This window comes from Rhodoplanes sp. SY1 (assembly GCF_046000175.1).
In the GTDB taxonomy this organism is placed as follows: domain Bacteria; phylum Pseudomonadota; class Alphaproteobacteria; order Rhizobiales; family Xanthobacteraceae; genus Rhodoplanes.
In genome coordinates this window covers 1-56,497 of sequence record NZ_JBEOMB010000049.1, presented here as the reverse complement: position 1 = coordinate 56,497, position 56,497 = coordinate 1, and the positions used below count along the sequence as shown (strand labels likewise).

Annotated in this window: 51 protein-coding genes (1 of these 51 cut by a window edge); 33 read left to right on the top strand and 18 right to left on the bottom strand. The window is 70.5% G+C overall.

The window, feature by feature from the left end; genetic code table 11:
- The 3 genes in view from hpnE to hpnC are tightly spaced (each overlapping or abutting the next) and all read right to left on the bottom strand, a layout consistent with a single transcriptional unit that may run on beyond the window.
- Positions 1-569, bottom strand: partial view of a hydroxysqualene dehydroxylase HpnE gene (hpnE, locus tag ABTU92_RS14405; protein WP_408091744.1) — the 5' end (the start) only. Its footprint begins 667 nt before the window's first position; 569 of the gene's 1,236 nt are visible here — the first part of the coding sequence; its start codon is at positions 567-569; the stop codon falls past the left edge of the window.
- Positions 569-1,417: a presqualene diphosphate synthase HpnD gene (gene hpnD / locus ABTU92_RS14400; protein WP_408091742.1), complete on the bottom strand. Its 849-nt coding sequence runs from the start codon at positions 1,415-1,417 to the stop codon at positions 569-571. Before hpnD ends, hpnE begins: the two co-directional genes overlap by 1 nt.
- Positions 1,414-2,328 (bottom strand): squalene synthase HpnC, encoded by a 915-nt coding sequence (gene hpnC, locus ABTU92_RS14395; RefSeq protein WP_408091740.1) that lies wholly within the window; start codon positions 2,326-2,328, stop codon positions 1,414-1,416. The genes hpnD and hpnC overlap by 4 nt, the downstream gene beginning before the upstream one ends.
- Before the next feature lie 562 nt (positions 2,329-2,890).
- Here hpnC and ABTU92_RS14390 point away from each other — a divergent pair.
- The 12 genes from ABTU92_RS14390 to ABTU92_RS14335 all read left to right on the top strand — a co-directional run bounded on the left by ABTU92_RS14390 (position 2,891) and on the right by ABTU92_RS14335 (position 18,426).
- Entirely contained in the window at positions 2,891-3,853 is a 963-nt protein-coding gene (locus ABTU92_RS14390; protein WP_408091738.1) for a polyprenyl synthetase family protein, read from the top strand.
- A 573-nt stretch (positions 3,854-4,426) separates the two neighbouring features.
- Entirely contained in the window at positions 4,427-5,293 is an 867-nt protein-coding gene (locus ABTU92_RS14385) for a sulfide/dihydroorotate dehydrogenase-like FAD/NAD-binding protein (RefSeq protein ID WP_408091736.1), read from the top strand.
- A gap of 107 nt (positions 5,294-5,400) precedes the next feature.
- Entirely contained in the window at positions 5,401-6,900 is a 1,500-nt protein-coding gene (gltA, locus tag ABTU92_RS14380; protein WP_408091734.1) for an NADPH-dependent glutamate synthase, read from the top strand.
- 92 nt (positions 6,901-6,992) lie between these two features.
- A complete protein-coding gene (locus ABTU92_RS14375; RefSeq protein WP_408091732.1) occupies positions 6,993-8,909 on the top strand; it encodes a 2-oxoacid:acceptor oxidoreductase subunit alpha in 1,917 nt (638 codons plus the stop codon).
- 13 nt (positions 8,910-8,922) lie between these two features.
- Positions 8,923-9,909: a thiamine pyrophosphate-dependent enzyme gene (locus ABTU92_RS14370; protein ID WP_111355429.1), complete on the top strand. Its 987-nt coding sequence runs from the start codon at positions 8,923-8,925 to the stop codon at positions 9,907-9,909.
- A 37-nt stretch (positions 9,910-9,946) separates the two neighbouring features.
- The gene (locus tag ABTU92_RS14365; RefSeq protein WP_408091730.1) at positions 9,947-12,181 is read left to right on the top strand and encodes a ferredoxin; all 2,235 of its coding nucleotides are present in this window, start codon (positions 9,947-9,949) and stop codon (positions 12,179-12,181) included.
- Between the two features lie 301 nt (positions 12,182-12,482).
- A complete protein-coding gene (locus ABTU92_RS14360; protein WP_408091728.1) occupies positions 12,483-13,493 on the top strand; it encodes an ABC transporter substrate-binding protein in 1,011 nt (336 codons plus the stop codon).
- A gap of 76 nt (positions 13,494-13,569) precedes the next feature.
- The gene (locus ABTU92_RS14355; RefSeq protein ID WP_408091726.1) at positions 13,570-14,325 is read left to right on the top strand and encodes an ABC transporter permease; all 756 of its coding nucleotides are present in this window, start codon (positions 13,570-13,572) and stop codon (positions 14,323-14,325) included.
- The gene (locus tag ABTU92_RS14350; protein ID WP_408091724.1) at positions 14,322-15,134 is read left to right on the top strand and encodes an ABC transporter ATP-binding protein; all 813 of its coding nucleotides are present in this window, start codon (positions 14,322-14,324) and stop codon (positions 15,132-15,134) included. Before ABTU92_RS14355 ends, ABTU92_RS14350 begins: the two co-directional genes overlap by 4 nt.
- Positions 15,135-15,371: 237 nt before the next feature.
- Positions 15,372-16,715, top strand: coding sequence for a dihydroorotase (locus ABTU92_RS14345; protein ID WP_408091722.1), 1,344 nt, complete (start codon positions 15,372-15,374; stop codon positions 16,713-16,715).
- A gap of 1 nt (position 16,716) precedes the next feature.
- Entirely contained in the window at positions 16,717-17,403 is a 687-nt protein-coding gene (locus ABTU92_RS14340; protein ID WP_408091720.1) for a resolvase, read from the top strand.
- A gap of 36 nt (positions 17,404-17,439) precedes the next feature.
- The gene (locus ABTU92_RS14335) at positions 17,440-18,426 is read left to right on the top strand and encodes an isochorismatase family protein (RefSeq protein ID WP_408091718.1); all 987 of its coding nucleotides are present in this window, start codon (positions 17,440-17,442) and stop codon (positions 18,424-18,426) included.
- A gap of 169 nt (positions 18,427-18,595) precedes the next feature.
- On the opposite strand, the gene ABTU92_RS14330 is transcribed toward ABTU92_RS14335, so the two are convergent.
- From ABTU92_RS14330 to ABTU92_RS14310, 5 genes are all read right to left on the bottom strand, one after another.
- Entirely contained in the window at positions 18,596-20,104 is a 1,509-nt protein-coding gene (locus ABTU92_RS14330; RefSeq protein ID WP_408091716.1) for a tripartite tricarboxylate transporter permease, read from the bottom strand.
- A gap of 7 nt (positions 20,105-20,111) precedes the next feature.
- Positions 20,112-20,558, bottom strand: coding sequence for a tripartite tricarboxylate transporter TctB family protein (locus ABTU92_RS14325; RefSeq protein WP_408091714.1), 447 nt, complete (start codon positions 20,556-20,558; stop codon positions 20,112-20,114).
- Positions 20,559-20,814: 256 nt separating this feature from the next.
- On the bottom strand, positions 20,815-21,819 hold the full coding sequence (locus tag ABTU92_RS14320; RefSeq protein ID WP_408091712.1) for a Bug family tripartite tricarboxylate transporter substrate binding protein: 1,005 nt from the start codon (positions 21,817-21,819) through the stop codon (positions 20,815-20,817).
- A 104-nt stretch (positions 21,820-21,923) separates the two neighbouring features.
- Positions 21,924-23,036 (bottom strand): Gfo/Idh/MocA family protein, encoded by a 1,113-nt coding sequence (locus ABTU92_RS14315; RefSeq protein WP_408091710.1) that lies wholly within the window; start codon positions 23,034-23,036, stop codon positions 21,924-21,926.
- A 428-nt stretch (positions 23,037-23,464) separates the two neighbouring features.
- On the bottom strand, positions 23,465-24,223 hold the full coding sequence (locus tag ABTU92_RS14310; protein WP_408091708.1) for a sulfite exporter TauE/SafE family protein: 759 nt from the start codon (positions 24,221-24,223) through the stop codon (positions 23,465-23,467).
- Positions 24,224-24,499: 276 nt separating this feature from the next.
- On the opposite strand from ABTU92_RS14310, the gene ptsN reads away from it, so the two are divergent.
- Positions 24,500-24,958 (top strand): PTS IIA-like nitrogen regulatory protein PtsN, encoded by a 459-nt coding sequence (gene ptsN / locus ABTU92_RS14305; protein WP_111360341.1) that lies wholly within the window; start codon positions 24,500-24,502, stop codon positions 24,956-24,958.
- A gap of 119 nt (positions 24,959-25,077) precedes the next feature.
- On the opposite strand, the gene ABTU92_RS14300 is transcribed toward ptsN, so the two are convergent.
- Complete coding sequence (locus ABTU92_RS14300; protein ID WP_408091706.1) at positions 25,078-25,368, bottom strand: DUF1150 family protein; 291 nt, start codon at positions 25,366-25,368, stop codon at positions 25,078-25,080.
- 78 nt (positions 25,369-25,446) lie between these two features.
- On the bottom strand, positions 25,447-25,872 hold the full coding sequence (locus ABTU92_RS14295) for an Hsp20 family protein (protein WP_111360345.1): 426 nt from the start codon (positions 25,870-25,872) through the stop codon (positions 25,447-25,449).
- A gap of 414 nt (positions 25,873-26,286) precedes the next feature.
- On the opposite strand from ABTU92_RS14295, the gene ABTU92_RS14290 reads away from it, so the two are divergent.
- The 7 genes from ABTU92_RS14290 (at position 26,287) to ABTU92_RS14260 (ending at position 34,634) form a co-directional block, all read left to right on the top strand.
- A complete protein-coding gene (locus ABTU92_RS14290) occupies positions 26,287-27,210 on the top strand; it encodes a ketopantoate reductase family protein (protein ID WP_408091704.1) in 924 nt (307 codons plus the stop codon).
- A gap of 163 nt (positions 27,211-27,373) precedes the next feature.
- A complete protein-coding gene (locus ABTU92_RS14285) occupies positions 27,374-27,979 on the top strand; it encodes a L,D-transpeptidase (protein ID WP_408091702.1) in 606 nt (201 codons plus the stop codon).
- A 3-nt stretch (positions 27,980-27,982) separates the two neighbouring features.
- Positions 27,983-29,020 carry an amino acid ABC transporter substrate-binding protein gene (locus ABTU92_RS14280; protein WP_408091700.1) on the top strand — a complete coding sequence of 346 codons (1,038 nt, stop codon included), beginning with the start codon at positions 27,983-27,985 and terminating at the stop codon, positions 29,018-29,020.
- Between the two features lie 154 nt (positions 29,021-29,174).
- Positions 29,175-30,308 carry an alpha/beta hydrolase gene (locus ABTU92_RS14275; protein ID WP_408091698.1) on the top strand — a complete coding sequence of 378 codons (1,134 nt, stop codon included), beginning with the start codon at positions 29,175-29,177 and terminating at the stop codon, positions 30,306-30,308.
- A gap of 301 nt (positions 30,309-30,609) precedes the next feature.
- The gene (locus ABTU92_RS14270) at positions 30,610-31,488 is read left to right on the top strand and encodes a manganese catalase family protein (RefSeq protein WP_111359538.1); all 879 of its coding nucleotides are present in this window, start codon (positions 30,610-30,612) and stop codon (positions 31,486-31,488) included.
- A gap of 197 nt (positions 31,489-31,685) precedes the next feature.
- The gene (locus ABTU92_RS14265; RefSeq protein WP_408091695.1) at positions 31,686-33,140 is read left to right on the top strand and encodes a caspase domain-containing protein; all 1,455 of its coding nucleotides are present in this window, start codon (positions 31,686-31,688) and stop codon (positions 33,138-33,140) included.
- A 318-nt stretch (positions 33,141-33,458) separates the two neighbouring features.
- Positions 33,459-34,634, top strand: a complete 1,176-nt coding sequence (locus ABTU92_RS14260; protein ID WP_408091693.1) for an MFS transporter — start codon at positions 33,459-33,461, stop codon at positions 34,632-34,634.
- Between the two features lie 19 nt (positions 34,635-34,653).
- Here ABTU92_RS14260 and ABTU92_RS14255 read toward each other — a convergent pair whose 3' ends face one another.
- The gene (locus ABTU92_RS14255; protein WP_408091691.1) at positions 34,654-34,929 is read right to left on the bottom strand and encodes a hypothetical protein; all 276 of its coding nucleotides are present in this window, start codon (positions 34,927-34,929) and stop codon (positions 34,654-34,656) included.
- A 204-nt stretch (positions 34,930-35,133) separates the two neighbouring features.
- Here ABTU92_RS14255 and ABTU92_RS14250 point away from each other — a divergent pair, with 204 nt between their 5' ends.
- Both ABTU92_RS14250 and ABTU92_RS14245 read left to right on the top strand, forming a co-directional pair.
- Positions 35,134-35,787, top strand: a complete 654-nt coding sequence (locus tag ABTU92_RS14250; protein WP_408091689.1) for an exonuclease domain-containing protein — start codon at positions 35,134-35,136, stop codon at positions 35,785-35,787.
- Positions 35,788-35,946: 159 nt separating this feature from the next.
- On the top strand, positions 35,947-36,765 hold the full coding sequence (locus ABTU92_RS14245) for an LssY C-terminal domain-containing protein (protein ID WP_408091687.1): 819 nt from the start codon (positions 35,947-35,949) through the stop codon (positions 36,763-36,765).
- Positions 36,766-37,030: 265 nt separating this feature from the next.
- Here the strand turns inward: ABTU92_RS14245 and ugpB are convergent, their stop codons facing one another.
- A complete protein-coding gene (ugpB, locus tag ABTU92_RS14240; protein ID WP_408091685.1) occupies positions 37,031-38,365 on the bottom strand; it encodes a sn-glycerol-3-phosphate ABC transporter substrate-binding protein UgpB in 1,335 nt (444 codons plus the stop codon).
- A 398-nt stretch (positions 38,366-38,763) separates the two neighbouring features.
- On the opposite strand from ugpB, the gene ABTU92_RS14235 reads away from it, so the two are divergent.
- The gene (locus ABTU92_RS14235) at positions 38,764-39,966 is read left to right on the top strand and encodes an ABC transporter substrate-binding protein (RefSeq protein WP_408091683.1); all 1,203 of its coding nucleotides are present in this window, start codon (positions 38,764-38,766) and stop codon (positions 39,964-39,966) included.
- Positions 39,967-40,183: 217 nt separating this feature from the next.
- On the opposite strand, the gene ABTU92_RS14230 is transcribed toward ABTU92_RS14235, so the two are convergent.
- Together ABTU92_RS14230 and ABTU92_RS14225 are read right to left on the bottom strand one after the other, a co-directional pair.
- Entirely contained in the window at positions 40,184-40,612 is a 429-nt protein-coding gene (locus ABTU92_RS14230; protein ID WP_408091681.1) for a SufE family protein, read from the bottom strand.
- A gap of 290 nt (positions 40,613-40,902) precedes the next feature.
- Positions 40,903-41,331, bottom strand: coding sequence for a DUF5330 domain-containing protein (locus ABTU92_RS14225; protein WP_408091679.1), 429 nt, complete (start codon positions 41,329-41,331; stop codon positions 40,903-40,905).
- Between the two features lie 458 nt (positions 41,332-41,789).
- Between ABTU92_RS14225 and ABTU92_RS14220 the strand changes: the two genes are divergently transcribed.
- The 3 genes from ABTU92_RS14220 (at position 41,790) to ABTU92_RS14210 (ending at position 45,171) form a co-directional block, all read left to right on the top strand.
- Positions 41,790-43,688 carry an ATP-binding protein gene (locus ABTU92_RS14220; protein ID WP_408091677.1) on the top strand — a complete coding sequence of 633 codons (1,899 nt, stop codon included), beginning with the start codon at positions 41,790-41,792 and terminating at the stop codon, positions 43,686-43,688.
- The gene (locus ABTU92_RS14215) at positions 43,681-44,694 is read left to right on the top strand and encodes a peptidoglycan-binding domain-containing protein (RefSeq protein WP_408091675.1); all 1,014 of its coding nucleotides are present in this window, start codon (positions 43,681-43,683) and stop codon (positions 44,692-44,694) included. The genes ABTU92_RS14220 and ABTU92_RS14215 overlap by 8 nt, the downstream gene beginning before the upstream one ends.
- Before the next feature lie 129 nt (positions 44,695-44,823).
- Positions 44,824-45,171 carry a DUF1491 family protein gene (locus ABTU92_RS14210; RefSeq protein ID WP_408091673.1) on the top strand — a complete coding sequence of 116 codons (348 nt, stop codon included), beginning with the start codon at positions 44,824-44,826 and terminating at the stop codon, positions 45,169-45,171.
- Here ABTU92_RS14210 and ABTU92_RS14205 read toward each other — a convergent pair whose 3' ends face one another.
- Positions 45,172-46,080: a DUF2336 domain-containing protein gene (locus ABTU92_RS14205; RefSeq protein ID WP_408091671.1), complete on the bottom strand. Its 909-nt coding sequence runs from the start codon at positions 46,078-46,080 to the stop codon at positions 45,172-45,174.
- Between the two features lie 401 nt (positions 46,081-46,481).
- On the opposite strand from ABTU92_RS14205, the gene ABTU92_RS14200 reads away from it, so the two are divergent.
- From ABTU92_RS14200 to ABTU92_RS14185, 4 genes are all read left to right on the top strand, one after another.
- Positions 46,482-46,679, top strand: coding sequence for a hypothetical protein (locus ABTU92_RS14200; protein ID WP_408091669.1), 198 nt, complete (start codon positions 46,482-46,484; stop codon positions 46,677-46,679).
- 22 nt (positions 46,680-46,701) lie between these two features.
- The gene (locus ABTU92_RS14195; protein WP_408091667.1) at positions 46,702-47,634 is read left to right on the top strand and encodes a hypothetical protein; all 933 of its coding nucleotides are present in this window, start codon (positions 46,702-46,704) and stop codon (positions 47,632-47,634) included.
- Positions 47,635-47,769: 135 nt separating this feature from the next.
- Entirely contained in the window at positions 47,770-49,011 is a 1,242-nt protein-coding gene (locus ABTU92_RS14190) for a Coenzyme F420 hydrogenase/dehydrogenase, beta subunit C-terminal domain (protein ID WP_408091665.1), read from the top strand.
- Between the two features lie 76 nt (positions 49,012-49,087).
- Positions 49,088-49,966 carry a 2-keto-4-pentenoate hydratase gene (locus tag ABTU92_RS14185; RefSeq protein ID WP_408091663.1) on the top strand — a complete coding sequence of 293 codons (879 nt, stop codon included), beginning with the start codon at positions 49,088-49,090 and terminating at the stop codon, positions 49,964-49,966.
- Positions 49,967-50,193: 227 nt separating this feature from the next.
- On the opposite strand, the gene ABTU92_RS14180 is transcribed toward ABTU92_RS14185, so the two are convergent.
- Positions 50,194-50,985, bottom strand: coding sequence for a TetR/AcrR family transcriptional regulator (locus ABTU92_RS14180; protein ID WP_408091661.1), 792 nt, complete (start codon positions 50,983-50,985; stop codon positions 50,194-50,196).
- Positions 50,986-51,585: 600 nt separating this feature from the next.
- Between ABTU92_RS14180 and ABTU92_RS14175 the strand changes: the two genes are divergently transcribed.
- The 3 genes from ABTU92_RS14175 to ABTU92_RS14165 all read left to right on the top strand — a co-directional run bounded on the left by ABTU92_RS14175 (position 51,586) and on the right by ABTU92_RS14165 (position 54,716).
- On the top strand, positions 51,586-52,824 hold the full coding sequence (locus ABTU92_RS14175) for an MFS transporter (RefSeq protein WP_111359334.1): 1,239 nt from the start codon (positions 51,586-51,588) through the stop codon (positions 52,822-52,824).
- Between the two features lie 67 nt (positions 52,825-52,891).
- Positions 52,892-53,665 (top strand): cyclase family protein, encoded by a 774-nt coding sequence (locus ABTU92_RS14170; protein ID WP_408091659.1) that lies wholly within the window; start codon positions 52,892-52,894, stop codon positions 53,663-53,665.
- A 103-nt stretch (positions 53,666-53,768) separates the two neighbouring features.
- Positions 53,769-54,716 carry a 3-keto-5-aminohexanoate cleavage protein gene (locus ABTU92_RS14165; RefSeq protein ID WP_408091657.1) on the top strand — a complete coding sequence of 316 codons (948 nt, stop codon included), beginning with the start codon at positions 53,769-53,771 and terminating at the stop codon, positions 54,714-54,716.
- A gap of 294 nt (positions 54,717-55,010) precedes the next feature.
- On the opposite strand, the gene ABTU92_RS14160 is transcribed toward ABTU92_RS14165, so the two are convergent.
- Positions 55,011-55,685, bottom strand: coding sequence for a 3-oxoacid CoA-transferase subunit B (locus ABTU92_RS14160; RefSeq protein WP_408091655.1), 675 nt, complete (start codon positions 55,683-55,685; stop codon positions 55,011-55,013).
- The gene (locus ABTU92_RS14155; RefSeq protein WP_111360027.1) at positions 55,685-56,338 is read right to left on the bottom strand and encodes a CoA transferase subunit A; all 654 of its coding nucleotides are present in this window, start codon (positions 56,336-56,338) and stop codon (positions 55,685-55,687) included. The genes ABTU92_RS14160 and ABTU92_RS14155 overlap by 1 nt, the downstream gene beginning before the upstream one ends.
- Between the last annotated feature and the right edge of the window lie 159 nt (positions 56,339-56,497).

Genomic DNA, 56,497 nt, shown 5'->3' with positions numbered 1-56,497 from the left:
CAGGCGCCGCCCTTCGCCAGCGTCTCGCGCACGATGTTGCGGGCGAGCGCCGCCGAGGCGACCGGCGGCGCGGTGTTCAGCGCCGCGACCATCAGGGGCTCGATCAGCCGCTCGTGGAGCGCGCCCTTGCACGGGATCACCTCGCCGAGCGGCCGCTCACCGGTGAACATCAGTTTCGCCAGCGCGACGTAATCGCGCCAACTTGTCCCGGGGACACGCTTCTGCGGGTCGAAGATCCACCACGGGATGCGACCGTCGTCGATCCGCAGCCGCCAGCCGGTCCGGGTGCGCAGATCGAAGAAGTCGAACGCTGCTTCGGCCGGCCCGTGCAGGCGGTCGGCGGTGCCGAGCGTCGCGGCGTAGTCGAGCGCGGCCTGGTTGGCGGACAGCAGCAGATGATTGCCGTTGTCGATGTAGAGGCCGGTCGCCGCGTCGTGATAGGAGCGGCAGCGCCCGCCCGCCTGCTTCGAGCCCTCGTGCACCGTGATGCGGCGGCCGCTGCCGGCCAGGCGCACCGCCGCGGCGAGGCCGGCGAGGCCGGCCCCGATGATGTGGACGGCGCCCACCATCAGACGAACCCGTACTGCAGCACGATCAGCAGGAGCGACAGCTTGTTGACCTTCACGGGCTCGCGCGGCTGATCGAAGCCGCGGGCCGAGAGGTCGTCGAGAATCGCCCGATAGACCTTGCCCATGATGCGCGGGGCGCGGACCATCCAGCGCGGCGAGCGGTCCATGATCTCGTCGGCCGCCTCGAAGTGTCTTCGCGCCCGCTCGATCAGCGCCTGGCCGATCTGGCCGACGCCCGGATGCGCCGCGACGGCGCGCGGCTCGGTCGTCGTGATGCCGGCCTCGTCCAGAAGCTCGCGCGGAAGATAGAGGCGGCCGTTCTCGGCGTCCTCGTCGATGTCGCGCAGGATGTTGACGATCTGCAGGGCGCGGCCGAGATGGTGGGCGAGCTGCTCGCCGTCCGGCTCGCCCATGCCGAAGGCCTTGACCGACAGCCGCCCGACGGCGCTCGCCACACGGTCGCAGTAGAGATCGAAGGTGGCGAGGTCGGGCGCCCTTATATCGGCCGCCGCGTCCATCTCCATGCCTTCGATGATGGCGATGAAGTCCTCCTTGCGCAGCCCGAACTCGGCGATCGCGGCGGCGAGGCCGCGGTGCTCGGGCGCGACCCGGCCGGCATAGACCTCGTCGAGCTCGCGCCGCCAGCGCTCCAGCGCGGCGATGCGGTCGGCCCGCGGCGCCTCGGAGTCGGCGATGTCGTCGACGTAGCGGCAGAACGAGTAGATCTCGAACATGGCGTCGCGGCGGGCCCGCGGCAGCATGCGCATGGCGAAGTAGAACGAGCTGCCGGCGGCGCGGCGCGACGCGACGGGCTCGGTCTCCTCGGGATGGACGGCGAGCTGGGTCATGGCTGGCGTCGCGGGTTCGCGGGGTCGGCCGCGGGGGTGGCCGGAGCGGCCGGCGCGGCGGGCGGGCGCCGGAAGCGCCCCAAGATGCCGTTGACGAGGCCGAGGAGGCCGAGCGCGGCGACCTGCGGCTTGGCGAGGTGGACGCGCTCGCACAGCGGGTCGCGCACCTTCAGCAGCGCGGTCAGCCGCTCGGCGAGCGTCTGGATCACGGCGACCTCGAGCGCGAGGCGGCGGTCACGGATCAGCGACGAGAACACCCGGCTTTCGGCGAGGAGGCCGTCGGTCTTCGCCGCGAGATCGGCGATGCAGGCCTTGAGGGCAGGGCTCGCCTGCGCGGCGCCCAGATCCTCCACGGCCGCGCCATGGGCCGCGAAGGTGTCGAGCGGGATGTAGACACGGTCGAGCGCCCGGAAATCCTTGGCGCAGTCCTGCAGGTGGTTGATGATCTGGAGCGCGGCGCACAGCCGGTCGTTGGCGTCCCAGGTGGTGCCGCGCTCGCCATGCACGTCGAGCACGAAGCGGCCGACCGGCATGGCCGAGTAGCTGCAATAGTCGATCAGGTCGTCGAAATCGGCATAGCGCCGCTTGGTGACGTCGAGCCGGAACGCGGTGAGGAGGTCGCGCGCGTGGCGCGGCGACAGCGCCCGGTCGGCGAGCGCGATCTTGAGCGCGACGCCCTCCGGCTCGCTCGCGCCGCGGCCGAGCAGGCTGCCCTCCAGCCGGTCCAGATAGGCGAGCTTGTCGGCCTCGAGCAGGGTGGGGTGGTCGGCGATGTCGTCGGCGACGCGGACGAACTCGTAGAAGGCGAGGATCGCCGGCCGGTGGCGCGGATGCACGATCCACGACGCGACCGGGAAATTCTCGTCGTGCGATCCCTTGCCGGATCGCAGATCGGCGGCCGTCGTGGTCACGATCGGATCTCGCACGATGCGATCTCGCGGTTCGGCAGGGCGCCCGAGCGGCGGCGCGCAAAGACGGAGTCGGGGGCGAAGATCGGGGTCATGACGCGACCGGCAGGCCCTTGTTGATGAATCGATGCCCGCGCGTGGACCAGCGACTGGCCGAAGAGCGGGCCGCATCACCCGGGCCGGACCAACTGGAGCAGCGCGCGCGAGCGACAGCGCAAATGTTCGAGTGCTGCAAGGCGTCTGAAGTTCAAAGCATGCAGGGCCTTGGGAGTCAACGCGGGAGCGGCCCGGAACGATTGTTCCGGCTACGTTTTCGGCGCCGCAGCGGCGTCCGGGACACGCCCGGGGGCGACTTTTTCCGGTCCCCGTGCGAACCGGAACGGCCCAGGGGACACCCTCGCCGATGCGGCCGATCGGGGGCCGAGCCGGTGATCGAGCCGGTTGCCCTTGCCGGCCGCGATGATTAAGCCAGGGGCCAAGGTCCCGTCGTCGGACGGCAGGAGCCGGCGCCATGCGGGCGCGGGCGGCCGGGGGCCCGACCGACGGGCATCCGGGGAGAGCCGAGTTGTTGGGCAACACCAAGCACGCCGACGTCGCCAGCGCCGACGCCGGATTTCCCGCACGGCTGGACGCCGTCGCGGCCGAGACCGAGACCCTGCTGGAGCGCCTGCTCGGCGCCACGCCGGAGGCCGGCGAGAAAGCCCGCCCGGACCGGCTGCTCGCCGCCATGCGTTATGCGAGCCTCGCCGGCGGCAAGCGATTCCGCCCGTTCCTCGCGGTCGAAACGGCCCTCTTGTTCGGCGGCGACCGCGCCCGCGCCCTGATGGTCGGCGCCGCCGTCGAGCTCGTCCATTGCTACTCGCTGGTGCACGACGACCTGCCCGCCATGGACAACGACGACCTGCGGCGCGGCCGGCCGACCACCCACAAGGCGTTCGACGACGCCACTGCCATCCTGGCGGGTGATGCGCTGCAGACGCTCGCCTTCGACGTGCTGGGACGGCCCGAAACCCATCCGGACGCAGCGGTGCGCATCGATCTCGTCCTGGCGCTCGCCCGCGCGTCGGGCATCGGCGGCATGGTCGGCGGCCAGATGCTCGACCTCGCCGCCGAGGGGCGCTTCAACGGCAACGTGCCCCAGCCGCTGGACCGCGCCGCCACCGAGACGATGGAGTCGATGAAGACCGGGGCGCTCCTGCGCTTCTCCTGTGTCGGCGGGGCGATCGTCGCCGGCGCCGACAAGGCCGCCCAGGCGGCGCTCGACCGCTACGGGGTCGCCATCGGCAAGGCCTTCCAGGTCGCCGACGACCTCCTCGACGCGACCGGCGACGCCGCCACGGTCGGCAAGGCGACCGGCAAGGACGCCGGCCTCCACAAGGCGACCCTGGTGCGGATCATGGGCATCGACGGCGCCCGCAAGGCGCTGGCCGACCTCGTCGCCGAGGCCGAGGCCGCCGTCGCCCCGTTCGGGCCGCAGGCCGACATCCTCCGCGCCGCGGCCCGCTTCGTCGCCGAACGGAGCCACTGAGGCGGTTTTTCCGGCTCCGGCCTCGTGTCCCGGACGCGGCGCAACGCGCCGCGAGCCGGGATCCAGGAGCCATGCGGAAGGGCCTTGACCGTGCCGCCCCTGGGCCCCGGCTCTGCGGCGCATCGGGCCTTCGGCCCGATGCGCCTTGTCCGGGGCACGAGGCTCCCAGTTCCCGATGTCGAGCGTGCATCGACCTGTTCGGTCGCAGTCGCAAGGACGCGACTGCGGCCCCGTGCGACCGCTATTCTTCCCCGCCATTCGGTCAGCGTATGGCGGACCTGCCGGTGTCGGCGCGGGGATGACGCGGGCTGCGGCCGGCGGTGTTTCGAACAGCCGAACCTGCGTTCCCATAAGCGAAAATAGCTCTTCCGCGACCTCCGGGCCGGCGTCTCGGCGGCGGGCGTGCCGCGGCCTTCGGTCTCCGCGCGCGCCCCTCGGTTTGAGCGAGGTCAATGTGCGCCGGACACGAAACGTTCATGTGAGGGTCGACAAGAAACTCGTGAGGAAGCGCTCGGTCGTCCTGGTGCCTCGCCGGGTGGGGTGCTTTCCATCAATCCTCGCAGGCGACGTGCCATGTCGAGCCTCCTGGACTCCCGCGGCTTCGAGATCGTCGCCCGGCAAGATTTCTCCGACGTCACCTATCTTCTCGAGGTGCGCCATCCCTTGATGGCGAAAGCCGCGCGCGCCGGGCAGTTCGTGATCGTCATGCTCAACGATCACGGCGAGCGCATCCCGCTCACCATCGCCGACTTCGACCGCGACCGCGGCACCATCACGCTGGTGATCCAGGCGGTCGGCAAGACCACGCGCGAGATGCAGCAGGTCTGCCGGGTCGGCACCTTCCTGCACGCGCTCGCCGGCCCGATGGGCGAGCCGAGCCACATCGGCGGCCAGCACCGCGTCGTCTGCGTCGGCGGCGGGCTGGGCGTCGCGCCGATCTTCCCGCAGGCGCGCGCCTACAAGGAGGCCGGCGCCCACGTGACGGCCGTGGTCGGCTTCCGCACCAAGGAGCTGGTCTTCTGGGAGGACAAGTTCCGCGCCTGCTGTGACGAGGTGATCGTCTGCACGGACGACGGCTCGGTCGGCATCAAGGGCAACGTCACCGAGGGCCTGCGCCAGGCGATCGCCGCGCACCCGGACGTCGACGAGGTCGTCGCCATCGGGCCGCCCATCATGATGAAGGCCTGCGCCGAGACCACGCGGCCGCACAAGATCAAGACGGTCGTCAGCCTCAACCCGATCATGGTCGACGGCACCGGCATGTGCGGCGGCTGCCGGGTGAAGATCGGCGACGGCATCAAGTTCGCCTGCGTCGACGGGCCGGACTTCGACGCACATCAGGTCGATTTCGACGATCTCATGGTTCGCCTCAAACGCTTCGCCGCCACCGAGAAGGCGGCGCTGGCGAAGTACGAGGAGAGCTGCCGCATGGGCCGCTAGAGCATGAATCCGAGACGTGGATACCGGTTCTCGGAGGAAGTCGTGCTCGAGCCGACGGCTGCGTGACGGACGGGATGTGACGAACGCCTGCAAAGGTGCGGGAGACGATGGCGAAGCGAAAGACGATCCGGACGATTCCGCGCGAGCGCGCGGAGGTCGGCGAGCAGGACCCGCAGGTGCGGGTGCAGAACTTCTACGAGGTGACGCTGCGCTTCACGCCCGAGCAGGCCGAGCTCGAGGCGAGCCGCTGCATCGAGTGCCCGCGGCCGGCCTGCACGCCGGGCTGCCCGGTCGGCGTCGACATCAAGGGCTTCATCTCCAAGATCGCCGCCAACGACCTGCGCGGCGCCTACGACGTGATCACGCAGACCAACCTCCTGCCCGCGGTGTGCGGCCGCGTCTGCCCGCAGGAGAACCAGTGCGAAGGCGCCTGCGTGGTCGGCAACCAGCTCGCCCCGGTCGCCATCGGCCGGCTGGAGCGCTTCGTCGGCGACACCGCGATCGCGCAGGGCTGGAGCAACGTCCCCTATATCGAGCCGAACGGCTTCAAGGTCGGCATCGTCGGCTCCGGACCGGCCGGCATGGCCTGCGCGGCCGACATGGCGAAGGCCGGCTGCGACGTGACGGTGTTCGAGGCGTTCCACGTGCCGGGCGGCGTGCTGCGCTACGGCATCCCGGACTTCCGCCTGCCCAACAGCGTGGTCGACGCCGAGATCCGCAATCTCGAGAAGCTCGGCGTGAAGTTCATTTGCAACACGCTGGTCGGTCGCCTGTTCACGATCGAGCAGATGATCGAGGAGATGGGCTTCCACGCCGTCTTCATCGGCACCGGCGCCGGCTATCCGAGCTTCATGGGCATCCCGGGCGACTCGCTCAACGGCGTGCTTTCGGCCAACGAGCTGCTCACCCGCTGCAACATGATGCAGGCGAAGGACGAGGGCTTCGACACGCCGCTGCCGATCGGCGCCAAGGTCGCCGTGATCGGCGCCGGCAACACCGCCATGGACGCCATGCGGGTGTGCAAGCGGCTCGGCGCCGAGGAGGTGCACTGCATCTATCGCCGCAGCCGCAACGAGGCGCCGGCCCGCATCGAGGAGGTGCATCACGCCGAGCAGGAGGGCATCGCCTTCCACTGGCTCACCGCGCCGGTCGCGATCCTCGACGACGGCAAGGGCGGCGTGCGCGGCATGCGCTGCATCAAGATGGAGCTCGGCGAGCCCGACGCCTCCGGCCGCCGCAAGCCCGTCACCGTGAAGGGCAGCGAGTACGAGTTCGCCTGCGACCTCGTGGTGGTGGCGATCGGCACCAACGCCAATCCGATCATCGGCCAGACCTCGAAGATCGCGCTCGACAAGCGCGGCTACATCGCCACCGACGCCGATCTCGCGACCTCGCTGGCCGGCGTCTACGCGGGCGGCGACATCGTCACCGGCGCCGCGACCGTCATCAAGGCGATGGGGGCCGGCCGCACCGCCGCGCGCAGCATGAAGAAGTATCTCGGCCTGCGCGACACCGAGGCCGTCTACGCCGATCCGACGCCCCCCGATGCCGCGCTGTTCGGCTTCGATCCGGCCGAGCACAACTTCGTTCGCGTGAAGGCCGTATGACGCGCCGACCGCCCGGTCGGCGCCCGCGATCCCAGAAGACCGACAGACCGGCACACCGACAGACTGCCATCAAGAACGAAAAAGAGACCGTCATGAGCGAGACGCTGACCTCCGTGCGCGAGGACATGCCGGCCGACGAGCCGTCGCCGCCACGCGCCGTCGCCGCCGAACCGACGGTCACCACGCTCGACGAATGCGTCGTCGAGATCATCAGCGACTCGGGCGAGGGGGCGCAGCGCTGCGGCCAGTCGCTCGGCGCCATCGCGGCCCGCATGGGCAACGGGGTGTGGACGGTCGAGATCATCCCGGCCGAGATCCAGCCGCCGGCCCGAAGCATCGCGGGCGCCAGCGGCAACCGCATCCGGCTCGGGGCCGGCCGCATCGCCAATGGCGGCGACGGCGTCGACGTCGTCGTCGCCTTCAACGAGCAGGTGCTGCTCGGCCGCGTGCGGGCCGGCGAGCTGAAGCCCGGCTGCACGATCTTTCTCGAGAGCATGTGGCGGACGCACTCCGATCCGCGCATCGCCGCCGCCTATCGCGAGACCTACGAGGAGCTGGTCGACCGCGGCTACCTGATCGTCGAGATCCCGTTCGAGGCGCTGTGCAAGCCGGTGGTGCCCGATGCGCGCCGCGGCAAGAACATGTTCGTGCTCGGGCTGCTGTGCAGCCTGTTCAGCTTCGACCTCAAGCTCGCCCGCGAGCAGGTGCGGCTCACCTTCCGCAAGAAGTCCGACACGGTGATCCGCGCCAACCTGACGCTGCTGGAGGCCGGCGCCGCCTGGGCCGAGGACAATCTCGACGTCAAGTACCGCATCCCGGCGCAGCGCGCGACGGTGCCGCAGATCGTCGTCAACGGCAACACGGCGCTGGCGCTCGGCGTGCTCGCCTCGGGCATGGAAATCTGCGCCATGTACCCGATCACGCCGGCGACCTCGGCCTCGCACTATCTGAGCGAGGTGTTCGAGCGGGTCGGCGGCATCGTCCACCAGGCCGAGGACGAGATCGCCGCCTGCACGTTCGCGATCGGCGCCTCCTACGCCGGCAAGTGCGCCGTCACCATCACGTCCGGTCCCGGCTACTCGCTCAAGCAGGAGGCGATCGGCCTCGCCGTGATGGCCGAGATCCCGCTCGTCGTCATCAACGTCCAGCGCGGCGGCCCCTCGACGGGCCAGCCGACCAAGGGCGAGCAGGGCGATCTCCTCACGGCGATCTACGGCAGCCACGGCGACGCCCCGAAGGTCGTGATGGCGGCGTCGACCATCGAGGACTGCTTCTACTCGGTGATCACGGCCCGCAAGATCGCCGAGGCCTTCAACATGGTCGTGGTGGTGCTCTCCGACTCCAACCTCGCGACCTCGCAGCAGCCGTTCCCGCGGCCGAAGTTCGACGAGGCGTGGCTCGCCGCGCCGATCGACCAGAGCCCGGTGCCGTTCGGCACCAAGCCCTACGACTGGAATCCCGACACCGGCCTGTTCCGGCGCGTCATCCCGGGCCAGCCGAACGGCATGTACACGGTCACGGGCCTCGCCCACGACCGCGACAGCCGGGTCGCCTACGATCCGGTGATCAACCAGGAATCGATCCGCGCCCGCAGCCTCAAGCTCGCCGCCCTGCAGAAGACCTTGAAGCCGCCGCCGGTGTTCGGCGACCGCACCGGCGACCTCCTGATCGTCGGCTGGGGCTCCACCCGCGGCGCCATCGAGGAGGCCGTCACGCGCGCCCGGGCCGAGGGCCTGAAGGTGTCCTCGACCCACCTGCATTTCCTGCAGCCGCTGCAGCCCGGCGTGAAGGAGATCATGCAGGGCTTCGAGAACGTCCTGTGCGTCGAGGCCAACTGGTGCGACCGCCCCGAGGACAAGCTGATCGACGAGAACAACCGCCGCTTCTCGGCGCTCGCCATGATGCTGCGCAGCCGGTTCCTGGTCGATGTCGATTGCTGGGGCGAGGTGATGGGCCAGCCGATCAAGCCCGGCACCATCCACGCACTCATCCGCGCGCGGCTCGCCTGACGGGAGAACGATCATGTCGATGCCGAAGCACGATTGCCTGGTCCGCCTCGTCGAGGACGATCATCCGCTCGAGGACTATCAGAGCGGCGTTCCGCGCTGGTGCTCGGGCTGCGGCGACAACGCCGTGCTGGCCGCCGTCCAGCGCCTCTGCCGTGACGAGAACCTGCGTCCCGAGAAGCTCGCCTTCGTGTCGGGCATCGGCTGCGCCAGCCGTTTTCCACACTACATGCGGACCTACGGGTTCCACGGCATCCACGGCCGCGCGCTGCCGATCGCCGAGGGCGTCAAAATGGCGCGGCCCGATCTGCACGTCTTCGTCAACACGGGTGACGGCGACTGCTGCTCGATCGGCGCGGCGCACTGGCTGCACGCGATCCGCTACAACATGAACATGACCGTGGTGCTGCACGACAACCACGTCTACGGCCTCACCAAGAAGCAGGTCTCGCCGACCTCGCCCAAGGGCCTCAAGAGCAACACCACGCCGCACGGCGCCTATCTCGACGCCATGAACCCGCTGACCGTGACGCTCGGCGTCACCAACGTATCGTTCGTCGCCCAGGCCGTCGACTGGATCCCGGAGGCCGTCTACGCCGTGATCCGCGCGGCCTTCCACCACAAAGGCTTCTCGTTCGTCCGCATCGTCCAGCGCTGCCCCGAGTTCCTGCCCAACATGTGGGACGCCTGGCTGCGCGATCCGGAGAAGACGCTGCTGCTCGAGCACGACGACGGGATCTCCTTCTCGCCGGGCCTGCAGCGCATCTACAAGAACCGCCAGGCGCACGATCCGTCCGACATCCACAGGGCGCGCGAGATCGCTTCCTGCATCGATCCGGTGCCGGTCGGGATCCTGTTCCGCGACGAGAACGTGCCCTGCTACGAGGACGTGCGCGAGGCCGGCACGCCGCGCTCGCTCGACATGGTCAAGACCGGCCTCGAGGCCGAGCTCGACAAGTTCACGGTGTGGCCCGACGACGAGCCCGCGGTTCGCATCGCCTGATCACTTCGGAGGCCCGCGACGCGCGGGGACGAGACCCATGGACGCCGACGTCAGGACCCAGCTCGCCTTTCACGTGCTCGGACGCAGCACCGTCGGCGCCAAGCCCGCCGACAGCGTCGGGCGGCTGCGGCCGGCGCTGCTCGCCGCCTATGCGGATCTCGCGAGCCTGCGCCACGACTACCCGCTGGTGCTGGCGCGCGACGCCGCGCCCGCCGATGTGGTGCGCACGCTCACCGGTCTCGTCGATGCCGCCCTCAAGGAGGTCGCGCCGCGCGGCCCACAGGGCGAGAAGATGCGCCGCCAGGCGCTGCGCATCGAGCGCGAGATTCGCGCCCGCTCCGCCGCCGGCGGGCTGTTGTCCGTCGTATGGGACGAGGTGGTGGCCGGCCTCGCCGCGACCGACCCGAGCTTCGCCGAGACCGGCGCGGCGGTGCGCGCCGCGATTCCGGTCGACGGCGAGCTGCTCGCCTGCACGGCGCAGACGCCGCTCGCCATCGTGCGCCATCTGTGGCGGCTGGAGCAGGAGCAAAAGCTCGCGGGCCTCGCCGAGCGGGTCGAGGGCATCATCCTCAAGCTGACCGACATCCTGGCCGCCGACCTGGCCCGCTCCGAGGCGGGGCGGGCGCCGGACGCGCTCGCCGCCGCGGTCGGTCCCGGCTTCTCGGAGCTGTTCGACTTCTCCACCATGTCGGAGCTGCTCGGCTCCGTCTCGGCCTCGGGCCCGGTGTCGAAGCGCCGCCGCCGACGCATCGAGGAGGCGCTCGCCGTCCTGGAGGCGCAGCCGCTCCTCAAGGCGCTGCGCACCCGCGACCGCGTCGCCGAGGAGGCGGCGCTCGCCGCCCTCGTCGTGACCGACTGCACCACGGCGCTCGCCGCCTGGGAGGCGCGGCGTCCCGATCTCGTCGCCCTGATCCGGGCGATCGCCATCGCCGAGCTGGAGATCGACGGGCGCTATCGCGAGGAGGAGCACGATCCGTTCTTTGCGGCCTATTCGGAAGCCGCGCTCGGCACCAGCGATCTGGCGCTCGGGCCCGACCTCCTGGTCTGTGTCGAGGACGCCGGCGCGCTCCGCCGCGCCGAGGTGCTGGAGCTGCTCGCCGCCGGCGTGCCGGCCAAGGTCGTGGTGCTGACCGGCGACGTGATCGGCGACCCGGGTGTCCAGCACGGCGCGCCGACGCTCGCCGGCACGCGGCTCGCCACCATGGCGACCGGGCTCGACGACGTGTTCGTGCTGCAGACCACCGTGGCCGCGCTCGGCCGCTGCGGCTCGCGCATCGCCCGCGGTCTCGCCTATGCGGGGCCGACGCTGATCTCGATCTACACGGGCACGGGACGCGATGCCGCGGATCCCGTGGCGCCCTATCTGCGGGCCGCCGCGGCGACGCAGGCGCGCGTCTTCCCGAGCTTCACCTACGACCCGTCCGCCGGCCCCGGGCTCGCCGAGCGCTGGGACGTCGCCGACAATCCGCGACCCGACGCCGACTGGAGCGTCCACCCGTTCCGCTGCGAGGATGCCAAGCAGCAGCGCATCGTCGGCGAGATCGCCTTCACGGCGGCCGACCTGATCGCCGGCGATCCGCGCCACGCGCATCTGTTCGGCCTGGTCGAGAGCGCGCACTGGAACGACGCCATGGTGCCGGTCGACGTGTGGATCGCCGGGCCGCCGCAGCCGGTCGGCGCCGTGCCCTACGTGCCGGTGGTCGACGACCAGAACCGCCTGTGGCGTGCCGTGGCGAGCGAGCCCGTCATCGCCGCGACGCGCCGCGCCCGCGAGGCGTGGCACCGCCTGCAGGAGCTCGGCGACATCCACAACTCCTGGGCCGAGCGGCGCTCGACGGCCGAGCGCCTCGCGCGCGAGCAAGCCGAGCGCGAGGCCGCCGAGGCGGCCGGCGAGGAGGTGCCTGCTGCTGCTCCGGCACCGGCGCCGGTCGAGACCGCGGCCGCGGCGCCGGCTGCCAAGGCACCGGTCAAGGAGGTCGCCAAGGAGGCGGCAAAGCCGGCGCCGGAGAGCGCCGCCGCGCCGAGCGGCGAGCCCTATATCGAGACGCCGCGCTGCACGAGCTGCAACGCCTGCCTGCAGGTGAACACGCGCATGTTCGTGTACGACGGCAACAAGCAGGCGATGATCGGCGACCTGACGGCCGGCACCTACCGCCAGCTCGTCGAGGCGGCGGAGAGCTGCCCGGTCGGCATCATCCATCCCGGCGAGCCGAAGAACCCGGGCGAGCCCGATCTCGACGACCTGCGCAAGCGCGCCGCCGCCTTCGGCTGACCGCCGAACGTTCGATCGAGCACAGATCATAGAGGGCATGGCGCGTTGGCGCCGTGCCCCTGCGGTCGAACCCGTCGGCGCACGCCGCCGAGCGCCATGACGCGCGGCCTCGCTACGGCGTCATGTCGCCGCCCGTTTCCTTGACAGCCCCGCGCTCGGCACCCCACACTCGTCCCGGCTTTGTATGACGAGTATGCGGCGCGCTTCTTGCATTCTCCGAGGCGCCCGCCGTTCCGGCCGGACGACCCCGCGATCGCCCCGATCCGGATCGGGTCCGGCACGCCCAACCGGAGACCTCGACATGCTCGGATCTCGCCCGTCACGCCGAACGCTCGCCGTCCTCGCCCTCGGTGCCGCCACGACGGCCGCGGCAGCGCTCGGTATCGCGGCGCCGGCCGCCGCCCAGGATACGGTCAATGTCCGCTTCTCGTGGAAGATGAAGGGCGAGTACGGCACGTACTTCCTGGCGCAGGAGAAGGGGCTGTTCAAGGCGGCCGGGCTCGACGTGAAGCTCGGCGAGGGGGCCGGTGCCCAGGCCGCGCTCGGCGCGCTGATCCAGGGCCAGGAGGACATCGTCATCCTGCCGGGCGTGTTCGCGCTGAGCGCGATCCAGAAGGGCCTGCCCGTCAAGATCGTCGCGCTCTACCACCCCAAGACCCCGGTGACGCTGATCACCTATCCGGACAAGCCGGCCAAGACGCCGAAGGATCTCGCCGGCATGACGGTCGCCCACTCGGTCGGCGAGACCGGCACCAGCTATCTCGACGCCTTCCTGCGCCTCAACAAGGTCGATCCTGCCTCGGTGAAGCGCACGCTGATGAACGCGCAGGCGCGCGTGCCCGCCTTCATCCAGAAGCAGGTGGACGTGGTGAGCGTCTACCAGACCAACGACCTGCCGATCATCCGCGAGCAGCACAAGGGCGTCGACTTCGTCGTGATGGACATGGTCGAGTACGGCCTGGCCGTGCCCGGCATGGCGCTGGTGACGAGCGACCAGAATCTCGCCAAGAAGCCCGACGTGCTGAAGCGTTTCCTCGAGGCGTCGGCGAAGGCCGTGACGGCCGCCAAGGCCGACCCGATGGCCGCCACTCAGGCGATCCGCACGAACTGGGCCTCGCCGCCCAGCGAGACGGCGGTGCTGGAGCAGGTCAAGGCGACGGTCGGCGCGATTCCGGTGCCGGCCGGCAAGCCGATCGGGTGGATCGAGGAAAAGACGATCACGGACGCGCTCGAACTGCTGAAGTCCGCCGGCGAGATCGACGCGCCGAAGCCGGCCGCGACCTTCTATACCAACGCGCTGCTGCAGCCCTGAGCGACGCCGCGGGACGAGGCGGCACAGCGGGGGCATCGGCGTGACAGTCCAGCAGCAGCGGCGTAAGCGGCACCTCGTGCGTGCCATCACCGAGACGGCGGCGGCGCCCGTGCTGGCGCTGCTCATCCTGGCCGTGTGGGAGATCGGAGCCCCGCTCGCGGGGCTCTCCAGCTTCATCCTGCCGACGCCGACGCAGATCCTCGGGCGGATCGTGACCGATCATCGGCTGATCGCCACTCACGCGGGCGTGACGCTGTTCGAGACGGTCGCGGGCTTCGCCATCGCGGCCGTCACGGGCGTCGGCACGGCGCTGATGATCTTCTACTCGCGCCTGTTCGAGCGAGCCATCTATCCGCTCCTCGTCGCGCTGCAGACCATCCCGAAGGTGGCGCTCGCGCCGCTGCTCGTTCTCTATCTCGGTTACGGCTACGCGCCGAAGCTGTTTCTCTCCTTTTTGCTCGCCTTCTTTCCGATCGTGATCGCGACCGTGGTCGGGCTCAACAGCCTCGACAAGACGATGGTGAGCCTGGTGCGCTCGATGGGCGCCAACGAGTGGCAGACCTTCGTCAAGGTGCGATTGCCGGCGGCGCTGCCGAGCCTGTTCGGCGGCCTCAAGGTCGGCATCAGCCTGTCGGTGATCGGCGCCGTGATCGGCGAGTACGTGGCGGCCGAGAAGGGGCTCGGCTACCTGCAGCTCCAGGCGAGCTCGCAGTTCGACACGACGCTGAGCTTCGCCGCCATGATCGTCATCGCGGCGCTCGGCGTGATCACGTTCTGGAGCCTGGAGGCGCTCGAGAAGCGGGCCGTGTTCCAGCGCGAGGCGGCCCGATGAAGGACCCGACGCCCGCCACCACCCGCCTGCACGGCGTGTCGGTCGCGATCGAGAACGTCACCAAGACCTACGAGCTGCGCGACGGCAGCGATCTGCTGGCGCTCGACCGGGTGGATCTGTCGATCGCGCCCGGCGAGTTCGTCGCCATCGTCGGCCCGTCCGGCTGCGGCAAGAGCACGCTGCTGTCGCTGGTCGCTGGCCTCGCCCGCTGCTCGACGGGCCGCATCCTCGTCGACGGCGAGGAAGTGAAAAGACCGCACGCAAAAGTCGGCGTGGTGTTCCAGACCGATCTCCTGCTCTACTGGCGCACCGTGATGGACAACATCCTGCTGCCCATCGAGATCAAGGGCTGGCGCAAGCAGGACTATCTGCCGAAGGCCGAGCGCCTGCTCGAGCAGGTCGGGCTCGGCGGCTTCGCCGAAAAATATCCGAGCGAGCTGTCGGGCGGGATGCGCCAGCGTACCGCGATCTGCCGCGCCCTCGTGCAAGAGCCCGGCCTCCTCCTGATGGACGAGCCGTTCGGCGCGCCCGATGCGCTCACCCGCGAGCAGATGATCACGGATCTGCAGGCGATGTGGCTGTCGGTCGGCAACACGGTGCTGTTCATCACCCACTCGATCGAGGAGGCTGTCTTTCTCGCCGACCGCGTGCTGGTGATGTCGCCGCGCCCCGGCCGCGTCGACCTCGATCTCGGCGTCGCGATCGAGCGGCCGCGCAGCTGGCGCAGCCGCACCGATCCGGCCTTCATCGACCACATGTCGCAGATCCGCGGCATCTTCGAGGCCCGCGGCGTGCTGACGAAGGGGTAGCCGCCGTGACCGTTCCGAGGCGTCTACAATCCGCTCGTCCCCGCGAAGGCGGGGACCCAGGGCGACACGGCATGGGGCACCTGGATGCCCGCCTTCGCGGGCATGAGCGGAGCCCGGGGCACGGCATTCCGTCTCACGACGGGCCGAACGCAGTGCAGTCCCGCTCCTGACCAAATCACGTCCGAACTCACGTCCGCATCACGCCATCACCACCCGACCCCCATCGAGAGACCTCCCATGAAGGCCGAACTGGTCATCAAGAACGCCCGCGTCGTCGATCACGACGGCGAGTTCTTCGGCGGCGTCGCGGTGACGAACGGACGCATCGTCCTCACCGGCACGAACGACGCGCTGCCCGACGCCACCCGCACGATCGACGCCGAGGGCCGGGTGCTGATGCCGGGCGTGATCGACCCGCACTGCCATCTCGGCGTCAACTACCCCTACGACGAGGACATGCGCTCGGAGACGGCGGCGGCGGCGAGCGGCGGCGTCACCACGGTGCTCCTCTACATCCGCAACAAGAGCGGCCCCTACGTGCCGTTCTACAAGGAGCGGCGCGCCGTCGGCGAAGCGAACAGCCTGATCGACTTCGGCTTCCATTTCGGCATCCAGCGCGAGGAGCACATCCACGAGATCCCGGACATCGTTCGCGAGACCGGGGTGCGCTCGTTCAAGTGCTATTTCGGCTACGAGCCCGACAACCCGATCGGCATCGTCCCGGCGACCGACGGCTGGGTCTACGCCACCATGCGGCATCTGAAGCAGATCCCCGGCGGCGTGATCAGCGTGCATTGCGAGAACACCGGAATCGCAACGTGGCTGAAGGACGAGATGAAGGCGACCGGCCGCCAGGATCTCGGCGTCTACAGCGAGTCGCGCCCGGCCTTCTGCGAGGAGGAGACCATCAAGCGGATGATCTTCCTGGCCGAGCGCACCGGTTGCCCGCTGCATCTCGTCCACACCTCGGTGGGGCAGGGCCCGGTGCTCGCCGCGGAAGCGCGCGGCCGCGGCATCGATGTGACGGTGGAGACCTGCCCGCACTACCTCACCCGCACCTGCTACGATCCCGACCTCGACATGAAGGCGAAGATCTCGCCGCCGCTGCGCGACCGCGGCGAGCTCGAAGGACTCTGGCGCGGCGTGCTCGACGGCTCGGTGTACAGCCTCGGCACCGATCACGTGCCGTTCGTGCCGAAGAAGGGCGAGAACATCTGGACCGAGGTGCCGGGCGTCGTCAGCTTCCCGTGGGAGCTGTCGCTGCTCCTGCATTTCGGCGTGCATCAGCGCGGGCTGTCGCTGTCCCGGCTGGTGCAGCTCAACTCCTATCATCCGGCGCGCCGCTTCGGCCTGTGGCCGCGGAAGGGCTCGCTGCAGGCGGGCGCCGACGCCGACCTCGTGCTGGTCGATCTCGACGAGGAGCGCACCGTCCATCACACCGGCCACGGCCATTGCATCTACGAGGGCTGGACGCTCAAAGGCTGGCCGGTGCTCACCGTGTCGCGGGGCGACGTGGTCCACGAGAACGGTGCGGTCGTGGAACGCTACGGCCGCGGCCGCTGCGTCATCCGCCCGGACTGAGATGATCACGACGAGCCCACCGGAGAGCTGGCGCGACGCCGGCTGGGCGGCGGCCCCGCCGCTGCCCGAGCACCTGCTCGCGCCGGTGCGTGCCGCCGCGACCCGGGCGCTCGCCGAGAGGCCGTGGCCGGAGCTTCTGTGCGGCGTCCACAATCCGTTCGGCCGCCACGTCTGCGTCGCCGACGCCTGGAGCTTTCTCGACATCGGCGAGAGCGCCGCCGTGCTCAATGCGGTCGAGGCCGTGCTCGGCCCCGACCTCGTGCTGTGGGACAGCGAGATTCTCTCAGGCGCCGCCGCGCTGGACCGCGACGAGGCGGCGTGGTGGCCGGTGGAGCCGCTCGCCGGCGCGCTGGTTCTTCTCACGCTCGCCGACGGCGCAATGCGACTCGTCGACATCACGCGACTCGCGAGCGCCGCGCCGGCGGCGCCGCTGGCGTCCGGGCCGATCCTCGCGCTCCGTTACATGCCGGCGACCTCGCGCTACGTTCGCGATCCGCGCGCGCCGCAGAACCAATGCGGCGCCGAGCGGCGCGTGCTGGTCAATCTCGCGACGCGGCCGCTGTGGCTGGTGCGCGGCCGCGATCATGCGGGCAACGACTTCGCCACCGGCTTTGCGCTGCCCGCCGCGCAGTGGGCCGGCGCATCGTCGCTCGACACACCGTCGCTCGACACGCCGTCGAACCCGTGAAAGAAGAGCCGGCATCCCGGCCGAGGAGCTAGAAAAATGTCGCTGGACGCCATCGAGATCGAGAGCGCCGCGCTGCTCGTCATCGACATGCAGAACGGCTTCCTGCACGAGAACGGCACGCTCGGGGTCTCCGGAGTCGATGTCGGCCGGCTGAAGACCATCGTCGGGCCGACCAGGGCGCTGGTGGAGAAGTTCCAGAATGCCGGCGTGCCGGTGATCTGGACCGTGCAGGAGCATTTCGCCGTCGACGCCAGCCGGGCGCGAAAGAGGCTCGCCGCCCACACGGCGTGGCGCAAGCAGGTGTCGTGCCTGGCCGGAAGCTGGGACGCCGCGATCGTCGACGAGCTGAAGGAGCTCGCCGCCAAGAACCCGACCTTCGTGCTGCGCAAGCACCGCTTCGGCGCCTTCCACGAGACGCGGCTGGAGATCCTGCTGCGCCAGCTCGGCGTGACGACGCTGTTCGTCACCGGCACGACGACCAATGCCTGCGTCGAGACCTCGATCCGCGAAGCCTATCTGCGCGACTACGACGTCGTCGCCGTGACGGACTGCATCTCGGGCGTCAACGCCGCCTGGGAGGAGACGGCCCAGAAGGTGTGGGCGCAGTATTTCTGTGTGCTCGCGGGATCCGGCGAGGTGAGCGCCTGGGTCGATGCGAAGCTGGCGCCGCGGATCGTGTCGTTCGCCCACATGCTGCTGCAGGTCGCCGACATCGAGGCGTCGCGGCGCTTCTACGCGGACCTCGTCGGCTTCACGCCGCGCGTCGCGAAGCCGCTGCCGGACGGGCGGCCCTTCGTGCCCTTCGTGCAGGGGCTGGCGCTCACCTCGGGCGGCGCCGGCGCCCGCCAGATCGACCACATGGCGTTCCAGGTGAAGGACGTGCGGGCGCTCGCGGCGCGCCTCGAGGCGGCCGGTGTCATGTTCTTTCAGCCGCTGCACGACGGCATCTACGGGCTGACCATCTATGTCGCCGATCCGGACGGCACCAAGGTCGAGTTCTTCGAGCCGGGGATGGTGCTGTAGCGTCCGAGATCGCCGCACGTTCGATCCTCGTGTCCCCGGCACGGCGCAACGCGCCGTGACCCGGGACACGAGGAGCGAACGGACGAGGCGTCGCCGAGGTCCCGCCGTGTCGCCCCTGGGTCCCGGCTTTCGCCGGGACACGCGGAGGTCGGCAGATGCTGCGGCCTCCTCAGCTCGTCTCCTCCGCAAAGACCTTGGCGCGGCCGGAGCGGATGGCGGGGAGAAGGAGGATCAGCACCACGATGGCGGTGAGGATCAGAAACACGAGGCTGATCGGGCGCTCGACGAACACGGCCGGGCTGCCGTGCGAGATGAGGAGCGCGCGGCGCAGGTTCTCCTCGATCAGCGGCCCGAGGATGAAGCCGAGCAGCAGCGGCGCCGGCTCGCATTGCAGGCGCTGCAGCACGTAGCCGACCAGGCCGAACACGCTGGCGATGATCACGTCGAGGGCGTCGTTGCGGATCGAGTAGACGCCGATGCAGCAGATCAGCAGGATCGACGGGTAGAGCAGGCGATACGGCACGGTGAGCAGGCGCGCCCACACGCCGACCAGCGGCAGGTTGAGGACGACGAGCAGCAGGTTGCCGATCCACATCGAGGCGACGAGGCCCCAGAACAGGTCGGGCTTCTCGGCGATGAGCTGCGGCCCGGCATAGAGGCCGTGCATCATCAGGGCGCCGACCATCAGGGCCATCACCGGGCTCGCCGGCAGGCCGAGCGTGAGCAGCGGGATGAACGCGGTCTGCGAGGCGGCGTTGTTGGCGGCCTCCGGTGCCGCGACGCCCTCGATGGCGCCGCGACCGAAGCGGTCCGGCTCGCGGGCGATGCGCTTCTCCAGCGCATAGGCCGAGAACGAGGCGAGCACCGGCCCGCCGCCCGGCAGGATTCCCAGCGCGGCGCCGAGCGCCGTGCCGCGCGCCGCCGGCTTGACGATCGCCTTCAGGTCGTGCGGCGACGGCCAAAGCCCCTTGTAGTCCTTCACGTACTCGCGCGCCTCCGCGCCGCGGCCGAGATTTGCGATGGTCTCGCCGATGCCGAAGATGCCCATCGCGATGACGGCGAAATCGATACCGTCGCCGAACTGCGGCACCCCGAAGGTGAAGCGCGGCAGGCTCGAGTTCACGTCGATGCCCATGGTGCCGAGCAGGATGCCGGTGAGGATCATGCCGATCGCCTTGACGACCGAGCCGTGCGCCAGGATCACGGCGGCGACCAGGCCGAACACCATCAGCGAGAAGTAGTCGGCGGGTCCGAAGTCGAGGGCGAACTCGGCCAAGGCGGGCGCCGCGAAGGCGATGATGAAGGTCGCGATCGTGCCGGCCATGAAGGACGACAGCGCGGCGGTGGCGAGCGCCAGTCCCGCCTTGCCCTGCCGCGCCATCTGATAGCCGTCGAGCGTCGTCACGACCGAGGAGGACTCGCCCGGCAGGTTGACCAGGATCGCCGTGGTCGAGCCGCCATAGGCGGCGCCGTAGTAGATGCCGGCCAGCATGATGATGGCCGCCTGCGGCTGCAGCGTGAAGGTGACGGGCAGCAGGATCGAGATGGTGGCGACCGGGCCGAGGCCCGGCAGCACGCCGATCGCGGTACCGAGCAGCACGCCCAGGAACGCATAGACGAGATTGATCGGATCGAGCGCGACCGAGAAGCCGAGCGCGAGATTGCTCAGGATGTCCATGACGGCCTCACCAGCGCGGGAAGGGGTGGAGCGGCAGGCTGAGGCCGAGCCAGAACAGGAGGGCGATGAAGGCGACGAGGCCGGCGGCGAGCAGCGCGACCTCGATCGGGCGGAAGTCGCGGTCGGCGAGCCGTGCCAGCACCACGACAAGGATGCCCGAGATCACGAAGCCGGCCTTCTCGACCAGGAGGCCGAACAGGAGCGTGCCGAGCAGCACGAAGACGAGCGGCCGCAGCGCGATCCCTTCGATGCGCTCGCCCGGGATCACGAGCGAGCGGCCGACCAGGATCAGCCCGAGCAGCACGAGCCCGGAGGCGACCAGCAGGGGATAGTAGCCGGGGCCGATGCGTGCCGGGGTGCCGATCGGATAGCTCCAGCCGTACACGATGGCGAACAGGCCGAGCGAGACGAACAGGAGGCCGGTGACGAGATCGGTCGTGAGACGCAGGCGCACGGGCACCTCCCTCGCAGTGGCGGATCAGGCGCGTTTCGGCCGTGGCGCCGAACGCGAGGTGCGAACAGGTCGCTACGCGACACCTCGCCACGCACTCCGCTCATTCCCGCGAAAGCGGGAATCCAGGCGGCGCTTGCCGCATGGCCCTGGGTCCCCGCCTGCGCGGGGACGAGCGGAATTCGGGGCGTGCTTCGTCGGCATCGCGATCGCCTCGGCTTCGGGCCGCGAGGCCCGGGCGGTCGGCGCTTTGCTGTCCTCAGTCCGGCTTGGCGCCGGACTCTGCGATCACCTTGGCCCAGCGGGCCGTGTCCTTGGCGATGAAGGTCTTGAACGCCTCGGGCGACTCGCTCGCGACCGCCGTGACGCCGCCTTCCTGCATGCGCTGCTTGACGGTCGGGTCCTGGGTCGCCTTGACGATCGCCTGGAACAGCTTGTCGACGATCGGCTTGGGCGTGCCGGCCGGCACCAGGAAGCCCTGCCACGAGGTGGCGACGATGTCCGGATAGCCGAGCTCGCCTACGGTCGGCACGTCGGGCAGGATCGGGTTGCGCTTCGCGTCGGTGATGGCCAGCACCTTGATGCGGCCGGACTTGATGTGCGGCATCGCCGAGGGCAGTGTCACCGACATCACCTCGACATGGCCGCCGAGGATGTCGGCCACGGCCGGCCCGGCGCCGCCCTTGTAGGGCACGTGGTTCATGTCGAGACCGGCGGCCTTGCGGAACTGCTCCATCTCCAGCCGGTCGACGCTGCCGCTGCCGGGCGAGGCGAAGTTCACCTTGCCGGGCCGCCCCTTGGCGTAGTCGATCAGCTCCTTCATGGTGTTCGGCGGGAACTTCGGATTGGCGATGAAGACGCTCGGCGTCTCCGAGGCGACCGACACCGGGATGAACGCCTTGTCCGGCTTCAGCGTCATGTCGGGGAACAGCGTCGGGTTGATCGACACGGTGCCGACATTGCCGAAGAACACCGTGTAGCCGTCCGGCGCGCCGCGCGCCGCGACGTCCATGCCGACATTGCCGGCGGCGCCGGCGCGGTTCTCGATGACGATCTGCTGACCGAGCGCCTGCGACATCGGCGCCTGCAGCAGCCGCATCGCGAAGTCCGATGCGCCGCCGGGCGCGAACGGCACGATCACCCGGATCGGCTGGCTCGGATACTTGGCCGGGTCCTCGGCGGCGCGCGCGCCGATCACCGGAGCGAGCGCGACCGCGCAGGCGGTCCCGAGCAGAAGGCCGAAGGCCCTTCGACGGTTCAACATGGTCGTCCTCCGTGCGGCTCTCTGACGGAGCCTCTCGTCTGCTGATGGCCGGGGCCGGGCGGCAATATCGTCCGGCCGTCGTCGCGCACCGCGCGTCGCGTCGATCAGGCGGTCAGCTCGGCCGGGTCGAGCGGCAGCGGCACCGGTGCCTTCCGCTTGGCGGAGAGGTCGAGCGCCTTGGTGAGCATCAGGTTGCGGTGGGCCTCGGCGGCCGTGGCGGCGACGGTCGGGATGCCGAGCGCCATGCGGTTGAGCCACGACACGGTTTCCTCCGCCATCGGGCCGCGCAGCTCGCCGAGCGCCATGTCGCCGGGCGGATAGCTGCCCATGAAGTCGACGAGGCGCCGCTCGTCGGGATTGTAGCCCTCCGACTGCGGCTTGGTGACGGCGAGGACGATGTCGCGATGGGTGTCGTCGATGGTCAGCACGCCGGTCGTGCCGGCGATGCCGACCTCGAGGCTGTAGACGGCGGCCGGCCAGGTCACCGGCATGGCCCAGGAGATGCTGAGATGATAGACGGTGCCGTCCGAGAACATGATCATTCCGGCGGTCGCGTCGATGCCCTGGTAGAGCGGGCCTAAGACCTTGTCGACCGAGCGGGCGTAGACCTCGGTCGGCGTCTTCTCCTCCAGGCACCACATGCAGATGTCGAGCGCGTGCGTGCCGGAGATGACGAGCGGCGAGATGGTCGCGGGATCGTCGGTGCGCTTGTAGTTGTCGATCGCCACCAGGCGATTCATGAAGGCCCGCGAGGTGACGAGCTCGATCTCGCCGAGCGCGCCGGAACGGCACTTTTCCTTGGTGGCGAGCCAGCGGCGGCGGAAGCGCTGGGTGTAGCCGACCACGGCGTCGAGCCCGGCCTTGTCGATCTCGGCCAGCACCTTGGCGGATGCTGCGAGGTCGGTCGCCAGCGGCTTCTCGATCAGCATCGGCAGGCCGCGCTCGACCGCCGCCATGATCGGGTCGACGTGCAGGTGCTCGTCGGTCGCGATGATGACGCAGTTCACCTCGGGCCGCGCCAAGAGCTCGCGGTGGCTGTTGGTGACGAAGTCGGCGCCGATCTTGTCGGCGACGCTCGCCGCACGGTTGGGACTGAGCTCGGCGATGCCGATCCACTCGACCGAGGGGTGGCGGGTCGCCACCTCGCCGCGGAACAGGCCGACGCGGCCGGCGCCGACGATCGCGAGCCCGAGCTTCTTCGGCGTTCGCCCCTTCATGGTCACTCCCCGGTTTTTTGTCGCGTTGTTGACCGAGGTCATCACGCGCTCCCGGTGGGCGTCAACGGCCCGGCTAATCCCGCCTTGCAGAGCTTCCATGTCGTGATGCAGCACTCGGCGGCCTGGACCGGGAGGCCTGCGGCGGCGATGGCCGGACCGGGGCTGCGATGCTGCGTTGCACCAGCGGCCGCAACGCCGGACCTTGTGCGTTTCGGTGGTCGTCGTCCGCGCAGCGAGAGCCTCGGATTACTCGGTCATTCCGGGGCGGCGCCATCGGGTCCGGCCTTCGGCCGGCCCGACGACAGGCTCCGCGCCGAACCCGGAATCCAGCCCGGACCGAAGAGTTCGCCGCGGGATTCCGGGTTCGCGCCTTCGGCGCGCCCCGGAATGACGAAATCTGAAATCCCCACTCGCAGGCGCACGAAGCATCACATCGCGGCGGCGCGGATCAGCAGGGTCGTGCCGGAGGCGATCAGGACCAGATAGAGGAGCTTCAGGAACTGATCACGCGAGAGGCGCAGCGTGACGTGATGGCCGAGCCAGGTGCCGAGCAGCATGCCGGGCACCATCAACAGCGCGAGAACGACGAGCTTGCCGTCCGAATAGACGCCGGCGAGCGCGAAGATGATGGCGCGCGTCATCGTCGAGAGGCCGATCAGCGCGCTCTGGGTGGCCCGGATCGCATCCTTGTCGGCGAGCCGTCGCCCCAGATACATCGCGTAGATGAAGCCACCGCTGCCGAACATCGCGCTCGCGATCCCGCCGATGCCGCCGAACGGCAGCACCCAGGCGCGCGACAGTCGCCCCTCGGGCGGGCGGGCGACCAGTGCATAAACGGCGTAGGCGACGACGAAGACGCCGAGCACCAGCATCATCGGCCGGGGCGGCAGGATCAGCAGGAGCCAGGCGCCGACCAGGCTGCCGATCACCATCAGCGGCACCAGCCTGACCAGCTCGTCTTTCGCCACCTTGTCGCCGATGCGCAGGCTGTTGGCGATCGCCGCCCCGCAGTCGAGCAGCGCCAGCATCGGCACGATGGCGGAGACCGGCATGGCGTGGGCGAGCACGGGCGCGGCGATCAAGGCGGTGCCGAACCCGGCGATGCCGAAGATCACATAGGCGACCGCGAGTGTCGGCAACGCGACTGCGATCTGATCGAGCGACGGCAGCGCGTCGAAACCCATCATCGGTCACCGGAAAGGCGTGGCGGAGGGAGCACACCTCTGCCACGACGGCCGCTCCGGCGCAATCGGGGCCGGCCCGCCGCCGATCGGCCAAGTCTCTGGAGCGTCGAGAGAAGATGGCGTGTGCCGGAGGCCCCTGGTGGCACTGTCGACCGGTCGTTCCACGCGGTCCGGGACTGCCCGCCGCGCTATTGACGCGGCCCGGACCGGTCCCTATCGTCCGCGCGCCGTCGCCCGAGGGTGTGCGTCGAGCATCGTTTCCCCGAGTCGGACCGTTCCATGCCGCTGAACGATCTCGTCGCGCCGCAAGCGGTCATTCCGGCGCTCAAGGTCAACAACAAGAAGCAAGCCCTGCAGGAGCTCGCCGAACGTGCCGCCGAACTGACCGGCCGCACGGAACGCGAGATCCTCGAGGTGCTCATGCAGCGCGAGCGGCTGGGCTCGACCGCGATCGGCAACGGCATCGCGATCCCGCACGGCAAGCTGCCGCGGCTCGACAAGCTGTTCGGCCTGTTCGCGCGGCTCGACCGGCCGATCGATTTCGAGGCGCTGGACGGCCAGCCCGTCGACCTCGTGTTCCTGCTGCTCGCGCCCGAGAGCGCCGGCGCCGATCACCTCAAGGCGCTGGCCCGCATCGCGCGCATGCTGCGCGAGCCGGAGATCACCCGCATGCTGCGTGATTCGCAGGATCGCGAGGCGCTCTACGCCGTGCTCGCCATGCCGCCGCCGGTGAGCTGAGCCGGCGAGCCTTCGCCGTGTCCCCAAACGACAATGCCCGGCACGACGGCCGGGCATTGCTGATTCTGGTCGGCACGAATGGCGGGCCGCGGGCGCGCCGCCGTCGACTTCGGTGCAGCTCAGTGCACGCTCATCGCCTCGAGCTCGTGGCTCCAGGCGTTGGCGACCGCCGCCTCGCGGCTGTCGGTGATCATGATCGGCGTGCCGTCCGCGGCGTGCAGCGCGAACAGGCGCAGGCCGGGCGCGACCTGCGGCGCCTGCGGAAACAGCGCCGGCAGATCCTCCGAGCGAATCGCCTTCACATAGGCGATGCGGCCGTCGCCGAGATGCGCCAGCGCCTCCGCCGAGATGGCCTCGGCTCGGTCGGCCTCGTGGCGATCGGTATTGCGGGGATCGGTGTCGTTGTTCATGGCCCTCGACTCCTTGTGTTCTGGCTTTGCCGAGTCCTGTGCGTGACCGTCAGTGACGTGACCGTCAGCAGCGTGCCGTCAGTCCGTCTGCCTGATGGCGATCGATCGCACGACGCGCGCCGGTTCCGGACGCGCCAGATCGATCGACAAGAGGCCGTTGCTGAGGTCGGCCCCCAATACCTCCATCCCGTCGGCCAGCAGAAAGGTCCGCTGGAACTGACGCGCGGCGATGCCGCGATGCAGATACTGGCGTGTCTTGTCCTCCTGCTGCCGGCCCCGGATGAGGAGCTGGCTTTCCTCGACCGTGACGTCGAGCTGCTCGCGGGTGAACCCGGCGACGGCGAGCGTGATGCGCAGCCGTTCCGGCTGGCCGTCGGCGCAGGCGATCCGCTCGATGTTGTACGGCGGATAGCCGTCCGCGGCCTTGGACACCCGGTCGAGAGCCCGCTCGATCTCGTCGAAGCCGAGCAGAAACGGGCTGGAGAGCGAAGACACACGCGACATGGTCTCAAAGTCCTGTGCAGCGACTTTGGGGAGAGGCCCTTGCGGCGCCCCGTCCGGTCCCGTCAGCCGCTTGGGCCTGCCGGGTCCGGACACCCCAGAATATGGGCAGACCTTTTAAGCGTTCAAGAACGGCGACGCTGCAACTGCGAAGGCTGTGCGTTTCGCATCATTCGTCATCCCGGGGCGCGGACCGCCGGTCCGCGAGCCCGGGATCCATACCCACGGTCTCGACGGCTCACGAAAGACAGGGGTTGGATCCCGGGCTCGGCGCTTTCGCGCCGCCTCGGGACGACCGAGCAATTCTACGAAGCCCTCTAGGGGGGCCTGCGGCGCAATCCAGCCGCTCCGCCGCGCCCCCTGCCGCGTCGCTGCGCGACGGCGTAGAGGGGAGGACGGCCACACGGGAGGACGACGATGCGGATCGCGGTGATGGGCTCGGGCGGGCTCGGGGGCTTCTTTGGCGGGCGGCTCGCCCGCGGCGGGGCGGACGTCGTCTTCGTTGCCCGCGGGGCGCATCTCGACGCGCTACGCACCTCCGGGCTGACCATCGAGAGCCCCGAAGACCCGTTCACGCTCACCTCCGTCCAGGCGACCGACGACCCGGCCGCGATCGGCCCGGTCGATCTGGTCCTGTTCACGGTCAAGCTGTGGGACACCGAGGCGGCGGGGCGCGCCATCGCCCCGATCGTCGGGCCGGGGACCGCCGTGGTGTCGCTGCAGAACGGCGTCCAGAAGGACGACATGCTGCGGCCGATCGTCGGGGACGCCGCCCTGATGGGGGCGATCGCCCAGATCTCGACGACCATCGCGCGGCCCGGCGTGATCGCCCAGACCGGCACCATGCAGCGGCTCGTCTTCGGCGAGTTCGACGGCACCCGCTCGAAACGTGCCGAGCGGTTCCTCGCCGCGTGCCTCGCCGGCGGCATCAAGGCCGAGGTCTCGACCGACATCACCCGGGAGATCTGGCAGAAATTCGTGTTCCTGGTCGGGCTTTCGGCGCTCACCTGCGCGACCCGCTGCTCGATCGGGCCGGTGCGCGAGAACCCCGCGACCCGGGCGATGCTGCTCGGGGTGATGCAGGAGGTGGTGGCGGTCGCCCGCGCCCGCGGCGTCGCCGTGCCGGAGGATTTCGCGGCCGACCGCCTCGCCTTCATCGACACGCTGCCGGCCGGGATGGTCGCCTCGATGTTCAACGACCTCGCCGCCGGCCGCAGGCTCGAGCTGCCGTGGCTGTCCGGCGGGGTGGTCGACCTCGGGGCCGCGGCCGGGGTGCCGACCCCGCTCAACCAGGCTGTGCGGGACGTGCTGATTCTCCATGCGGACGGACGCCCGGGCTGAGGCGTCCCGCGGGGTTAGGGCCGGCCGCGGCCGCCCTGCCGGCAGACGTCGAAATCGCCGCCGCAACGTGCGGTAGCACGATGCCGCCGTCTGATTTCTGCTTCAATCCTGTGGTGCGAAAACCCCGGTTCGTATTTTGGTTCTTTCCGGGGAGGTGGACACCTTGCGCGCCCGCACCGCAATTTTCGCCGCGCTGCTCGCCCTCGTGGCGGTCGGCGGTCCGGCGACCGCCCAGACCGGCCGGTTCGGCTCGGTCGAGACCATGAAGATCGACGACCAGCCCGGCTTCGTGCCGGAGGACGAGCGCCTCCCGGTGTCGCTGCAGCGCCAGCTCGTGTTCTTCCGCACCACCGAGGCGCCCGGCACCATCATCGTGCACACCTCGGAGCGCTTCCTCTACGTCGTCCAGGGCAACAACCGGGCGCTGCGCTACGGCATCGGGGTCGGCCGCGACGGCTTCCAGTGGCAGGGCCTCAAGACGATCGTGCGCAAGGCCGAGTGGCCGGACTGGACGCCGCCGCCCGAGATGATCGAGCGCCAGCCCTATCTGCCGCGCTTCATGGCCGGCGGCCCCGGCAACCCGATGGGGGCGCGTGCCCTCTACATCGGCGGCACCGTCTATCGCATCCACGGCACCAACCAGCCGCAGACCATCGGCCACGCCGTGTCGTCGGGCTGCTTCCGCCTCGTCAATTCCGACATCGAGGACCTCTACGCGCGCATCCCGGTCGGCACCCGGGTGGTCGTCCGCCAGGCCCCGGAGCTCTGATCCATGACCCTCTCGACTCAACGCGCCGCCGCGGCGGCGACGATCGCGCTCGCCCTCGCGGCCGCCTGCTTCTCCGCCGGTGACGCACAGGCCCAGACCCTGAAGGCCGTCACGGACCGCGGAACCCTCGTCTGCGGCGTCAGCGAGGGCCTCGCCGGCTTCTCGTTGAAGGACGACAAGGGCCGCTGGACCGGCTTCGACGTCGACTTCTGCCGGGCGCTCGCCGCGGCGATCTTCGACGATCCTGAGAAGGTCCGCTTCGTGCCGCTCGACGCCGACAAGCGCTTCGCCGCCCTCAAGGCGGGCGACATCGACGTGCTGTCGCGCAACTCGACCTGGACGCTCGCCCGCGAGGCGCAGCTCGGCCTCGTGTTCCCGGCGACGACCTACTACGACGGCCAAGGCTTCATGCTGCGCAACAGCGTCGGCGCGCAGTCGCCGCTCGACTTCAAGGACGTGAAGGTCTGCGTGCGCGAGGGCACCACCAACCTGCGCAACGCCGCCGATTATTTCGCCGCCAACGACGTCAAGGCGACGCTGGTGCCGATCGCCGACGCCCGCGGCGTCGTCAAGGCCTATGACGAGGGCCGCTGCGAGGTGATCACCAGCGACGTCTCGCAGCTCCATGCCGAGCGGGCCGGCCTGAAGACGCCGACCGATCACGCCATCCTGCCCGACGTGATCTCCAAGGAGCCGCTCGGCCCGGCGGTGCGCCAGGGCGACGACCAGTGGGCGCGCGTCGTGAAGTGGATCCACTTCGCCATGCTGAACGCCGAGGAGGCGGGCGTCACGGCGCAGACGCTCGACCGCGCCAAGACCTCGGAGAAGCCCGAGATCCGCCGGCTGGTCGGCAACGACGGCGATCTCGGCGGCGCGCTCGGCCTCGGCAAGGACTGGGTGGTGCGCATCGTGCGGCATGTCGGCACCTACGGCGAGGTGTTCGAGCGCAATGTCGGCGTCAAGACGCCGCTCGGCATCCCGCGCGGCCTCAATCATCTGTGGAGCTCGGGCGGGATTCAGTACGCCCCGCCGCTGCAGTAACCCGGCGGTAACGTTTTCGGCCGACGACACCGTCGCGTTCAGCGGGCCCGGATCACGGGCTCGCCCTGCTCTCGCCGCGATCGGGGATCAGGGAAGGGACGGGGAACGGCCGGGCGCCAGCGAGCGCCGCGGCGGCACGCGGGACACGATGACGATGGAGACGAACAGAACGGCGCCGACGCGCCGGGCGTTTCTGCTCGCGTCGGGTGCGGCAGGCGCCGCGCTGGCGCTCGCCGGCTGTGCCAGCGTCGGCGCCGACGCGCCGGTCTACGACGCCTCGGCGCTCGCGACGCAGCCGAGCCTGATGGTCGCCACCAATCGCCGCGCCGCCAACGGCGCCCAGGCGTCGCCCTGGTTCGGCGCGGAGCGCGGGCCGCTCACCATCGCCAAGGCGCGCCTGCAGCCGCCCGACAGCAGCCGCTTCTCGCTCGCCGCCGTCGGCCTGTCGGACTGGAAGCTCCTCGGCATCGATCGGGTCGGTCAGGTCGACGATCTCTTCCGCGGCGTGCCCACCGGGCGCGATCTCCTCCTCTACGTCCACGGCTACAACACCACCTTCGAGACCGCGGCGCTCGACGCCGTGAAGCTCTCCGACGGCGTGTCGTTCCGCGGCGCCAGCATGCTGTTCTCGTGGCCGTCGCGGGCCAAGCTGCTCGACTACGGCTACGACCGCGAGAGCGTGATGTGGTCGCGCGACTCGCTCGACCGCGTGCTGGACCAGCTCGTCGTCAGCCCGACGGTCGGCCGCATCAACATCGTGGCGCACTCGATCGGCACCATGCTGACCCTGGAGGCGCTGCGCCAGGTCCATGCGCGGCGCGGCGACGATCTCGTCAATCGCATCGGCGCGATCGTGTTCGCCTCGCCCGACATCGACATGGACGTGTTCGTCTCCTCGGTCGGCCGGATCGGCCGGCTCGCCGACAAGATCACCGTGGTGACGGCGACCAACGACCGCGCCCTCGCGGTGTCGCGGATCATCGCCGGCGGCGTCACCCGGGTCGGTGCCGCCGAGAAGGCGCAGCTCGAGGGCGTCGGCATCCGGGTCATCGACGCCTCGACGAGCGGCTTCGGCGTGATCAATCACGACCTGTTCCTCTCCAACGAGCAGATCCGCGGCGTCATCCGGCGCGCCATCGAGGAGGGAACCTGGGGCAGCACGCCGGCCGGCAGCCTGCCGGTGTCGGGCGGGCCGGTTTCTGCCGGGCCGGTGTCCGGCGGCGGGTATGGTGGCGCCGGGTATGCCGAGCCGCCCCGGCCGCCCGCGGCGTCGCTGCAGCCCTACTGATCACATCAGGTCCGGACCGAGCTGATCACGACGCGCGTCGGCGGTCCGGCGCGTCCGTGATCGGTATCGTCGCGCGATCACGAGGGGGCCGGGCCGCCTTCGCCGGTCGCATCGTGCCTCGATGGCCGTCGCCCCGTCGGCCGCTCGACTCTCCGCCGTCGCGACACGCGCGGCGGCGTCGACCGGAGATCGAACCGATGTGCGGAACGCCTCTCTCCCGCTCGGATTGACCTGTCGGCGAGGCCATGCCCGCCGTCATCCGATACGATCGCGTCGACGCGCGCAGACGAGGAGAACGGCTTTGTTCCTGCATCAGCGCAAGCTGCAATACAACGCCCGGCCGGATGCGCCGGACCCGATCTTCGCCAAGATGCTGCAGGAGCCGCTCGGCGGGCAGTGGGGCGAGATCAGCGTGATGATGACCTATCTGTTCCAGGGCTGGAACTGTCGCGGCCCCGCCAAGTACCGCGACATGATCATCGACATCGCCACCGAGGAGATCGGCCATGTCGAGATGCTCGCCACCATGATCGCGCGGCTGCTCGAGACCTCGCCGGTCGAGGCGCAGGAGGACATGGCGAAGAACTCGCTGGTCGGCGCCGTGATGGGGGGTGCGCGCGTCGAGGACGCGATCGTCGCCGGCATGAACCCGCAGCACGTCATCGTGTCGGGCTCCGGCTCGCGGCCGACCGACTCGATCGGCAATCCGTGGACCTCGGCCTATACGATCGCCAGCGGCAACCTGCTCGCCGACTTCCGCTTCAACGTCACGGCCGAGAGTCAGGGCCGGCTGCAGGTCTGCCGCCTCTACAACATGACCGAGGACAAGGGCGTGCGCGACATGCTCTCGTTCCTGATCGCGCGCGACACCATGCACCAGAACCAGTGGCTCGCCGCCATCGCCGAGCTGGAGGCCGAAGGCTTCGACGAGACGCCGGTGCCGGCGAAGTTCCCGCAGGAGCTGGAGAAGAGCGACGTCGCCTACCAGTTCATCAACGCCTCCGACAGCGGCGAGAGCAGCAAGGGCCGCTGGGCCAAGGGCGCCTCGGTGGACGGCAAGGGCCAGTTCTCGTTCACCAAGATCAAGCCGCTGACCGAGGACGACGGCCGGCTCGGCCAGGTCGATCCCCGCACCTATGGCACCCCGGCGACGCCGGTCCCGTCCAAGGCGGCCGAGTAGCCTCCGACTCGGACGCCCGGCGGGGGACCAGTTTCCGACCGGTCCCCCGCCGCCGCATTCGATGCATCCGACCAGCATTTCCGACGGCTCGTCGCGCGAGAAGCTATCGATATTGTCGAGCCTAAAAGCGGCCGTTATGGTTCCGTGCCGGCCCGTGATACCGCGTCCCGCGGCGGGCTTTTCGCATGGAACTCCGCATGGCACGACCCGTCCGGGCCGCGATCCTTCCCTTCGTCGCCGTTCTGCTCATCCTCGCCGTGGTTCTGCAGGGCGGAACGGCCGCACGTGCCGCCGCCGAGGCGCGCACCGCGCTGATCGTCGGCAACGCCGCCTACGGCTTCGCCCCGCTCACGAACCCGGTCAACGACGCGACCGACATGGCCGCGGCGCTGCGCCAGTCCGGCTTCGACGTGACGCTCGCCACCAATGCCGACCAGCCCGCGCTGCAGGCGGCGGTCAAGCGCTTCACCGACACGCTGAAGGCGCGCGGCGGCGTCGGCCTGTTCTTCTTCGCCGGGCACGGCATCCAGGTCGGCGGCGAGAACTACATCGTGCCGGTCATGAGCAAGGCGCCGACCCCGGAGGAGCTGCGCGCCGCCTCGGTTCCCGCCTCCGACGTGGTCGATGCCATGACGGCCGCCGGCAACACGCTCAACATCGTGGTGCTCGACGCCTGCCGCGACAACCCGCTGCCCGGCACCGGCACCAAGGGCCTGTCGCGGATCGACAGCGGCGCCCGCCTGTTCGTCTCCTTCTCGACCTCGCCCGGCGCCGTGGCGCTCGACGGCGAGGGCCGCAACAGCCCCTACACCAAGCACCTCGCCCGCGCCCTGCTGACCCCCGGCCTCAATCTCGAGGACACGTTCAAGCGCACCCTCAAGGGCGTCTATCAGGAGACGGCGGGCAAGCAGACGCCCTGGCTGTCGTCGTCCTTCTTCGGCGACTTCGTCTTTCGCGAAGCGGCCCTCGCTCCCGGCGGGGCGGTCCCGCCGCCGTCGCCGCCCCCGGCCGTGGGACCCGCCCCGGCGCCGCCGCCGGTCGCAGCGCCGCGCGAGCCGCGCCCGACGCAGGCGACCATCGCGCCGCAGCTCGCCGGCATCTACCGGGCCGACGGACGCAACCCCGACGGCAGCCGCTACAAGGGCATGGTGGCGCTGCAGCCGACTGCCGACGGGATGCGCTTCACCTGGTGGATCGGCCGCCAGATCTTCCGCGGGAGCGGCGAGTTCGCCGGCCGCATGCTGGTGGTGAACTGGGGCGACACGCACCCGGTCGTCTACAGCTTCGGGGCGGGCGCCGGCGCCGTGCTGGACGGCGAATGGGCCGACGGCACCGCGACCGAGCGGCTCGTCCCCTTCGCGCTCGCCGCGCCCGGCCGCGCCACGCCGCAGGAGGGCCGTTACCGGGTCGCCGGCCGCAATGCCGACGGCAGCCGTTACTCGGGCACGCTTACCCTACGCCGCGACGGCGACCGCTACCGGCTGAACTGGAAGGTCGGATCGAGCTATCAGGGCACCGGCCGGCTCGACGGCAACATCCTCACCGTCGACTGGGGCGCCGCGACCCCGGTCGTCTACGCGCTCGGCAGCGACGGCCGCCTCACCGGCCTGTGGGAAGCCGGCCGCGGCGAGGAAGTCCTCACGCCGGAGTGATTTTTTAGCGCGCGTGACGCGTGTGGCTGGTGATGATTGGCCGCCGACGCCGAGTTCGTGGCCACCCCCCTCCCTGTCCCTCCCCCACAAGGGGGGAGGGAACGCAGGAGCCGCGGCGTCTCTGCGCTGCACATTGCGCGTGCTCGTTTGTCGTTTCGGAGTTTGATTCGGGCCGCAGCCTGCTCCCTCCCCCTTGTGGGGGAGGGCTGGGGAGGGGGGTGGCCCGGAACTCCCCGTCTGTCGTCTGCGGGGCCTGCCGCCATGCCGCCATCGATTGTGTGCTATCGCAGCGGCGTCGCAGCGCCCCCGGAGACCCCATTGTTCCGCAATCCCGATATCAACCGGCTGGCCGTGCATGCCGGGCTGCGCCAGCTCGCCTGGGGGCTCGCCGGCATCTTCTTCTTCGCCGTGCTGCTGCGCGCCGGGCTGTCGCCGGCCGGGGCGTTCCTGGCGCTCGGCGCCATGCTGGGGCTGCGGCTGGTCACCCGACCGGCCGCCTTCGCGCTGATCCGCGGCGCCGGCCTGCGCACCGCCATGCTGGTCGGCTGCGTCCTGTTCGCCGGCCAGTTCCCGGTGCTGGCGCTGGTCGATGCCGGCCGGCCGTGGACCATCGCGGCCTATGTGCTCGCCGTCGCGATCGCCGACGTCGTCTACTGGACCTGCTACCACGCCGTGTTCGCGGCCGCCGGCGACGTCGGCGAGCGCGGCGCCCAGATCGGGGTGCGCACCGTCGTGATGGTCCTGGCCGACACGGTGGCGCCGGTCGTCGGCGGCCTCCTCCTGACCTGGCACGGCTGGGCCGCCTTCGCGGCCGCGACCGTGGTCGCGCTGATCGCCATCGTGCCGTTCCGCGGCGTGAGCGTGCCCGACGTCGTGATCGCCGAGGATCACGGCCCGGCGCCGTTCCGCGACGGCGTGCGGCTGTTCGCCACCGACGGCTTCCTGATGTGCGGCTTCGCCGTCACCTGGGGCCTGATCATGTTCGAGACGTTCGACCGCCGCTTCGACGCCTTCGGCGGTCTCCTGGGGGCGGCGGCGCTCGCAGGCGCCGTCGGCGGCCTGGTGCTCGGTCGCCTGATCGACGCCGGCCATGCGGCCCGGGCCGTGTGGCTGAACCTCGCCGCCATGACGGCCGTGGTGCTGCTGCGCGTCGCGCTGGCGGACACGCCGACCGGCGTCGTCGTCGCCGCGCTGGCCTCGACGGCGCTGTTCGGCCTCTACGTCCCGACCCTGATGACGGCCGTCTACAACGCCGCCAAGACCTCCCCCTGCGCGGTGCGGTTCCACTACCGGGCGGAGGCCGGCTGGGATGTCGGTGGCATCGCGGCCTGCCTCGCCACTGCGGCGGCGCTCGCGGCTGGCGTGCCGGCGCGCCTGCTGCTGCTCGCCGCCCTGCCGGCGCTGGTCGTCCAGGCGATTCTGCTGCACCGGCGCTATTTGGCCGCGACACCGGACGCGCCGACCGGCGCCGCGCTGGCCGGTCGAATCGATTGACGGAGCCGATGCGTCGCGCTCAGGCGGCGCGGCGCGACCAGTGGCCGACCGGGCCGTGATCGTGCGGGTCGTGCCGGGCGAGCAGCAGCCGGGCCGCCGCGACGATCCCACCGACCAGCAGGATGCCGGCGGCGATCAGGGCGCCTTGCGCGATCGTCGCGGCCGAGAACCGGTCGGGATCCTTGATCACCATGAAGACGAAATGGGTGAAGCGCGCGATCAGGAACAGCGCTCCGATGCTGCCGACGAACACGATCAGGCCGCTGACGAGTCCGGGCCTTCGATCCGCGTCCATGCCGAACCTCCAGTCTTCCAACCTCCGGGATCGACCAGGGCGCGCCGGGGCGACCCGAGGACGATCACGATGCTAGGCGCCGTGACCGGCGGCGCCATCCGGTATTTCCGGGAGGAGCACGGGGCTTTTCGAACCGGTGGCATGCCACCGTGAGCCTGCGCCATAATGGGCCGTGATCGAGCGGCGGCCTTGAGGAGACAGCCCATGCACGCGCCCGGATTCTTGGACGGCTTCGACCGGCTGGTCGCCTTCGATGCGGAGACCACCGGGAAGCGGACCCCGGACGTCGGCTTCATCCGCAAGCAGCCGTCCGGCTGGCGGGCGCCCGGTCTCGTCATCGAGGTCGGCTTCGTCGAGCTCGTCCGCGAGGGTGACGGCTGGCGCAAGGGCGAGAGCTTCCGCACGCTGGTCAATCCCGACGCGCCGATCGAGCCCGCCGCCATCAAGGTGCACGGCATCAAGCCGAGCGATCTGAAGACCGCGCCGCGCTTCCCGGCGATCCTCGACCGGGTGCGCGACATCATCGGCACGGCGCCGATCGTCGCCCACGCGGCCGAGAACGAGCGCAGCTTCCTCGATTACGAGTTCGCCCGCGCCAAGGCGATCGCCTGGGGCGAGAGCGCCTACCCGCAGTCGCGCTATGTCTGCACCCAGCGGCTCTATGCGCAGCTGTTTCCGGGCGCCTCGACATCGCTCACCGCGGTGTGCGACCGCCTCGCTCTCGACGCCAGCGCCCGCGACGACCGTCACGGCGCGCTGCTCGACGCCGACATGACGGCGGACGCGCTCCTGCTGCTCGACACGATGCTGAGGACCGGCGGCACCGCGGCGCCGCGCACCTGGACGTTCGGCGGCTGACGCCGCGATTGGACCTTCGGCCATGGGCAGACGTGATGCCCGCTCGTCCCCGCGACCGCGGGGACCCAGGGCCGCACGTCGTGGCGCCGTGGACTCCCGCTTCCGCGGGAGTGAGCGGAGTGTGGGGCGACGTCGGCGGAAACCGATCGAGGGGCGCAGATGAGACTGCTGGTTCGGCTGGTGCAGCGTCTGCTGGTCGCCCTGATCGGCGTCGTCACCGTGTGGCTGATCGTCTTCGTGGTGTTCGACACGGCCGACCAGCGGCTGCCCTGGATCGTCGCCGTCGCCGTCACCTACGGGCTCGCCGCCTACGTGATCCTGCCGCGGGCGGTGCGCGGCGGCCTGCGCATCCTGCGCCGCACCAGCATCCCGAGCTTCACCATGACGGTCGACGGGCTGCCCGGCGATCCGGTGAATCTGGTGCTGGTCGGCACGAAGGCGCAGCTGCGCGCCGCCTTCGCGGCCGCCGGGTGGGCGGAGGCCGATCCGCTGTCGCTCGCCTCATCGTGGCGGATGGTGCGGGCCTTCGTCCTGAACCGCCCCTATCCGACGGCGCCGTTCAGCACGCTGCATCTGTTCGGACGCGGCCAGGACATCGGCTTCCAGAAGCCGATCGGCGACAGCCCGCGCCAACGCCATCACGTCCGTTTCTGGGCGCTCGGGCTCGACCGCGCCGACGTGTCGCCGACCTCACCCGAGTTTTGGCTCGGCACGCCGCCGCCGCCCGAGGGCGACACGGTGCTGTGGGTCGGCGCCGCGACCCGTGACACCGGCCTGTCCTTCACCCGGCTGACCTTCCAGGTCACCCACGCGACCGACGACGACACCAATGCCGAGCGCGACCTGATCGTCGCCGAGCTCAGCGAGCGCCGCGTCATCGAGGACCCGACCTTCGTGCGCGCCGGCGAGACCGTACCGGCCCGCCGCGTCAACCACTACAAGGCCGACGGCGAGATCACGGTGGCACGGCTGGAGTGAGTGCCGCGCGCCGGGCAGGGCGCCTCCGGGATATGATGCGGCTCCCCCCGGGTACCGAGGCCGCGTGCCCCGGACAAGGCGCGGCAGGCCAAGGCCTGACGCGCCGCAGAGCCGGGGCCCAGGGGCGCCAGGGCAGGCGCTTCGTCGGGTGGCCCCTGGGTCCCGGTTCGCGGCGCGTCGCGCCGCGCCCGGGACACGAGACCTTCTTCGGGGCAACGCAGCAGCTCCCGCCTTGCGGTGTCCTAACCCCGCCCCATCCGTGTCCTCACCTCGCCCCGGACGCCGTGGTGTTCTGGGCGGCGAAGTCGCGCAGCACGGCGTTGCCGCGGGCCGTGGCGGCCTTGAGGGCGGCGGCCGGCGTCTTGGCGCCGGCGAGCGCCTGCTCGACCTCCTCCTCGATGATGTCGCGGATCACCACATAGGAGCCGAGCCGCAGGCCCTTGCGGCCCGCCGCCGGCGCCGCGAGGCCGATCTGCCTGATGGCGATGTCGGCGCCCGGGTTCTTCTCGTAGAAGCCGCTCTTGCGGCTCGCCTCCCAAGCCGCGCGGGTGATCGGCAGATAGCCGGTCGTCTGGTGCCAGCGCGCCTGCACGGCCGGCTGCGACAGGTAGGCGAAGAACCTCGCGACGCCCGCATATTCGGCGTCGCTCTTGCCGCGCAGCACCCACAGGCTGCCGCCGCCGAGCAGCGGCGGATGCGGCGCGCCGCGCACGTCTGGCCAGTAGGGCAGGGGACCGAAGCCGACCTTGAAGGTGGCGTTGTTGAGCATCTCGGCGCGCGACGCCGACGAGCCGAGGAAGATCGCGCAGTCGCGGCCGAGGAACTTCTCCTCGGCCCGCGTGGCACGCCCGCCATAGACGTAGATCCCCGCCTTCTGCCAGGCGACCAGCGCCTCGAGGTGGCGCAGCATCGTCGGATTGTCGATCGCGAGCGTCGCGTCGAGCCCTTCGAAGCCGTTGCCGCGGCTGGCGAGCGGCAGGCCGTGCACGGCGGAGAAATTCTCGACATTGATCCAGGACGGCCAGTCGGTGGTGAAGCCGCAGGACTGCCCGGCGGCGCGCAGCTTTTTCGCCGCCGCCTCGACCTCCGGCCAGGTCGTCGGCGGCTTCTCCGGATCGAGCCCGGCCGCCTGGAACTTGTCCTTGTTGTAGAAGAGGATCGGCACCGACGAGTTGAACGGGAAGGAGAGCATCTGGCCGCTGCCGTCGGTGTAGTAGGCCGCGACGGCCGGGATGTAGGCCGACGGATCGAACGACGCCTTCTCCTGGCGCATCAGCTCGTGGACGGCGACGATCGCGTCGCGCCGCGTCATCATGGTCGCGGTGCCGACCTCGGCGATCTGCACGATCGCCGGCTGCTCGCCGATCCGCGTGGCGAACATCGCCGCCATCATGGTCTGGGTGTAGAGGCCCTTGAACACCGGCACGATCCGGTGCTCCGACTGCTGCTCGTTGAAGCCGGCGACGAGATCCTCCAGCGGATAGGCGAGCTCGCCCGGCATGCCGTGCCAGAGCTGGATTTCGGCCGCCGCGGCCGGCCGTCCCGCCGTCAGGGCGACGGCGAGCAGCAGGCCGGCCATCAGGCTTCTGCCGATCGACATCCGGGCGATGACCATCCGAATGGGCGTCAGGCGCACTGCACGTCCTCCCTGGCGCGGCCGCCCGCGCGGCCGGTGGCCGCCCCCCGTGGCGGCGCCGCCGCGATCCTACAGGACAGTGGGGCGAGACCGGAACTCCCCCGGTCCGACCGGCCCGGCCGGCCGATCGGACGGGGCGGGCTGCCCAAGATGACAGCATGCTCGCGGGTCGCGAAATTGCTACGATCGGGGCCTTCCTTCCCGCTCCGCCCCGGACTATTGCGGGCGGACGCGCCGGTCGCCACGTCAGCAGCATCATTGCCAGGACCATTGCCATGTCAGTCGAGCCCGAGTTTCCCTCCCCCGCAGCCGTTCCCGCGCACTCGCTCGTGTCTGCCGCCGCCCGGCCGAGCCGGCGACGCGTGCTCGCCGGGGTCGCCGCAGCCGGCGCCGTGCTGGCCGCGCCGGCGGTCGTGCGGGCCCAGGCGAAGGCCCTGAAGATCGCCGTGGTGCTGCCGCGCTCCGGGTTGTTCGCCGCCGCCGGCCAGGCCTGCCACCGCGGTGCCGTCGTCGCCCCCAAGGTGCTGGCCGATCTCGGCGTCGCGGTCGAGTTGATGCATGTGGATTCCGAGTCGAATGTCGACATCGCGCGCACGCAGGCCGAGCGGGCGATCTCGGAGGGCGCGCAGTGCGTGGTCGGCGCCTTCGAGTCGGGGGCGACGCTGGCGATCGCCCAGATCTGCGAGCAGCGCAAGGTGCCGCTGATCGTCAACATCGGCTCGGTGCCGCAGCTCACCGAGCAGGGCTACACGTATCTGGTGCGCAACTTCCACACCAACGTGATGGTCGTGTCCAGCGGCCTCAAGCTGATCAAGGATCTGATCGACGCGACCGGCATCCAGTTCAAGACCGCCGTGTTCGTCCACGCCAACGACACCTTCGGCACGGCGCAGCGCGCCGCCATGGACCGGCTGTTCCCGGCCGCCGGCCTGCCGTTCCCGATCCTCGAATCGATCGCCTATGATCCCAAGGCCCAGGACCTCGCCGTCGAGGTGACGAAGATCCGCGCGCTCGCACCCGAGCTGGTGATGTCGACGACGCGCTCGTCCGACGCCATCAAGCTGATCCGCGACATGGTGCGCCAGCGCTTCGAGCCCAAGGCGATCATCTCGCCCGGCTCGCCCGGCCTCTACGACGAGGAGTTCTACCAGGCGCTCGGGCCGCTGGCCGACTTCCACATCACCAACCTGCCGTGGGCGAACGCCAAGTCGAGCGTGACGCAGGCGCTCGCGGCGGCGTTCAAGAGCGCGCATCCGAGCAATCGCTTCGAGGTCGACTGCTTCAACGCCGGCTTCACGTTCGAGGCGATCATGATCGCGGCCGACGCCTTCAAGCGCGCCGGCACGAGCGACGGCCCGACGCTGATGAAGGCCGTGAAGGCGACCGACATCGCCGACCACGTGATGACGGGCGGACCGATCCGCTTCGACGAGAAGGGCCAGAACAACAACATCCAGGCCGCCGTGGTGCAGAACCGCGGACGCACCCCCACCGTGGTGCTGCCGGCCGCGTTCGCCGTCGCCGCCCCGGTGCTGCCGATGCCGCCCTGGCAGGGGCGGTCGTGAGAGTTCACGCGGGCGCGCGCCTCTCTCCGCCCTCGTCCTGAGGTGCTCGGCCGCAGGCCGAGCCTCGAAGGGCGGGGGCGGGCACCGATGTCGAGCTCGTGCTGGATCGGATCACGGGCTGTCCGTGGCCGCATGGTTCGAGACGGCCGCTACGCGGCCTCCTCACCATGAGGGGGAGCTCGGAGTACCGCGCGCCCCCCAGCCCTGCGATCGCCCGTCAGCCGCGCGCCGCCAGCGCCGCCTCGGCGTCGCGGCGGATACGGGCGACCATCGACTTCAGGCCGTTGGAGCGTTGCGGCGTGAGATGCTCCTTGAGGCCGAGCTTCTCGAAGATGGTGGCCGGGTCGGTCGCGAGGATGTCGTCGGCGGGCTTGTCGGAGTAGAGCGAGAGCAGGATCGCGATCAGGCCGCGCACGATGTGGGCGTCGCTGTCGCCGACGAAGCTCAGCACCGGTCCGTCGGCACCGTCGGGGCGCACCTGCGTCGTCAGCCACACCTGGCTGGCGCAGCCCTGCACCTTGTTGGCCTCGACATGGTCGGCCTCGGGCAGCGGCGTGAGGGTGCGGCCGAGCTCGATGATGTAGCGGTAGCGGTCGTCCCAGTCGTCGAGCAGCGCGAAGTTGTCGAGGATCTCGTCGAGGGTCATGTCGTGTCTCGCCGTCGTGGCAGGCTGCGGTCGAGCCGCCGGCGCGGCCGTTCCCCGCATACATAAGGGGGAACGTGCCGGAAGGGAATTCGCCGTCCGGCCAACCTCACCGCTCGTCCCCGCAAAGGCGGGGACCCAGGGGCCGAGCAACGTGTGGCTCTGGAGTCCCGCTTGCGCGGGAATGAGCGGAGCTCGGGGCAGGCCATTGCCTTCAGGGTGGGAGGCGTTCGGCCCCGAAAACGCGAACGGCGGCCCGGGGGCCGCCGTTCGGTCGTTCCGTGGTGTCCGGCTCAGCCCGGCGGGCGGCCGGCATCCCGGCGGCCGATCGGCCCGCGCCAGTCCGGCGCGAGGTCGGCCGAGGTCAGCGTGTTCTGCGAGGCCTGCGGCCGCGCGAGGTCGCCCTTGAGGGCGGTGGCGCCGGTCGTGACCGGCGAACGGTCGGACGAGGAGAGCGTCTCGCTCACCATCTCCATCATGATCTTCGCCCCGGCCTGCGCCTTCTGCCCGACCGCCACCGCGACCTGGGTGCCGATGGCACACACGTCGGGCTGACGGGTGCAGAACTGGCGCAGATCCGCGACCGTCGACGCGGCCGCGGCAGCGGCATCCGCCGCGCTCACCGCCGCCGCGCCGTCGCCTTCGGAGGGCCCGCGCGTGACGGTCGGAAGCAGAACCGCCACGACGCCGAGCCAGAAGGCCGTGCGCAACAAGAAACCCATTGTCCCTGTCCCTGTGTGCCCCGTCTCCCTCGTCCCGTGTCCCTGTTCATTGTTCCCCGAGGCAGACCGTAGCAGCCGGGCTTTGACGCGCGGTTCGGCGCGACGGTCGCATTCGACGCGAGTTTTAGGACAATTCGAACGATCGCGTTCACCATCGGTCAGCACCTTTCGGGCATCCCGTGCGTCGCCCGTTCAAGGGGTTGGGCGATTCGGCGGGAGCGATGGAGAAAACGTCGATTTCATCGGCGCTAACGCCGTTCGTGCGCGTCTCTTGACGGACCGTTCACCAATTGACGTCGCGTTCACCATTCAACACCGCGTTCACCATCCGCGCAGAATGGATCGCGACGGGACGGGGCTTTGTCGTGTGGGGACGAAACCGCTTCCCCGCGGAGCGGCGACCTTAGTGTTCGTTTAATGGGGGTCTGACACGATCCCAACGACGCGAAGGGGCGTCCATGTCGGGACGTGCAGTGGGCCACGTGAGCGTTATCGGATCACTCGGACATTACGTGGACGCGCTGGTGCACCCCTCGGTGCAGGCCGACCCGCTCGCGCGGGCCCGCCACCGGGCGTTCATCGCACCGCGGCTGATCGGCAGCCTGACGGCGCTGGTCGCGTTCCCGGCGTGGCTCGCCTGGCGGGGCGCGCCGAGCGCGCTCGAGGTGCTGGTGTTCTGCTGGCTCGCCGCGCCGATCCTCGTCTCCTATTATCTCTCGCGCACCGGCCGCTACGAGACCGCGCATCTGCTCTCGGCGCTGGCGCTCACCGGCGTCGTCACGGTCGTCGCGGCGAAGACCGGCGGAATCGGATCCTTCGCGGCGATCTGGATCGTCGTGGTGCCGCTCGAGGCGGCGCTCTCGGCGTCGCGCCGCGTCGTCGCGCTCGCCTCGACCATGGCGCTCGGCGCTGCCGGCCTGCTGGTCGGCCTCACCGCGTCCGGTCACCTGCCGGCGCAGATCGGCGTCGGCCACGACGCGGGCGCGCTCGCCGCGCTCGGCATCGTCTCGGCCTCGCTCTACGCGACCGGCCTCGCGCTCGGCGCCGAGTCGCTCGCCCGCAAGAGCTTCTGGCTTCTCTACGCGGAGGAGGATCGCTACCGCCTCCTCGCTCGCAACATGACCGACGTGATCACGCGGCACGGCCACAACGGCGCCGTGCTGTTCGTGTCGCCGGCGGCCGAGCCGCTGTTCGGCGCGCGCGCCGCCGAGCTGCGCGGTCACGGGCTGTTCGATCGCGTCCACATCGCCGACCGGCCGGCCTATCTGAACGCGCTCGCGGACGCCGCCGCCCACGGTCTCTCGGGCTCGGTCGAGTTCCGGGTGCGGCGCGATCCAGACGTCGCCGGCGAGCCGGTGCGCTTCATCTGGATCGAGATGCGCTGCCGCCCGCTCGATCGTGCCGTCGCCGGTCCGGACGGCGCGGCGCGCGAGGTGGTCGCGGTGATGCGCGACGTGACGGAGCGCAAGGAGCAGGAGCGTGCCGTCGAGGAGTCCCGCGCCGAGGCCGAGCGCGCCAACTCGGCCAAGAGCCGCTTCCTCGCCACCATGAGCCACGAGCTGCGCACGCCGCTCAACGCCGTGATCGGCTTCTCCGACATGCTGATCAACGAGAAGTCGCTCAAGATCACGCCCGAGCGGCGGGCCGAGTACGCCCGGCTGATCAACGAATCCGGCAGCCATCTGCTGTCGGTCGTCAACGACATTCTCGACATGTCGAAGCTGGAGACCGGCGAGTTCGAGATTCGTGCCGAGCCGTTCGCGCTGGCGCCGGTCGTGCGCTCCTGCTGCGATCTCCTCGAGCTGAAGGCGCGCGAGCAGGACATCAGGCTGGAGACCGCGGTCGATCCGGCGCTGCCCGAGCTCGTGGCCGACAAGCGGGCGATCAAGCAGATCCTGATCAATCTCCTGTCCAACGCGGTGAAGTTCACGGACCGCGGCGGCTGCGTCACGGTGGCGGCCCGGCGCGAGGGCGCCCGGCTCGCCATCACGGTCGAGGACAACGGCATCGGCATCCGCGAGGCCGACCTCGCGCGTTGCGGCGATCCGTTCTTCCAGTCGCGCGATTCCTACGATCGGCCGCATCACGGCACCGGCCTCGGCCTGTCGATCGTCAAGGGCCTGGTCGGCCTGCACGGCGGCGAGATCGGCATGACCAGCCGGCTCGGCGCGGGCACTTGCGTCACGGTCCGAATTCCGCTCGATTGCGATCCCGCCCGCACCGGCCGGGCGGCGGCGCGCGCCGCCGCGACGTCGACGGTGCGGCGGCTGAACCTGCCGGGCGATCCTCCGCCCGAGCCCATCCCATCCGACGAGACGAGTGACGAGGCGGCGTTTGCGGTCAAGAAGCGTGCGTGATCCGGTCGACGACGAGGACGGGCGGGACGGTGCGCGCGCGGCGCGTGTCGGTCGCGCGGGTGCAATCGCGCTGCGGCTCTTCGGCCGGCCGCGCGACACGCTGGCCGCCGCGGCCGGGATCGCGGCCTTCGCCACCGTCGTGATCAATGCGTTGTACATGCAGCCGGGGCCGCATCCGGCCCCGATCTTCGCGCTGAAGACCGAACGGCCGCGCACCGCCACGCAAGGGATGGCTTCGGCGCCGACGCGCGACTCGACCGGCACGCTCGCCGTGCTGCCGCGGCCGCGTCCGGCGGACGCGCAGCCGACCGCGAAGGCCGAGCCGGCCGCCGCCACGGCCGCCAAGCCCGCGGCGCGGGCCCGCCCCGAGCTCGTCGGCGACATCCAGCGCGAGCTGATGCGGCGCGGCTATTACGACGGCGCCATCGACGGCATCGCGGGCAGTCGCACCGAGGCCGCGATCCGCGACTTCGAGCAGGCGCAGGGGCTGTCGCCGACCGGCGAGCCCACCGACGCGATCCTCAAGTCGATCACCCGCGCGACCGCTAAGCCGAAGCAGGCGGCGCCCGCCCCGCGCCCCGATCCGATCGCCGGGCTCCTGTCCGGGAGCGGACCGGCTTCGGCATCCGCCCGGACACCGGTCGCGCCCGTCGTGCAGGCGAAGGCGGCCGGCGGTGCCGTCGCGACGCCGCTCGCAGCCCATCCGGTGGCGCCCGTGACCGCGACGACCCTCGCCGCGCCGCCGGCGCCCGCGCCCCCGCAGCCGATCGCCCATCCCAGGGCCGGCGGAGCGGCGACCGCCGCCGGCTCGTCTCAGATCAAGTCGGTGCAGCGGGCGCTGGCCGATTATGGCTACGGACAGGTGCGGCCGACCGGCACCCACGACAAGGCGACCCACGACGCCATCGCGGCCTTCGAGGAGGCCCGTCGCATGCCGGTCACCGGCCAGGTCAGCGACCGGCTGGTGCGCGAGCTCGTCGCGCTGACCGGCCGGCCGATCGAGTAGCGCGAACAGCAAACGGCGAATAGCGAGTAGCGAATAGCGAGTAGCGAGTAGCGAGTAGGGGATGGTGCCCGCTCGCCCACTCCTCCACTATTCGCCATTCGCTACTCGCTATTCGCCAATGTGGGCCGCATGCGTCTGAAATCGGGAATCTGGGTCGCGGCCTATATCCGCCGCTGCGGCGTCGAGGGCGTCTTCGCGGCGGTGCGCCGCCGCGGCGCCGAGGAGGCCGGCGCCGTCTTCGTCATCGTCAACCGGCTGAACGGCACCGCCGACCTCTACGGCCCGGCGCCCCAGACCGCGTTCGACGAGGCGATGCCGTTCGACCGCGCCTTCGTCTCGGTCATGAAGGAGAGCCCGGCGCCGGAGAGCGACGTCGAGGCGTTCATCGCCAAGGAAAGCCGGTTCGATCCGGACGTCTGGGTGGTCGAGATCGAGGAGCCGTCGGGACGGCATTTTCTCGACCGCGTGTTGCGCTGATCAGGATCCGCCGCCGGCTTTCCGGGGCGGCCCGACGAGGCGCTCGGTCGGCATCCGCTCCGGTGCGGTCATGGACGGCAGCGCCATGCCGAGGCGGCCGCGAACGGTGCCGCCGCGTGCGGCGGTCGTCGGTCCGGGGCGCGTCGGGGCGGCGGTGGTCGCCGCCGGCTCGGCCTCGCGCCAGGCGGCGACCAGGCGCAGCGCCGCCGCCAGGCTGACCTCCTGGTACAGGGCGCTCAGCGCGTAGACGCGCCGCACCGAGTGGCCGATCGCCGGATTGACGAACAAGAGGATGCGCTGGAGCACCGGCGCCGGCACGGCCAGGGCGCGCGCCGCGACCACCAGCGGCTCGCCGCCGAGATCGTTGACGATCCGCTCGGCGAGCGTCCGCGAGACGCCGAGCGCGCGCTCGAGCTCGCGCACGAAGTCGCCCGGCCGGCCGCCGAGCACGCTCGTCTCCAGCCGGCGCGCCACCTCCTCGCCGGGCGTCGGCCACGCGCCCGCGGCGAGCGGGCCGGCGCGGTCGAGCGCGTCCAGGAGGCCGCGGCGGCCGTCCGTGTCGGCATTGAAGAAGTCGCGCACGAGGGACCGCGCTTCGCTCTGTCCGCGCGTTTCGGGGGGCGGCGGCGGAGCCGCCTCGCGGGCCGGCCGGCCGTCGAGCCGGGCCAGGACCTGCTCGGGCGCGCCCGGATAGGCGGCGAGCGTCCTGGCGACGATGTCGCGGGTCGCCGCGTCGACGGCGTCGATCAGGCGCAGCGACAGCTCGACATACTGACGCTCCTCGTCCGGCGAGTGGGTCGGCTTCTGGACGTAGAGATCGGTGAGCACGCGCAGCAGCGTCGGCTTGACGTCGACGCCGTGGCGGGCGAGCCCGACCAGACTGTCCAGTCCCGGAAACAAGGACGACATACGCGAACAAGCCCCGCCGGCGCTCGAAACGACCTTTCCGAGAGCTTAAGACGGGACTCGTTAGCAGAGGCTTAACCCCAACAAGGCGTTAACCTTTTCGCTCGAATGCGAACGATCGGGGGCGCCGGGTCCCGGGGCTTTCCGTCATGGCCGGGCTCGTCCCGGCCATCCACGATTTCGCTTGCCGACGCCCTGGCGTGGATGGCCGCGACAGGCGCGGCCATGACGAAGTCCGTGGCCGGGCAACCGCCGTGATGCCGCAGAGCGGACCGGAACGCCCCCCTGTCACCCGCTTACAACCCTTGTGGACCAAGCGGTTACGCTTAACCAACCGTTAACCATGTCGGCGCGTAATCGAACGTGGCAAGCCGCGGATCATTCCCGATCCGGTGGAGGGCGCCATGGGCACCATCATCACGTTCCCGGCTGGACGTCGCGTCTACAGCGACGGGCGGGGCCGCACGGCCGACGAGCCGGCCACCATCATCATCCTTCCGGTGGTGCGGGTCGATCGCTACGGCGACGAGCCGCGGGACGGAATGCGGGACGGCGGCTCGGCGGCCGCCCGCAAGGGACGGCGTCCCTCGGCCCGGCGGTGAGTGCGACGAGGTGACGATCGTGGTGACGGTTCGCAGGCCGGGCGCGAGCGCGCGTGCGAGCGCGGGGCGGGGCGGCCGGCCGGTGCTCGCGATCGCGGCCGTGGCGGCGCTGCTCGGCGGGTGCTCGGCCAACGGCGATTTCGGCCGGGTGAAGACCGGCCTGGTGCGCGACGGCATCCACGACTGGATGGGGCCGGCGGCGGCCCAGCAGGCCGGCCTGCCGGTCTCGGCCTTTCCCTATACCGAGGACGAGCGGCTGATGCGGGACCTCGCCTTCCCGCTGATCGAGGTGCCCTACGAGCGCCAGCGCTGGTACTCGATCATCGAGGAGTACGGCATCAATCGCGGCATCCAGCAGCAGTGGTTCGTCTTCAACATCGCCGCCTACGAGCAGGTGCTGATGCAGACGGCGTTCCGCTCGGCGACGGCGCGTTACGGCAAGCTCAACGACGACATCCGCAACGACGTCACCCGGCTGCCCTACTGGGTGACGGTGGCGCGCCGGGTGCTCGACATGGACATCAAGCGCGGCAAGAGCCTCCAGCACGTGAACGGCCTGACGCCCGGCGAGGCCGCCAACGCCCAGGCCCGGATGGCCGAGAACGCCCTGATCATGAGCTGGGTCCAGCAGTCGCTGGTCAACCGCGCCGCCTCCTACGGCTACGCGATGGAACGGCTGGTCATCGCGACGCCGCTGCCGGCGGCCGTCGAGGTCGAGCGCTCGCTGACGCTGCTCAAGGCCCGGATCGCCGAGGCGCGTCTGCTGCCGGGGCCGGAGATCACCCCCGGGACGATCGTCCTGGTGCCGCCTTACCCGCTGCCGTCGATGCCGGTCGTCAGCAAGTCGGTTCCGGTCGCGGCCGCGCCGCTCGCCGGGCCTGCGGTCGCGGGCGCACCGTTGCCGGCCGCCGCGCCGCCGGCCGGCCCGAGCTTCGTCTCGCTCGTCGGCCAGTGAGGTAACGCGAGAGGGCCGGAATCGGCCCGCCGGACCCATCCCGGAAGCCATCCGCGTTTCACCCGCTTGGCGGTTCGCGACCGCTCGGCCTATCGTCGGCCGCGGCGGCAGGCGCCGCGACATGCGGAGCGGGCCGTGACCCTCCATCAGCCGTCGATCGAGCAGACGTCGATTCCTCCGGTGTGGACGCCGCCGATCGGCGACGCCGTGAAGCGCGACCTGTGCACCGATTGCGGCATCTCGCGCATGGCGACGCCCGGCTGGTGCGGCCACGCCTGCCAGTTCCTGAAACCCGACTATCCGGCCATGGAGACGGCCGTCCACGGCCGTGCCCGCGATCCGGCGAAGGCGGACGAGCAGTTCTTCGGCCCGTTCCGAAAGATGCTGCGGGCCGCCCTGACGGCGCCGCGGCCGGGGGCGCAGTGGACCGGCATCGTCACCCGGATCGGCGAGCGGCTGCTCGAGACCGGCACCGTCGACGCGGTGCTGGCCATGGCGGCGGATCCGGCCGACCGCTGGCGGCCGCGGCCCGTGCTGGTGACGCGGCCCGAGGGCATGGCGCAGTGCCGCGGCATGCGGATGGGCTACGCGCCGCTGCTGGCGCTCTTGGAGCCGGCGGCCGCGCAGGGCTTCAAGCGCATCGCCGTGGTCGGCATCCCCTGCCAGATCCACGCGCTGCGCGCCATCGAGCAGGAGCTCGGCTTCGACAGGATCTACGTCGTCGGCACCCCGTGCTCGGACAACACCACGACCGAGAATTTCCACGGCTTCCTGGCGCTGCTCGCCGACGACCCCGCGACCATCACGTATCTCGAGTTCCGCGCCGACTATCACGTCGAGCTGCGCTTTTCCGACGGCAGCGAGAAGCGCATCCCGTTCCTGCTGTTGCCACTGTCCAAGCTGCCGGGCGACTTCTTCCCGCTCACCTGCCGCACCTGTGTCGACTACACCAACGCGCTCGCCGACATCACGGTCGGCTACATGGGCGGCGAGGGCGAGCAGTGGCTGCTGGTCCGCAACGCGCGCGGCGAGGAGCTTCTGTCGCTCCTCGGCGACGAGGTGCGTCTCGCCGCGCCGGGGACCGGCGGAAACCGGAAGGCGCCCGTGAAGGGCTTCCTGAAGAACACCGAGCGGGCCGCCGGCGGCCTGCCGGTGCGCGGCACGCCGGATTTCCTGCGCCCGCTGGTCGGCTGGCTGATGCCGAAGATCGGTCCGCGCGGGATCGAGTTCGCCCGCGCGCGCCTCGAGATGAAGGCGATCGAGACCATCCTGCATCTGCGTCGCCAGCGCCCCAAGCGCCTGCGCCACATGGTGCCGAAGCACGTCTGGGACCTGGTCGCGCCCTACGGCCTGACGCCGGGGGAGGGGGAGCGGTAGCGGCGCGGGACGGGCCGTCTTTCCTCCGCCCCGGACGCTGCGCTAGGCTCGTTCCAAATCACATCGGAGGACGCCCATGCTGCGCCGTCGCCTCGCCGTCGTGGTCTCGCTCGCGCTCGCGAGCCCGCTCGCTGTCGTGATCTCGCCCGCCCGCGCGGCCTGTCCGTCCGACGAGGCCGTGGCGGCGCTCGCCGCCAAGGTGACGGCGCGCGAGCCGGCCGAGAGCTACGGGCCGGGCCTCACGGTCGCCGACGGCCTGTGCGCCCAAGAGAAGCTGGTCGCCAAGCTGAAGCCGGCACTCGGCGAAGTCGTCGGCTACAAGGCGGGCCTCACCAACGAGGCGGTTCAGAAGCGCTTCGGGGTGCCGCATCCGGTGCGCGGCACGCTGCTGGCGAAGATGATCCTGAAGGACGGCGCGAGCGTGCCGGCGGCCTTCGGGGCGGCGCCGTTGTTCGAATCCGATCTGATCATGACCGTGAAGGATTCCGGCATCCACGGCGCCAAGGGCCATGTCGAGATCCTGAAGCATCTCGACGCCGTCGTGCCGTTCCTGGAGCTGCCCGACCTGGTGCTTCAGAAGGGCGCCCACATGGACGGCGGCGTGCTGACCGCGATCAATGTCGGCGCGCGGCTCGGCGTCGTCGGGACGCCGGTGCCGGTCCGGGCGACGCAGGATTTCGCCGACCGGCTGGCGAAGATGACCGTGGTGCTCACCGACGACACCGGGCGCGAGATCGCCAAGAGCCCCGGCGCCGCGATCCTGGGCCATCCGCTCGACGCGGTGGCTTGGCTGGTCGCGGATCTCGGCCGCGCCGGCATCACCCTGAAGGCGGGCGACATGCTCAGCCTCGGCAGCTTCTCGCCGCTGTCGCCGCCCGCCGCCGGCCGCACCGTCACGGCCCGCTACGAGGGACTGACCGACAAGCCCGTCGAGGTGAAGGCGACGTTCCAGTGAGGAACCTTGTTCCGGGGGGCGCATCCCGAAGGATGAGACGCCGATCCCGGTGCTCGGCCTCGTGCCCCGGACAAGGCACATCAGGCTGCAGGCCTGATGTGCCGCAGAGCCGGGGCCCAGGGGCGGCACGACCGGCTGGGCGATGGGCGCATTTCCCGATCGCCCCTGGGTCCCGGTTCACGGCGCTTTGCGCCGCGCCCGGGACACGGCGCCAGGGACGCCGGCCGTCACGCCTCCGGTGGCGCCGTTTCGGGCGCCACGTCCGGTCCCGCCATGATGCCGGCCGTGATGAAGCGGACCAGGAAGCGGCCCTTGGTCGGCAGGTCGCCGGGCTTGTAGCGGTGCTTGGACAGGCGCGACATGCGCTCGTCGAAGAAGTTCATCACCAGCGCGCCGACCGCGAACAGATAGGCCCAGTGCAGGTATTCGGGTGATTTCTCCGGCAACGCGCGCTGCAGCGCCGCGATGAACTCGCGCGCCATCGGATCGTAATAGTCGCGCAGAATCCCGCGCGACCGCTCGTGCGGGTCGGAGGCCTCGCGCACCGTCAGCATCGAGTAGAACTTGCCGTCCGGACGGGCCTGCTGGCGCATCACCGGCATCACGAAGGCGGTGACGATGCGCTCCACCGCGTCGGGTGCGTGCAGATCCGAGATGGCGCGCAGCTCGGCGAGACGTTCCCCGAACAACTTCTCGTGCTCGGCGAAGACGGCGCGATAGAGGTTCTGCTTGGTCTCGAAGTGATAGACCACGATCGACAAGCCGACGCCGGCGGCCTCGGCGATGTCGCGCATCGAGGCGCCGTGAAAACCCTCCTGGGCGAACAGCCGCTCGGCGGCGCGCAGGATCTTGGCGCGCCGGCTCGGCTCCTCGGCGGTCGCGGTGGCCCGCTTCCGGGTCGACGCGGCGGGCGTTCGCGGCGGGGCCGCCGGCTTGGCCGGCTTGCGGCGCTTGCGTGGGGGCGTGTCGGGATCGGTGGCGGGCATCAGGGTGCGGTCGCGCGGAGGAGAGGGCGTCATACGGCCGCGATGACCTTTCGTGGAGTCGAGCCCGGCTGATCGACGGCAACTTAGTCGCGCCGCGCCGCCGCTGTCCACTCCGCACGAACGCGGCTCGGCTCCTCGTGGCCCGGACCTGCGCCGCAGCACGACGCCTTGTGCCCCGGACGAAGCGCGGCAGGCCGCAGACCTGGTGCGCCGCAGAGCCGGGGCCCAGGGCGACACGACGGGCCGCACGAAACGCCTCGTCCGGCCGCCCCTGGGTCCCGGTTCACGGCGCCATGCGCCGCGCCCGGGACACGGTGCTTTCGAGCTGCACAGCGGCCCTGCCAGCATTCGGGCGGAGCGCAGCGGGAACGACCCCAGTGGAAAGCGCGCCGAGCTCTGCCCGCCGCGCAACCCCTCCCCTTCGGCGTCGCAGGGCCCGCCCGTGATTCTCCGGATGCACTGTACGTACGTACAGTCTAACGTGGCGACGCTGAACATGGAAACGAGCCGCGGCCGCCGCGGGCGTGGTCTGGCCGGTCGACCCTCCCCTCGGGCCGCCGGCGGCGTCGTGTGACCCGACGCCTCGCGACCTTCGTGCCCGCGCCGAGCCGACGGATTTCTTGGGGGTTACGCATGACCAAAGACACGGCCAAATGGCGCGTCCTCGGCGGAGGATTCGCGGCCTACACGTTCGACGCCATGGATCTCGTGCTGCTCGCCATGGCGTTCCAGCCGATCATGACCGATCTCGGCCTCACCCGCTCGGAGGCGGGCCTGCTCGCCACCGCGACGCTGATCGGCGTCGGCATCTCCAGCGTGGTGATGGGCTGGTACTCCGACAACTACGGGCGCCGCAAGGCGATGCTGTGGTCGCTGATCAGCTTCAGCCTGCTCACCATGGTGATCGCCTTCGCCAATTCGTGGCTGGAGATCCTGATCCTGCGCTTCCTGGCCGGTCTGGGCCTGGGTGGGCTCTGGGGCGTGATCGCGGCGTACATCGCCGAGACCTGGCCGCCCGCCCAGCGCGGCCGCGCCGCCGCCTTCGTGATGAGCTCGTTCCCGGTCGGCGTCGGCCTCGCCTCGTTCTTCGCCGGCAAGATCATCCCGATGTGGGGCTGGCGGGCGCTGTTCCTCACCGCCGGCATCGCCCTGATCGTCGCCGTCTACGTCTACTTCTTCGTCCCCGAATCGGAGGCCTGGAAGCAGCAGCGCGACGCCCGCGCCCGCGGCGAAGGCACCAAGGCCGAGAAGGTGTCGGTGAAGGAGATCTTCACCGGCGGCCTCGCCCGGAACACCATCATCGCGACGCTCGTCTCCGCTTTCGCGCTGACCGCCTATTGGGGGCCGACCACCTGGCTGCCGACCTATCTGGTCAAGGAGCGCGGGCTGTCGGTCGCCGACATGGGCATGTTCATGACCATCCTCAGCGTCGGCATGTTCCTCGGCTACAACGCCTTCGGCTGGATCGCCGACTTCATCGGCAAGCGCAACGCGCTCGTCCTGTCGCTCGCCGGCTCGGCCGTGATGCTCGCCGTCTACGCGCTGACCGAGAACGCCGCGACGCTCCTGTGGATGGGCCCGGCCTATGCGTTCTTCATGGCCTTCGTCGGCCTGATGGGCTCGTACTATGGCGAGCTGTTCCCGACCCGCGTGCGCACCACCGGCTCGGGCTTCTGCTTCAACGTCGGCCGCGGCGTCTCCGCCTTCGCGCCCTTCATCCTGGGCGGCATCGCCACGGCCTACAGCCTGCAGACCGCGATCCTGATCTGCGCCGTCCCGTTCCTCCTGGCGGCGATCCTGACCGCCTTCCTGCCGCGAACCGAGGTCGCCGCCCTCCAGACGACCCCCGCCGCCGCTGCACCGCGGAGCTGACATCCGCGTGCAGCACCGGGCCGGCCGCAGTCCCCGCCGCGGCCGGCCCGTCCCCGGAGATGCGAAAATGAACAAGATCATCGACCTGTCCATCTACTTCGAGAACGGCACGCTCGCCGATCCCCCGGTCTACGAGCCGAAAATCAAGTACCGGAATCACCACGACACCACCGACGAGCTGCTGCCGTTCTTCCCCGGCCTGAAGGCCGAGGACCTGCCGAACGGCGAGGCCTGGGCGATCGAGTGGGTGCAGATCACCACCCACAACGGCACCCATCTCGACGCGCCGTATCACTTCGCCTCGACCATGAACGACGGCGAGCGCGCCATCACGATCGACGAGGTGCCGCTGGAATGGTGCTTCCAGCCGGGCGTCAAGCTCGACTTCCGGCGCTTCGAGGACGGCTATCTGGTCACGGCCGACGACGTCGAGAAGGAACTCGCCCGCATCGGCCACACGCTGAAGCCGCTGGAGATCGTCGTGGTCAACACGCGCGCCGGCGACGTCTACGGCAAGGAGGGCTATGTCGCGGCCGGTTGCGGCATGAGCCGCGAGGCGACGCTCTATCTGACCGAGCGCGGCGTGCGCGTCACCGGCACGGACGCCTGGAGCTGGGACGCGCCGTTCGTCTACACGGCGAAGCGCTACGCGCAGACCAAGGACGCGGGCCTGATCTGGGAGGGCCACAAGGCCGGCCGCACGATCGGCTACTGCCACCTCGAGAAGCTGCACAATCTCGAGCTGCTGCCGCCGACCGGATTCACCATCGCCTGCTTCCCGGCGAAGATCCGCGGCGCCTCCGCCGGCTGGACCCGCGCGGTGGCGATCCTCGACGAGTGAGGCATACGACGCGGCTTTTCCCTCTCCCCGCGCGCGGGGAGAGGTGAGACCGGCGCGCCGCAGTCTCACCCACGGACATCATCCCCGAACCGAAGGACTCTCCATGTCGAAACTGATCATCACGGCCGCCGTCACCGGCTCCGTGCACACCCCCAGCCTGTCGCCCTATCTGCCGCTGACGCCGGACGAGATCGCGGCCGACGCGATCCTCGCCGCGAAGGCCGGCGCCGCGCTCGTCCACGTCCATGCGCGCGACCCGCAGACCGGCAAGCCGTCGGCCGATCCGGCCCTCTACGAGGAGATCGTGCGCAAGATCAGCGCCGCGACCGACGCCGCGATCTGCATCACCACGGGCGGCTCCAAGGAGATGACGGTCGCCGAGCGCGCCCGCTCGGTCGCGCTGCTGAAGCCGGAATTGGCGTCGCTCAACACCGGCTCGATGAACTTCGCGATCCATCCGCTCGCGCAGAAGATCAAGGAGCCGCGCTTCGATTGGGAGATCCCGTTCCTGCAGGCGACCGAGGACTGGATCTTCCCGAACACCTTCAAGACGCTCGCCGAGTTCGCCACCTTCATGACCGCGGCCGGGACCAAGCCGGAGCTCGAGGTCTACGACGCCGGCATGCTGTCGAACGTCCAGTTCCTGCTCTCGACCGGCGTGCTGAAGGCGCCGATCCATCTGCAGTTCGTGCTGGGGATTCTCGGTGGCATGCAGGCGAGCGTCGGCAACCTGGTGTTCCTCTACGAGAGCGCCTGCCGGATGATCGGCGAGAAGAACTTCACCTGGTCGCTGTCGGCGGCCGGCCGTGCGCAGCTCCCGATGATGGCGACCGCCATGGGCATGGGCGGCAACGTAAGGGTCGGGCTCGAGGACAATCTCTATCTCGCCCCGAAGGTGCTGGCGAAGTCGAGCGCCGAGCAGGTCGAGCGCATCACGACGATCGCGCAGGCGCTCAGCATCCCGGTCGCGACGTCGGCCGAGGCGCGGTCGATCCTCGGCCTCAAGGGCGCCGGTAATGTCGGCTGGGCCCAGAAGAGCGCGGCGGAGTAGGGAGAGTTCTGGCAGCTACGGCCCGTTACGCTTCGTCATGCCCGCGCTCGTCGCGGGCCTTGGCGAGCCGCCGCCGTTTGCGCTGACGTCGCCCCACACTCCGCTCATTCCCCGCGCAAGCGGGAATCCAGGGGCCACACGTCGTGTCGCCTCTGGGTCCCCGCCTCCGCGGGGACGAGCGGACGTCGGGGCCGCCGCCAACCAATACCGAGTAGACAATTAAAGAGCCGGCGGGGAGGGGCCTCTCCGCCGGCTCTCGTTCCTTGGACGTCTTCTCTGTCGGTCGTGCCGCCGTCAGGCGGCCGCCGCGGCGGGAACGCCGAGGTCCATCTCCGGAACCTCGCCCTCGACGATCAGCTTGGCCGAGGTGGCGGCGACGATCTGCTCGACCGTCACGCCGGGCGCGCGCTCGCGCAGCACCAGGCCCGCGTCGGTCGGCTCGATCACGGCCATGTCGGTCACGATCAGGCTGATGCGGCGGATCGAGGTGAGCGGCAGCGTGCATTTCGGCACGATCTTGGGCGCGCCCTTCGCCGTGTGGTTCATGGCGACGATGACGCGGCGGGCGCCGGTCACGAGGTCCATGGCACCGCCCATGCCGGGCACCATCTTGCCGGGCACCACCCAGTTGGCGAGCATGCCGCGCTCGTCCACCTCGAGGGCGCCGAGCACGGTGGCGTCGAGATGGCCACCGCGGATCAGGCCGAACGAGTAGGCGCTGTCGATGGTCGCGGCGCCCGGCACGGCCGAGACGGTGCCGCCGCCGGCGTCGGTGAGGTCGGGGTCGTCCATGCCCTCGGGCGGCTTGGCGGCCAGGCCGACGATGCCGTTCTCCGACTCGAACAGCACGTTGGCGTGCTCGTCGATGTACCTGGCGACGCCGGTCGGCAGGCCGATGCCGAGATTGACCAGGCTGTTCGGCTTCAGCTCGCGGGCGACGCGGCGCTGGATGATCTCGTCGGGTTTCATCAGGCAGCCCTCTCGATCAGGTAGTCGACGACGACGCCGGGCGTCTTCACGACGTCGGGGGAAATCATGCCGACGGGAAGAATCTCGCGCGGCTCGCAGATCACGGTCGCGGCGGCGAGCGCCATGATCGGATTGAAGTTCGTCGCGGTGAGCTGGTACTGGAGGTTGCCCGAGTAGTCGGCCTGGTCGGCGGCGATCAGGGCGAAATCGGCCTTCAGCGGCTTGGCGAGCAGCCACTGCTCGCCGTCGATCTCGACCGTCTGCTGGCCTTCCGCCGCGATGGTGCCGAGACCGGTCTTGGTGAGCACGCCGCCCAGCCCGTAGCCGCCGGCCCGGATGCGCTCGACGAGCGTGCCCTGCGGGACCAGCTCGACCTCCATCTCGCCGGCGATCATCGCCTTCTGGGTCTCCGGGTTGAGACCGATATGCGAGGCGACCAGCTTCTTGATGCAGCCGGCGCGGACCAGCTTGCCGATGTCGACGCCAGGGCGCGCGGTGTCGTTGGCGATCACGGTGAGATTGCGCTTGCCCGACTGGGCCAGCGCGTCGAGCAGCCGATGGGGCGACCCGACGCCCATGAAGCCGCCGATCATCAGGCGCGCGCCGTCCGGGATGAGCTTGGCGGCGTCTTCCGGTTTCAGATGAGGTTTCATCAGGACACTCGTGGTTCGGGCGATGTCCATGCGGCGGCGCGAGGAGGGGGAGGCCGCGGCGATGGCGAACGCGGTCTTATGCGGCCGCCCCGTCGCAGCCGCATCGGTAATACACCTATGTCGTAGAGCTACGTCGGGACTAAGAGCCGATCCGAGAAG

Bases quoted from the DNA above. Each gene is read 5' to 3' on its own strand.
- hpnD (WP_408091742.1), bottom strand. From the start codon at position 1,417: ATGACCCAGCTCGCCGTCCATCCCGAGGAGACCGAGCCCGTCGCGTCG.
- ABTU92_RS14385 (WP_408091736.1), top strand. From the start codon at position 4,427: ATGTCGAGCCTCCTGGACTCCCGCGGCTTCGAGATCGTCGCCCGGCAA.
- gltA (WP_408091734.1), top strand. From the start codon at position 5,401: ATGGCGAAGCGAAAGACGATCCGGACGATTCCGCGCGAGCGCGCGGAG.
- ABTU92_RS14375 (WP_408091732.1), top strand. From the start codon at position 6,993: ATGAGCGAGACGCTGACCTCCGTGCGCGAGGACATGCCGGCCGACGAG.
- ABTU92_RS14370 (WP_111355429.1), top strand. From the start codon at position 8,923: ATGTCGATGCCGAAGCACGATTGCCTGGTCCGCCTCGTCGAGGACGAT.
- ABTU92_RS14365 (WP_408091730.1), top strand. From the start codon at position 9,947: ATGGACGCCGACGTCAGGACCCAGCTCGCCTTTCACGTGCTCGGACGC.
- ABTU92_RS14360 (WP_408091728.1), top strand. From the start codon at position 12,483: ATGCTCGGATCTCGCCCGTCACGCCGAACGCTCGCCGTCCTCGCCCTC.
- ABTU92_RS14350 (WP_408091724.1), top strand. From the start codon at position 14,322: ATGAAGGACCCGACGCCCGCCACCACCCGCCTGCACGGCGTGTCGGTC.
- ABTU92_RS14345 (WP_408091722.1), top strand. From the start codon at position 15,372: ATGAAGGCCGAACTGGTCATCAAGAACGCCCGCGTCGTCGATCACGAC.
- ABTU92_RS14340 (WP_408091720.1), top strand. From the start codon at position 16,717: ATGATCACGACGAGCCCACCGGAGAGCTGGCGCGACGCCGGCTGGGCG.
- ABTU92_RS14335 (WP_408091718.1), top strand. From the start codon at position 17,440: ATGTCGCTGGACGCCATCGAGATCGAGAGCGCCGCGCTGCTCGTCATC.
- ABTU92_RS14330 (WP_408091716.1), bottom strand. From the start codon at position 20,104: ATGGACATCCTGAGCAATCTCGCGCTCGGCTTCTCGGTCGCGCTCGAT.
- ABTU92_RS14320 (WP_408091712.1), bottom strand. From the start codon at position 21,819: ATGTTGAACCGTCGAAGGGCCTTCGGCCTTCTGCTCGGGACCGCCTGC.
- ABTU92_RS14315 (WP_408091710.1), bottom strand. From the start codon at position 23,036: ATGAAGGGGCGAACGCCGAAGAAGCTCGGGCTCGCGATCGTCGGCGCC.
- ABTU92_RS14310 (WP_408091708.1), bottom strand. From the start codon at position 24,223: ATGATGGGTTTCGACGCGCTGCCGTCGCTCGATCAGATCGCAGTCGCG.
- ptsN (WP_111360341.1), top strand. From the start codon at position 24,500: ATGCCGCTGAACGATCTCGTCGCGCCGCAAGCGGTCATTCCGGCGCTC.
- ABTU92_RS14300 (WP_408091706.1), bottom strand. From the start codon at position 25,368: ATGAACAACGACACCGATCCCCGCAATACCGATCGCCACGAGGCCGAC.
- ABTU92_RS14295 (WP_111360345.1), bottom strand. From the start codon at position 25,872: ATGTCGCGTGTGTCTTCGCTCTCCAGCCCGTTTCTGCTCGGCTTCGAC.
- ABTU92_RS14290 (WP_408091704.1), top strand. From the start codon at position 26,287: ATGCGGATCGCGGTGATGGGCTCGGGCGGGCTCGGGGGCTTCTTTGGC.
- ABTU92_RS14280 (WP_408091700.1), top strand. From the start codon at position 27,983: ATGACCCTCTCGACTCAACGCGCCGCCGCGGCGGCGACGATCGCGCTC.
- ABTU92_RS14275 (WP_408091698.1), top strand. From the start codon at position 29,175: ATGGAGACGAACAGAACGGCGCCGACGCGCCGGGCGTTTCTGCTCGCG.
- ABTU92_RS14265 (WP_408091695.1), top strand. From the start codon at position 31,686: ATGGCACGACCCGTCCGGGCCGCGATCCTTCCCTTCGTCGCCGTTCTG.
- ABTU92_RS14255 (WP_408091691.1), bottom strand. From the start codon at position 34,929: ATGGACGCGGATCGAAGGCCCGGACTCGTCAGCGGCCTGATCGTGTTC.
- ABTU92_RS14250 (WP_408091689.1), top strand. From the start codon at position 35,134: ATGCACGCGCCCGGATTCTTGGACGGCTTCGACCGGCTGGTCGCCTTC.
- ABTU92_RS14245 (WP_408091687.1), top strand. From the start codon at position 35,947: ATGAGACTGCTGGTTCGGCTGGTGCAGCGTCTGCTGGTCGCCCTGATC.
- ugpB (WP_408091685.1), bottom strand. From the start codon at position 38,365: ATGTCGATCGGCAGAAGCCTGATGGCCGGCCTGCTGCTCGCCGTCGCC.
- ABTU92_RS14230 (WP_408091681.1), bottom strand. From the start codon at position 40,612: ATGACCCTCGACGAGATCCTCGACAACTTCGCGCTGCTCGACGACTGG.
- ABTU92_RS14225 (WP_408091679.1), bottom strand. From the start codon at position 41,331: ATGGGTTTCTTGTTGCGCACGGCCTTCTGGCTCGGCGTCGTGGCGGTT.
- ABTU92_RS14220 (WP_408091677.1), top strand. From the start codon at position 41,790: ATGTCGGGACGTGCAGTGGGCCACGTGAGCGTTATCGGATCACTCGGA.
- ABTU92_RS14210 (WP_408091673.1), top strand. From the start codon at position 44,824: ATGCGTCTGAAATCGGGAATCTGGGTCGCGGCCTATATCCGCCGCTGC.
- ABTU92_RS14205 (WP_408091671.1), bottom strand. From the start codon at position 46,080: ATGTCGTCCTTGTTTCCGGGACTGGACAGTCTGGTCGGGCTCGCCCGC.
- ABTU92_RS14200 (WP_408091669.1), top strand. From the start codon at position 46,482: ATGGGCACCATCATCACGTTCCCGGCTGGACGTCGCGTCTACAGCGAC.
- ABTU92_RS14185 (WP_408091663.1), top strand. From the start codon at position 49,088: ATGCTGCGCCGTCGCCTCGCCGTCGTGGTCTCGCTCGCGCTCGCGAGC.
- ABTU92_RS14180 (WP_408091661.1), bottom strand. From the start codon at position 50,985: ATGACGCCCTCTCCTCCGCGCGACCGCACCCTGATGCCCGCCACCGAT.
- ABTU92_RS14175 (WP_111359334.1), top strand. From the start codon at position 51,586: ATGACCAAAGACACGGCCAAATGGCGCGTCCTCGGCGGAGGATTCGCG.
- ABTU92_RS14170 (WP_408091659.1), top strand. From the start codon at position 52,892: ATGAACAAGATCATCGACCTGTCCATCTACTTCGAGAACGGCACGCTC.
- ABTU92_RS14165 (WP_408091657.1), top strand. From the start codon at position 53,769: ATGTCGAAACTGATCATCACGGCCGCCGTCACCGGCTCCGTGCACACC.
- ABTU92_RS14160 (WP_408091655.1), bottom strand. From the start codon at position 55,685: ATGAAACCCGACGAGATCATCCAGCGCCGCGTCGCCCGCGAGCTGAAG.
- ABTU92_RS14155 (WP_111360027.1), bottom strand. From the start codon at position 56,338: ATGAAACCTCATCTGAAACCGGAAGACGCCGCCAAGCTCATCCCGGAC.